Origin of the sequence: Natronococcus pandeyae (genome assembly GCF_008122205.1) — an archaeon.
In the GTDB taxonomy this organism is placed as follows: Archaea; Halobacteriota; Halobacteria; order Halobacteriales; family Natrialbaceae; genus Natronococcus; species Natronococcus pandeyae.
Genome location: NZ_PHNJ01000021.1, coordinates 1 through 57,671, shown reverse-complemented (window position 1 = coordinate 57,671; position 57,671 = coordinate 1). Strand labels below are relative to the sequence as shown.

The window sequence follows — 57,671 nt, the reverse complement described above, 5'->3', positions numbered from 1 at the left end:
GTTCACCAGCACGCTTGATCGCCTTCGTCCAGATCGCCCGATACTGCGAGAAGTCGAACCCCTGCATATTGTAGTAGAGTTCGAGAAAATCGAGCCCGGAGTCGAGCCACTCACGATAGGGCGCCGAATGCCCAATTGCATCGAGCTTGTCTTCTGGCGTCGGTTTGATGTCGAACGGGTTGATGTTGGTCGACCCGACGACGATCCGCTCACCGCCGAAAACTTCCTGAAGGTTCGCGAACTCCTGCAGCGGGTCAATCACTGCGATGAACGAATCCGGATTATCGACCTTGTACCGCCACAGATACTGACTCGAGGTAACCGTCTTCCCGGCGCCGGTCTTGCCGACGATCACCCAGTTGTACCCCGCGTCGCGTTTGTAAACGTCGACAGCCAGAGGCTCGTTCGTCGCCATATTCTCGGCAATCTCCACACCAGAGGGCTCGTGCAGATTCGTCGTTGTCCACGGATTCATCGCTGCGAGTGCCTCCGACCGAACCTTCACTTTCTGACCAACACGATCCTGGCAGGCCGGTGCGACCGTCTGATGGCCGACGTCGTGGTTCTGCCGCAGGACGGAGACCTCCGCACTCATGTCGGACATCTTTGCTCGGATCGAGCGAATCGCCCGTTTCAGCGCGTCCGGATTGAACGACCGGACCTCGATGTAGGTCTGGGCCTCGAAGATGTCGTGTTCACTCTGCAGATACGAATCCAGTGCCGCCTGCGTCTCATCTGCCTCATCCCGATAACGGCTCGCGAACATCTCGACTCGCGAGTTCTTGACCCGCTCGTACTTCTTCCGGAGCGCGTCGGCGTAGTCCTCGAGTTCCTGTTCGGCCTTGTCCTGGTCGACAGTCTCGATGTGCGTCGAAACGTTTGTCTGGACTTCCGCATCGTCGAACAGCAGGATTGGCTCGAGGAAACCCTGAGGTGGGTCCTTCGGATAGCTCGAAATGAACATCGTCGCCGCATAGACCTCGCCGTCGATCCGGAGATGGTTCCCACCGCCGTTCATCCAGGAGCGCTCGATCTCCTCGGGAGCAAGCAGCGAAATGTACTGCTCCTCGAGTTCCTCGTCGGTGAGCGCAATCTCAGCGTTGCCAGGCGTCTCTGCCGGGGCCAGCGAGTCGTCGGCCGGCTGCTCGGTCGTGACGCCACCGTCAGTCGTCGCCTCTGGCCGCTCAGACGATTCCGACTGTGCCGTGGGGTCTGGAGCATCCGAATGAGCTGCGTGCTGGTCAGCGATTGCGAGTTGGTTGTGCCGCCTCGAGAGTGTCGTTCGCGGATCCCGCTCAGTCTCGACGTCCAGATGGGCGTAGGTGACATCGTACTCTGGATCAGATACCTCGCCAGTCCCAATACCGTCATCAGTAACCTGCGGCGTCGGAATCGGACTCTGTCGGACCAACGAAGTGTAGTCGGCATGGGCATAGACGTTTGCCGCCTGGTAATGATCGGCCGCCACCTGGGAGAGTTCCTCGCTCGGAATCGCATAGCCGCTGACGTCCTCGAGACGCCGAATCGAGTCACTGATCGCGTCGAGCCGATCCTCGAGCAACTCGATCATCTGTGGGATGTGCTCGCCATCTTGCTTGAGTTGGTGAACCTTCCAGTGGGTGTAGAAGCGACCGATCAACGGAATCGACGTGAGACCGCCCTCGACGTCGTCTTCGGTAACGACGTCCCCGGGCCTCACTTCAACGATCAGATACGGATCGACAGTATACGTCGAGAGATCGTACATTGAGACGACGTCGGCCCGTTCCTGGCAGAGATCAGCGAGCACCTGCTTGCCGAACTCGAGCTCAGAGTAGTCGATCTCACCCGGCGCCGCTTCGCCATCGGCGGTCGTGACGATCTCCTCTTCACGCTGGGTGTAGCGTTCGATCCGTGGCGTGTAGTCGACCATCCGCATGTATTCAGCAATCTGGATATTGCCCTTGACCGCCGTATCCAGCACCTTCGCATAAAAGCGGGACTGGCGCTGCCACTCCTCTTCACTCGAGGTGACCATGTTCGCTGGGGAAACCCGAATTGCCCCAACAACGTTCCCTTCATCGGTCTCGACTGCCGGCGTTCCGTGGTAGGCCTTTCTGTACTGCACAAGGTCCTGCGTTCGCACCGGACCGTCCGACTTCTCCTCAGGCGAATCTGGGCCACGGACCGCCGAGAGAAAGCGAAGTCCCGCAAGCGGCACTGAAGCCGCCTTCGCCAGAACCGAGTCGTTGGTTGGCTGTTTGATTCCGGAGTCATCGGGGTTTCTATCGAAGAGCATGATTGGTTGCTGTGAGAACGATCGGAGAACAGTCTCTGCGTAGAAGCGAGCGGTCATCCAGGGATCCTTCGCGACGATGAACCCGAAGCCGATCAGAAGCCAGGCAATCGCCACAGTATACGTAAGCGTCCCTAGAAGGCCACCGATCATCTGCCGACCAACGAACCAGATCACCGCCGGTGGCGCGATCGCCGCCAAAACTTCCATCTTACTCATCCCGAGGACGACCTGATCACTCGTCCCAGTGTGGATCACTTTGTGGTCAATACCGCTGTCCGATTGAGTGCTACTGCTGTTGGTCATTTTCTGTAGTGGTGTGCCTGTCGACGGGCTCGCTCAGTCTGCTTCCTGTTCCGAGAACGGTCTGCCGGCGCTTTGCCGCCTTCCGTCGCTGGTCCGGCGTAACCCCGGTACCTTTCGTTGTACTCGAGGACGATCGCGACGACGTCGACGAACTCGACGTACCACCGTCGGCCCGAATCGGCCGCCTCGAGTTGATCGACGACTGTGCTCGTTGTGCTGCTGCCTTCGACCGGCTCGCTGCTGCGGCACCGGCGTTCGCACCCCCACGCTTCAGCCGATCAGCTGCCGACCGCGTTCGTTCACCACCGAACACTGACGCCGGTCGTGGCGACGGAGCATACCTCGAGACTGCCGACGACGCTGTCCCGACTGCAGCCCCACGCATCGAGAGCCCAATTAGAAAGAACGAGCCGCTAACGGTCAGCGGAATCAAGACCGCAAGTGCGAAAATCCCAAGCGTGGCAACGAAATTGAGGATCTCGAAGGGGAACAGCTGCCAGCCGACAGCGTTCGCGAACGCCAGCAAAATCGCCGTCGGGATGTTCATCACGAGTAGGCCGTACCACTGCCAGATGAAGAACGAACCAACCTGCTTCACCCGACGGTGGCCGCCCCAGTAAGCCAACAGGAAAAAGATCGGCAACACAGCTGGGTAGACAAATAGAAGGACATGACGAGTTGCGTGGATTAGCCCGAGGGCAGCGCCTCCGACCCACCCCTTGAAATAGAGAATCAAGGCGGTCGCAACGCCGCCCGAGTACGTCGTCGTATCCGTGTCCAAGATGTCGTCACCTTCGGGGAGGAACAACTGCGTAGCCGCGTCACTCAGCGCATGCATGACTGTCGCGAACTCCCACAACGCGACAATCATCATGACGACGAACACCCCCGAAGCGAGTATTGAGCCGACTTTCCGACGCGTGATCGCCGTGATCGCTGGCGCGACCAGCATCAACAGCGCCATGAGGAACATGATCGATGCCACCATCGGCATGATCAGCCCGAGATAGATCTCCTCGTAGACCGTCACGTAGTTATCTGACGCAATCGCGTCGTACGTCCCAGCCTCCTTGTGCGAGGGTGTCTGCTCGCCTTCCGAAAGTGCCTCTGGCGTTCCGAAGATTCCAAAGGCACCGTCGTTGTTGATCGTCGGCGTCCCAAGCGCCTCGTTGAAGACTTCGTCGACGAACTGCGTCATGGCCGTTGCGAACATCTCGGTGAGCCGCTCCCAGACGTCTTCAGCAGCATCTGCCGGCGACATCACGCTGCTCGCCGGATTCGCGTCTCCCAGAACCGAACGGGCCTGGCCGAGAACCCCGTCATCGTCCCGCTGTTCCTCGAGCAGTTCCTCGGCCTCCGCGTCGGACATGTTCTCGAGTTCTTCTGCAGAGGGCTCGTCGTTACCGAGGCCGACGCCAGTACCAGGGTCTTCGTCCGAATCACCCGACGCATCGACAACCTCGTCACCACTGTCTTCAGCGTCTCCATCTTCCTCGTCTTCCGGCGGATCCCACACGCTCTCGTCTTCGTCCCCCTCTGTCTGGAGCACCACCCCATCCACCGAGTGATCAACATCTGCAGCAGAGACTCCAGGAGTAGCAAGCGCTCCCGCAGCACAGAGTATCGCGATCAAAAAGATGATTCGAGAAAATCTCATTGATATGTGGTCTCAGACAAACGGCGAGCAGCCCTCACTGACACCGGGCCCTCCAGCGTAGCCGAGCGCAATATCGATGAACTGGACGAAGAAAATGAACGCGATCACACCCACGATCGGGCCAATCATCATCAGACTTCCAACGGCTGTTGAGCCGGTAAACAGCGGCACTGCACGCAGAACGAGTCCCAGCATGAAGATGAGAAACAGCGCCCCAAGGATGACCTGCCAGGCCATCATCTGAATGTCGAAAATCATCAGTCCAAAGCCTTCTCCACAGATATCTGTTCCCTCCTGTGCCGCAACCGACTGCGATGCAATCAGCGAAACAATACCCATCAAAATTATCGCCCGAATCGGGGGTAGCAACTGCCGTCGAAGCGATGCTCCTCTCGAATCGTTCTGTTGATTGTTGAGGTCCTCGAGTTCTGACCGGCTCTCGTAGGCCAACTGCAAGACCCGCAAAAAGAGGTTTTGAAGGACTGTTCGATCTCGATCCGTACCTGCATTTGCTTTTTCTTCAGTCATTTGTATTTGGAAAGCCCCACCAATCCATTACCTATCTAAATACACGCTTTTAGTGAGGCTTCTGTGAGATCAATCTGCCTTCAGAGTAATAAATCTATTCCATGTTACTACAGAAACTGATAGCTCCATCCGATTCTCGGAGATTTATGTAGGTGAGTACTAACATCAGTATATTGTGAGACACAGGACAGCTATACCAGACACCCAATCATGGATCCCTAGATAGCCACTATGGAGAACAGCAACACGACTAACACCGACGAAGACGACTCAAAATCGATCAATATTGAGGTTCCAGGGGAAGACAAAACTCGCTACGTCTCGGTTGAGCTCCCTTCTGAGCAATACCAACGCCTCGATGATCTCAAGGATCGACACGGGCTCACCTGGCGCGGACTTCTCATGCACACCCACCGGCAGCTCGACGCCCCAAAGATAGAGAGTACCGACCAGTACGAACAACTAAACGAGACTCGCCAGTGGCACGGCTTCACCTGGAAAGGAATGCTCTTACATGCCGCTCGTGACCTCGAGGAGAGCACCTGACTCAATTCCCACGTATACCTGGAGCTGTGGCCCTGTTGAAACCCTTAATTGATGAAGTGTTTCAATCACTCTGTAACTGAAAGAAGAGTTTAGTGGTCACCCAGCCTCTTCAGAGGCGCTATGGCTGACGAGCCTAAGAGGGAGGGAGTCGATACCGGTTCGAAGAGCCCACCAGTGGAGGAACGACTCCCCCCGCAGGAGATACTTGAGTTAGATCACGTTTACGAGGCACTGGACCATCCTCGGCGTCGATACCTTTGCTACACCCTTCTTGAAGACACGCGGTGGACGCTGACCGATCTGGCGACGAAACTCGCCGCCTGGGAGAACGACATCTCCGAACATGCGGTCACGAGCGACCAGCGGGAACGGGTGTACGTCTCGCTCTATCACGCACATGTCCCCAAGTTAGTTGATGAGAGCATCATCACCTTCGATGACGTGACTGAAACGATCACAACCGCGGAGAACGCTGCCCAAGTCTTGGCAGCACTCGAAGGCATGGGGGCAAGTCTCGACAGCAATCAAGAAACACACGCACGAAGTGATATGGATGACGAAGAGCGATAATGGCGGAATTGGGAGTGACGACGAATCGACGCTCGACTACGACACTCACTGGCGGCAAGTCGAACAACAGCTATACGAGCCCGACCGAGACGGCGGCCTCACGACAGCCATTGTGTTCGCTCTCGCGGACGCCGAGGATGTCTCCCCGAGCGAAGTGAAATCCCCGCCATTGTACGAGTCTGTTGACGTGGCCGGGATTGAAAGAACGTTCTTCGGCTTGAATAATGACAAGAAATCTCGGCAGGGAACCGGAGCCGTCGAATTTCGCTACACCGGGTATCTCGTCAAAGTCAGGAGCGACGGCTGGATTCAAGTCTACGAGTCGTCTGAGCCTGAGCAGGTGTGAACTGTCACCATCTCCATGAGTTCGTCAACGAGATCGCGGTACGTGGTCGTCTTCCTTACAAAGTAGGACGACGTGTTGGCGGAGCGTGAACCGCTTCCGTGAATAACGAGTCGAGAACCGTGCCACAGCACGGCGGGCCAGTACCAGAGCTCGTTCAACGAATCGAAGGAGTCGTGACTTCGGGAGAGCATCCATCTTCCCTCCAACTACTCATCAGTCATGTTTGTCAGCAAGGTTTCAACAAGGCCGGAGCTGTGAATGGCTACGACGCACCGATTCCAATTCCGAAGAAAAACAAAATCATCCAGAGTATACCACCCGAAACGCGCCGTATCGCGCCGTGATTGTGCGGGTCACCACTGAGGACCCACAGCACGACACCAGACAGTGAAATAACGAGTGCGGAGAGCAGTCCGTAAACTGAGAAGGCGACATAGGCGCCTAAGAAGGTTATCACTGCGAAAAATCGTGCAGCAGCGGCGTTCGATCTTGTAAGGAGTCCTGGCATCTTTGTTTTTCCATGGTTTAATCTTATTCCATAAAGAGGTTTCGCCAAGTCAGAGACGAAATTAAGATGATCCGTTGAGCGTCACGCTCTCGAGCGACGGCGTCTGCCCGCCCATCACACTCGCCGGCGACGAACCAGCATCCCACCCCTCAGCAACAATATCCACGTCGCGAAGCGTCACAGGCGCCGATGTCCCTGAATAGAACGCGTCAGCGGGCTCGAGCAGTGATATTCGGCAGTTCTCGATTATCGATTCCGTTACTCCTGACCGCGTCCCGATCGCGAAGTTGCCCGCTGCCCCACCGCTCTCACTCTCATGTGCGATCGTTATTTTGCAATCACGGATCACACCCTCCCCAGCGTAGTGCCAGATCGAACGCTGTGCATCGTGGACACCCGGAGGCATCCGGTCGATGAGCACTACGCTCCCCTCGACCGTTGATTGCCCATATGGTCCATCTCGAGTGAGTTCGCCCTCTTCGTTCTCGTCGATTTCTGGGATCGGCTCCCAGTCATCAGTGTGGTTGAATCGAATATTGCTCGTTCCCGAGTTCGAGGCGATACAGTTCCGAACGATTTGCCGACCGCCGCCTTGGACATACAGTCCATTATCCGGCCACGGTCCACAGATCACGTTTTGGAAGAGTGCCGTCCCCGACATACTCGGGTGGCCTGCGATGCCCGTCGTCGACCAGCTCTGTCCGAAACCACCCTCACTTATCGACTCATCATAGTTCTCAGTCTCGCGGGTGTTGATCGTATCCGTATAGTGCATCCCACCACCGCTCATGTCGATTGAGTCAACGAGCGCGAACGCATCTGGTGCCATCGTCGCGACTCGCATATTCCCATGAGTACCGAGATCGTGCACGCCGTTGAACGCAATATTCCGAATCTCCGCCCGGTCGCCGATCATCGCATACAGCCCTCGCATTCCCGCGTTCTCTCGAGCCCAGTCAAAGACGAAGCCACCAAAGATCAACTCGCCTTGATGTGGTTGGTTTGCTGTCCCAATCTGAAAGAGCATCGTCCCGCCGCGGTACTCTCCCTCGTCGACCGTGTGGCCGCGGATGGTTTCGACGTCACCGTGACGAATTACGGCATTTTGACCGATGAGGCCGACGTCTCGCCAACCCGTCCGACGGAACGACTGAGTCATCTTGTACTGCCCCTGTGGAAAGACGATCAACGTATCGTCCTCCCACGCCAACATGAGCGCCTCATCGATCGGGTCCTCTCCCGACGGGTCCGCACCGTAGGGATCGTCAGTAATGTCCACTACCTCGCTGAACCGGTCTTCATAAGCCGCCGGGTCAATCGCCGTTGAAACCTCCGTGTCGATGTTCGATGTGGCGTTGGCAGGGTTCGCTTCCCCTAGCGACGAACCGCCGTCAAACGTCATGCAGCCTGCCAGAGCCGCTATCGACGCCACAGACGCCGCTGCACCACCACGTAGAAAGTTACGGCGGGATTGTGTGGGTTCCATGTGACTATAATCATGGTTCAAAGTGATATTAGCTTCGGAGATTCGTCCTCTGGCCTTCGTTGCTTGCGTACACTGCCTCGGGGTCAAGCCGTTCGAGAATCTCCGATTCTCGTGATCACGAAAATCAAAGATTCCGGCCTTGTTGAAACCCTCAATCGGTGATAGGTTTCAGCAGTCGTGCTGCATACAGCGCGCGAATGCAGCACTGTATTATCGAGAGAAGTGCCAATAGCTTTTAGACACCACCAATAGTAGTTAGGTTCATGACAACAATGGGGGAATCAAATACTTCGGATATACGGTTCAGAAAGCGTCTTGTGAGGGTGTGTGTCTCGATAGTCATACTGACTGGTGTGACTGTTATTCTCGGCTACGGTGGCTGGATTGTGTTGACGTTCACCGCCAAAGTCGGTGGCTATGATCCGAAGACAGCTGATGGGGAGCTGCTACGTGATCGGTTACTGGCGTGGCCCGACCGCAACAGAGAAGTCATGCGTTCGAACGGCAGAACGAGCCTCCCCATAAAACCGTAGCGCATTTGCGACGCTCAGTTTCTTGACCGTACAAAGTGATCTAAGTACTACTCTATTTCTGAGTAACGACTATACGGAATTACGTGAACAGTCAAGCATGAAGCTCTCGTCGCTGTCAGGATGGGAGTCACTATCCCTCTCGATTTTTGTGAGTCTTCTAATACTCGGTGGCATAACGCTGCACCTCCTTACTGGCCCGTTCACAGTCGAATTAGACCTTCCGACAGTGGTCTTCCTTATTCTATCATCGCTACTGACGTTCGGTCTCCCGCTCTTTCTGTATCTTCACTATGACCTTCTTGTTCCATTCATACTTCTTGTGGCTATCGCAAGTATTTGGGCGTATGGTGGGCTAACTGGTGGTGGAGATAGTTCCGCTGCGGGGCTGATGCTCGCGTTTGTCTACGTGTATGTTCCCTTGTATCTCATTGCTGGTGGTCTCGAATATGTCGTCAAAATCCAGATACTCAATTAGGTGCTTTGTTGGATGGCTACTAAATGGTGGTTAAAGTACCTCACAGAACCTTTCTATGTTGATGTTGGCGAACATGAGGTCAATTCACGGAACTGACGATACCAGCCCAGCGCTCGCCGGGCGATGCCGTGCGAGCGCTTCGTTGTCGAGTACGAAGTTTCGGCCATCCAGTGCTGAGAGTATCCTTTTGACATCCTCCACACGACTAACGTCCTGTCTGGCTCTGTTGAAATCCTCAATCGGAGATAGGTTACAGGGATGGTGATGAATACAGGGCGCGAATGTGACAGGAATCGAGCGCCGGTCTACGAAGGGGAGTGATCGCTAAGTAGGGAACTTAGGCGTCAATTCTGGGATGAAATCGAATTATCGACTGAGGGATTATTATGGCGACGAGGACCGTTATTCCGAGAACCCACCAATAAGAAAGCGTTGTAAGATACACTAGTATCAGGACGGTCAGTATAGATATTGGTGCAAATACCTTGAGGACATTTTCACGTGTGAGTTCCATACGCAAGAATGTCAACATTTGCTCATAAAATCTTGCTGGTCTGTTGCTGTCTGTTCTATACGCAGGTTCTCTTTCGGGTGTATCTGGGATGAGTGGTGAAATAAAGGCAACCGTCGTGCTGCATCTACCCTCTGGATTCAGCAGCCAGATTCTGACTGAATCTGAGTAGGACATTCAGTCTCTGCTGAATACAGGGCGCGAATGTGGCATGAGTCAGAGGTAACCCTCGGCAAGACAAGACTGGTGAGATTTGAAACGGCGACCTCTTCGTCTTCAGACGCTATCGAATCGAATAACTATCGGATTAGACGACCCCTGCAAGGATCACTACGCCAAGCCCCACGAGTACGATTGGGAGAACAAGATCGCCGTACTCATCGAGGTGAGCGGCTAAGAGCGGATAACTCGCCAGCCATCGAGCAAACAGCACCCATAGACCAGCAGCAGTCAGAAATATTCCAGCCACAAGCATCGTCTCGTCCAGCTCGAAAGCAGCAAACAATGGGATATACACGGCGATATTGTCGCCTCCGTCAGCAAATCCGATCCCAGCAACGACCATCGCACGCGACCGGGAAGTTGATCCGACGACGACCTGTTGGCTCGATGCGCCACGTTCCGCTTGACCACGTATTCGGAGGTACCAGACGACACCGACGAAGATCGGGAGTATCCCGAGCCATCTCACGTATTCGGTGAACAATCTGGCGACACCTACCCCTCCGACGAGGCTCACGGCCACTAACAGCCCGAATCCGAGATACTGACCGAGGAGGATTTCTCGAAGTCGATAGCGTTCGTGGCCACAGAAAGCGGTCAAGACGACGAGATCATCGAGATTCGTCACTATGAACGCGATCACAGCGATAGAGACGAGGGACAACATCTGGGGATTGAAACGACCTGATTGTAGGCTCTGTCGGGGGTTAACGGTTGGTGAAGCCCAGAGAATAATGGGTGGCACCAGTCCTGACGATTGTGGTAGCTCCGCATTCAGCGCACGTCTCTGATCATGGGAATGAGGACGAACACAGCTACTCCAAGTCCCAGTATCCCGCTCTGTGCTACCGGCGAGGTGACTGGATTGAATCCGAGTGCTGCAACCAATACCGTGATTGCGATAGTCGCTGTGATCACCCGTCCCCAAAGCAAACGATCTGTCTTCGATTGACCTCTCTCGGAAAGAAGTCCTCGCGTGACTCCGATCAGTTGCCATCCAGCGAACGCACCGAGGGCTGCACCCGCTAATTGAAGCGCGTCTGTATCAGCCAGACTAATGAGTAAGTTGAGTCCAGCAAGGAACACAGCAAGCCCGAACGCAGCAGTCCCCTTATCTGAGACGCTCGTTGAGATCGTTCTTGTAGCGATCAAGAACCCGAAACCGAGTCCCACTCCGGCGACGATATCAACGAGGTAGTGGACACCAAGAGCGATCCGTGAAAGAGAGACAGTTACGATCAGGAGACTTGCAATGAGATACCTGCGTTTTCGGGTGCTGATTGACAGAACATCAGCCAAACTGAGGTAGACAATCGTCGTCATGAGCGCGTGGCCGCTGGGAAAGCCGTATCCAGCGGAAAATGCGGTAGCTTCATAGAGTGGTTGAAGGACGACCGGGAGTTCCTCGGTTGGGAGTAACGGTTGATCGGGGCGAGGAAGGGCAAAGATGTGTTTCAACGAATCCATGAACGCGAGTCCGGCTAACGTCACTCCACTCACGGCGGCAATCGCATCACGGTTGGTAGTGGGAGACAAGTACAGCACGCCGAGAAGGAAAACGAGAAACCATACATCACCGAGTTGAGTGAACAGCGCGATTGGAGTTGCCAGCGACTCAGGAATATATTCCTGCAAAAATTCAATTTCGCCAATTCCACGCCCCATCGATGTCTTTGTACCAGACAGAAGTTGAAAATAGCATTCTCCAGAATCAGCTCCAACGTTCAATTCACAAACCTATAGACGAATGATGCAATGGCTTCGGCGTAGGAAGAACAGAATCGTCGTGTGTCTTTCTCACGTTGTGATCAACCGTTATTGACAGCTAGCTTTAGAATTCTTTGCAGGTATTGAGGTATACCAGAAGAACTGATGGTATCTCCGAAGGGGATGTATTCAAGCAGATGGAGGGGGAAGAGCCGATTCTTATCGGATGTGCTCGGTGTGGCTCAGTATGTGTGGGCCGAATAGACGAAGATGGTGCAATCAAGCCGAGAAGCCGGTATTCCTGTAGTTGTGGTGGAGAAGATTTTGTAGTGGTTGAAGAATTTGACTGATATATTCGGCATGTTTCCACCAATATAATTTGTAGATGATAGAAATAACAGCGTTGGGTGCGCCTATCTGTTAAATGGGTGATTCATTAGCTTCGGTGTGAGACAAACGAAACCGTCGTGCTGAACGTATGCTCTGTCTTGTAAGTTTTACCATCTAGAGCGTGCCTTCGCCCCCAACGTCGGTTCAGCGAAGCAGGTTCTCGGTGTTTCGATGCCGAATATTCGCCCACGCATCGAGCTCGAGATCGAACTGTTCGAACAGGGCAAAGTGTGGAATCTGGTGGCCGGGAAAGAGATAGTCAGTCCCGAAGACGAGTTGATCGTGGTGTGACTCGAGGAATGCCTGTCCGTACGCTTCGTCGCGGGTGAGTGCGTTCCATCCCCCGAGCGTGGAGATGTCGCCGTAGATGTTGTCGTACTCCGCGAGCAATTCCCAGACGCGGCCGGGAGCTTCGATCGGTCCCTCCGGGATCCGCCCGAGATCCAGCGGCTCGACGTCCGCGGCCATGTGCGACCACCACCCGTGGGCGTGTGCGACGAAATCGACCTCGGGATACGACGCCAGTACGTTCTCGAGTCGCGGGAGGCCGACCTCGTCCCGCATCATCTGTCGGTCGGTATGAAAGAGAATCGGCAACTCGTAAGTCGCACAGAGCTCATACAGCGGTTCGAGGCGGTCGTCGTCGATATCCATCTCGATTTTGAGCTCGCCGAATCCACGAGCGCCGCGGTCGATGTAGTGCTCGAGGCGGCCGGCGGCAGCGTCCGTTCCGTCGACAGCTCGCGGATCGATCGTACAGAAGGGAACGAGCCGATCGGGGTACGGATCGACCTCGTCGAGCACCCACCCGCTCGGCGCTTGAACCGGATACGCTTCGGGAGCATCGAACGCGAGGACGACCGCTCGATCAACGCTGTTAGTATCCATCCACTCGACGAGTTGCTCGGCGAAGAGGGGGTCACGACCCCGGGCTTCCGTCGGAATAACGTGCGTGTGCGCGTCGAACAGCGGGAGGTCGTCGATGGACTCCGGCTCGTCTTCGTCGGTCTCTGTGTCGTCTTCGTCAGTCTCCGCATCGTCTTCGTCGCTCTCTGTCTCATCCTCAATCGTCTCTAGGTCATCGGACGTTTCATCAGTCGGCTCCGGGATTTCGGACTCCGTTGTTGGTCTGTCGGAACTGGTAGATGCGCACCCAGCAGTGGTTGCGGAGAGCCCAACACCTGTTAGTGCGAGATACCGCCGCCGCGTCGTGGCCAAGTCTGCGCACAGGGAGTCGCCAGCGTCTGATCCAGCTGGTTTGGAGTCACAGGAGGCTGAATCGTCGGAGGATGGGGACGAACGAGGCATGCCCTGTAGCTCCACAGAGCAGCGTATATTAGTAACGCGTGTAGACAGGTCTTAATTTACGCGTGTTCGGGCAGTCGAACCTCATAATAAGATACGGCGCCGTTATCGTCCGTCTTTCATGCGATACTGCGTCCCTTGACATCCTCCCCGCCCTGAAGGGCGAGGATTCCTCACGTGGGAGTCTCAGTCGTCCGAGTCCCCGTGAGCGATATTCCCGCTCGATGCGGTACTCTGGTCTGTGTACTCCTCGTTGGCCGTTGTCTCCACCGCGATGGAGGGCGAGCTATGATCTTCCCGCCATTCGTGATTGTTCCACTTGAGGTACACGGGCCGTGCCATCGACCCAACCGCGTTGTTCTGCCGTCTCAGGAACGATTCGGACGCCACCAAGTCAGCGTGTCCCTCGAACCCGCACGGACACGTCAACGAATCCCTGTGGCGAACCGTCTCTTCGCGTTCGCCACACTCAGGGCACTCCTGACTTGTCCACGCCTCGGATTCCTCCTCGACCGTGATGCCGTACTCCTCGCACACGCTTTCGAGGCGGTCGATGAACCGCGAGAAGGCCCAGAAATTGTGCGTCTTCTCGTTCACAACCGGCGACCAGTGCGTCGAAAGAACGTCCTTGATGTCGCCCACGTACAGCGTCGAGACGCTTTCATCGTGCAGGCGTTCCACGAGGTCGCGGACGAGTGCGTCTTGTGCGTAGTCGCGGCGATTCGTGCGTTTCCGGTACAATCGGTCAATGCGGTTGCTGGACTTGCGTTGATCGTCGAGGAGTGACTGATAGTGCGCAATCTGCTCCGTGGTTTCGCGGAACTCCTCGAACAGGTCGCGTCCTTCGTACAGGAGTTGCTGGCCGGTCGTCGTCGTGCAGGCGACGAGGTTGTTCGTGCCAACGTCCAGAGCGGCCTCTTCCGAGGCCAATGGTGAGTCCAGTCGAGAATCAGGTACGGTGACTGGTTGGAAGGCCCTGAACGCGTCTGCGGTTTCGTCGTACACGAGTTCGAGTCGGCCCTGCTCGCCGTTCCACTTCGGGTCGCCAGCGACTTCGAGGCGGAGACGTTCCCTGTATCCGAATCCGTACTCGTCTTTCAGATCGGATCCAATCGGGACTTCGAGGCGGGAACGTTCGCCGTACTCTATGGTGTACTGATCGTTGCGAACGTATGTAGCACTCGTCCGTCGTCTTCGTTGCCCCAGTACCCCGGTGGTGACGGTTTCTCATCGAGTTTCTCGGCGTGGTACTTCTCGTTGAGCGAGAGGAATGATCTCCACGCCTCGCTGTTTTTGGGGATGATTTGCTGGGCGACGGAGCTGCTGAGGACGCCCTTGTACTTGCCTTCGAGACTGCCGGTATCGGCGTCCCAGACACTTTCGTTGGGCCTTGTTTAGACGCGACCGAGATCGGCGCTAACGCTTCGTTCTCAAAGTATGAAACCGTACTGTGAAGTGCTTACCACCAAATTCTGATCAGTCAAAATGACTCCTGACCCGCTCATCCGGGAGCGTCTAAACAAGGCTCTTTCGTTGTCTTCGAGGAAGGCTTGGCGGCGAGCGTAATTCGTCTCGTTCCAGAGACTCGCAGAAGCGTCCAACCAGCGAACGAACACCTCGCGATCTTTCTCGGAGCGAGGGCAAACGTTGAACTGGTTGGCTCGCTTCATCACCGTATCATTCGAAGTGATGGTTCGTAAAAGTATGCGTTGGCGTGGGAGACTCGGCCCTGCCATCGTCGGTTGATTGTGGATGGTTTGTCGGATTCATCCCCACCCTAAAGGGCGGGGCTTTCTCCTTGATTCTCCGTCAATGCAACTGGTACGCGAACCGTTCTATGACACCCTCAGATTGTGCCGCAGGGAAACCCTGATTGGGGACTTGGATTATGTAACGACTGCCAGAAGGCACTGGCTGTGCGTATCTGGGCCGATGGAACGATTCGATCGGTGAAACGCGACGGGGAGTGTTCTTGCGGGAGCACCAGCTTCACCCTCGCTAACGTGGAAGTTGACGGGGAGTGATTCAGACCTCGAGGTCGACGTACTGTCCCTCCCAGTCTCGACGTGCTTCGATTTCGCGCTTGCCGCGGCTCGTGACGGCGTAGACGTTCGTACGGCGATCGGCCTGGCTTTTGTCGATGAGGCCTTTGTCGACAAGTGTATCTAAATTTGGATAGAGCCTCCCGTGATGGATTTCCTTTTCATAATACTCTTCCAGTTCGTCTTTGATCGCAAGCCCGTGGGGTTCATCGAGGCCGGCCACGGTATAGAGCAAATCTCGCTGAAACCCAGTCAAATCATACATGTCTAATACCAGTTTGCTCCCTACCTTAATCGCTCTGATATCAGCTGGCGTTCATTAAGAATTCCTGAACTGATGACCAATAGGCTATGAAGAGCCCCTAATATTGTATAGACAATCCTCGAGAATTGGCAAACGATTTGCGAAGCAGTTTATACTATGATGTGGCAGTTCGCCCCATGACTGAACCAGACACCCACACTGGGAGCACCCCTTCAGCAACAGAGCAATTTTCGGGTTGTGAAACGACGCCCGTGGTTGCTGTTGTTTCTGCAGTCGCACGGGTTTCTGGAGAAGATCCGTTCGAACTGCCACCACTCAATAACGTGATCAACGCTGACGCGCTGAATGAGTTGGTCGCCTCGGACCGTCATACTGGTCTCGAGTCGGTCTCCTTCGAGTACGCAGGATACAATGTAGTTGCCACTGGGAGCGGTGAAGTCAAGGTAACATCGAAGGCATAACAGAGTCTACAGGCTCAATGGCAGCTCACCATTATACCCAAAGCTCCTTTCAATCCAGTTGAATTCGTAACTTCGTCTTCCTCAGAGACGCTACCATCACCACCAACGCCGTCGCACCACCACGCAGAAGGTCACGGCGAAAGTGGGCGTTATTCACAGGTGTATAGTCATATCCCAAAGTGATACTGCTTCCATAGAGCCAACCAGTTTGCGGCCTCGGAGACCACGACAGCGACCCCAGCTCGAGTCAGCGGCTGGCCTAACCCCATCTCGCCGCAGGGCTACCGACTGGCCGCTCGCACTCCGCTTCGCTCCGTGCTCGCTCCGCATGCTGTAGCCAGCGTTGACCCCCAGACACTACCTCGAGATTGCCCAGGATCGCATGCCTACACTCGAGATGATAGTCCACTATCTACCAGCCTGTTGAGAGTCATCTCTGCTGGTGCTCAACCTGAGAGTCCATCCTGTGCTCGAGGTGAGAGTCCCCTCTGCTGTAGCCTGGTGATGGTCTCATTTTGCTTCGCTCCTCGAGGTCCTCTTCTGCTGGTCGCGCCGCGCCGCACTGTTCGTGGTTCCACTTGCTATCGCTCACTAATCATCCAGGCATCTATCGCTTCGTTGATACTCACTCGAGGCTATAGACGTGGAGTCTCAGGGCGGAGTGCTCGAGATTAGCGTTGAGGGGGTAGACGGACTATATGTAGTCGGTAGTTCAGTACTGACTGGAAACTGAAGTAGATTTTTACTACTCGAGATTGATGCAATGGTATGGACACAACTCAGGAGCCCTACGAAGTCGCCGGCGAGCTGTCACAAAAACAACTCCGCATCATGGAGTCAATCCGAACCCGTGGCGGCAAAACGAAGACTTCCAGGATCACCGATGATACCGACCTCGATAGTAGCCTGGTCAACTACCACTTCAAGAGGCTCATGAGCGCAGGACTCCTCGAGCGTCTCGATCGGGAGAGTAGCGATCCGATGCCACGTGAGGGGTTTACCTACCAGATAACTGACAGAGGGGAAAAGGTGCTCTCGGAAGCCCAACAGAGCTACGGGATGGACCCCCTCGGAGAGCGCGTCGTCCGTCAGCGGTTTGAGGACCTCGAGGGTCGTGTGGAAAAACTCGAGCAGGAAAAAAAGCACCTCGCCTCAGAGAACGAAGAACTCGAAGAGCGTGTATCTGAACTTGAAGAACGATTCGAAAACATGCGAGAACTCAACGCCAATCTGTACGAGACAGTACAAGAGATCAAGTGAGTCGAGACATCCGATAGAGGAGTGACAGCCGTTCTAACGGCAAATGTCGTAAGTACGTCTCTCCCTAGTAGCGCACTTTCTTTATTTAATCTTCGTCCTGAATCGGATCCGTTAAATCGGCACGTATAATTGAACACGTACCTTTTTTGTCGGGTTCGTTCGCATTGCTCGCTCACCGCCCCTCCAAGAATCCACCTTTGCGGGCTTCGCTCGCTTCGGTGGAGAACCGCTCGCTTCGCTCACGGATGCTACCAGCGGTATCTGCATCGCCTGTGCGCAACACTCTCTATACCGAGATTAGCTGTGACAACAACAGTGCAGTTATAGAAAGAGACTGAACCTTACTCGAGTAGACCGAGGTCTTCGAGACGATCAGCGATAACACCAACAGCCTCCTTTGCGTCGTCGACTTCTTTCCCACCAGTCACGACCAGTTTCCCGGAGCCGAAAAGGAGGGCGACAACCTCGGGTTCGTCAAGCCGATAGACTAGCCCAGGGAACTGCTCTGGTTCATACTCGATATTCTCGAGTCCAAGCCCAATCGCGATCGCGTTCAGGTTGAGATTGCGACCCAGGTCGGCACTACTGACGATATTCTGCACGATAACTTCTGGATCCTCATCAACCGCAATATTGAGGTCACGAAGCATCTGGAAAACGATCTCCAGACTCTCGTGCACGTTATCGACGCTTTTTGCCCCAGTACACACAATTTTTCCGGAGCGGAAGATCAGGGCAGCAGATTTGGGATCTGTGGTGCGATAGACGAGGCCAGGAAACTGCTCAGGGTCGTAGTCAGCCCCCTCGAGGTCCATTGCGAGACTCTCGAGTTCAAGTTCTTGTCCAATACCGGATGATGCGACGACGTTTTCGATCTCGATAGAATCCTGTGGGTCTGTCATCTATCACCAAAGTCGGATTTGCGCATTATAAAGGTCAGTAGTTCTACCAACGATTTTCAGAGCCCAAAGGCCGACTGAAATACGTTGCTCTGTCCAAGCACAGACAAGGCAGAGCGGTTGTTGAGAGCATCAGGATAAAGCCTCGACAAACTGTGGAAGCGGTTGCTGAGAGACGGTCGGGCCTATAAGCACCAGATCACACGTCGGCTCGGATTCCGGAGACTCGCATGCCGCATCGATCAGCGGAAGGGCCGACTGGAGCCACGGTCACTCCTCGTACAACGCTTCGAGTTTCGCCAGTTGTGTGTTTCGTTTAGGATTGAGATCGTGAACAATGGCTATCGGGAACTGTTGTGTGACACACCAATAGTAGTCTAAGACCGATCCTCTGGTACCGAAGAACGTCTTTCCCGAGGACAACTACTCTCTGCCCGAAAAAATGTTTTCTCAATCCGAGAGAGCCGCCAAGACGACGTCAGATCCGCGCATAAGTCGGTGTTCTAGGTAACTCCCTTCGCTGTGTCCACCGCCTGTGTGTCGTGATTCAGTGACGCCGAGAAACGACTGCTCTTTTAGAAGTCGATAGACTCGGTCTTGGCTCAACGGATCACTGCCCTCAGCATCTGCAATACTCTGGTACACCTGGTAGATTTCGTGCGTTGAGAAGGCGTCACCCTCGCGATTCTCGGTGAGCTTCGCTAATGCACGAAGGAGGTATTTGACGTGTGGTGTCGAGCCCGAAACGAGTTCTTGGAAGCGCTGAACTTCCGCTTTCCGTTGACCGCGCTCGACGTGTGCTTCAGTCACGTGATCATCGTTCTCGCGCTCAGCTAACTCGCCCGCTTTCTGGAGGATATTGATTGCTTTTCGCGCGTCACCATGCTCTCGAGCTGCAAGTGCAGCAACCTTCGGAATCACGCCGTCTTGAAGGACACCAGGTTTGAACGCGTCTCGGCGATTCTCGAGTATCGTTCGGAGTTGGTCAGCATCGTATGGTTGAAAGATGATGTCCTCGTCCTGGAGGCTGGAGTCGATACGCTCACTGAGACGATCCCGGAATTCGATTTTGTTACTGATAGAGATGACACCGAGGTAGCAATCCGTCTTTCCAGTTTCCTCTGCTCGTGAGAGCTGCATCAGTACATCATCATCTCGAAGGATATCGATCTCGTCGAGCAGAACGATACAGACATCACGCGATTCGAGGAGATCCCAGAGATACCGATAGTATTCGTTCGCACCAATCCCCTTGTCAGGAATGTCCGGTGTTGCCGGTGTCTCGTCGGCAAGCTGTGTCGTTATTTCTCGAGCGACACGGGTCTCAGTATCAGCATCTGAACAATCGACATAGACGTGACTGAACCCAATATCGTTTGTGATCGCCCGCTCTCGAGCACGCTGTGTAACATGGCGGGCTACGAGCGATTTTCCAGTGCCCGTCTTGCCATAAATAACGATGTTTGACGGTGGGCCGCCATCAATTGCAGGACCCAATGCTTGACCGACGTTTTGCAACTCGGTATCTCGTCCGACAATACGATCACGGTCTGGAACGTGTCCAACACGTAAGAGCTCACGTCGAGCAAAGATATCCCCCGTTGCAAAGAGATCATCGTCAGAGAAGTCATTGAGATCACGGTTCGTCATAATGGAGGTGTCTCAATGAATGTACATAAAACTACGGATACCTGATACCGAGTGAAAGTGGTGAAATAGAGCGACCTGGAGGTTATCTCGCGAATATTGCGAGAGATGCTGGTCAAACACCCACCCCAGACACCGAGTGAAAACCGGATCGATTCCGATACCCCTACGAGAGATGAAACTGCAAGAGTATATAAAGAAGCGCTGCTAGATTCTGGATCCTAGCTTTCAGTTGCTGTCTATCTATTCTTTGCATGTATGTATTGCTTCTATACCTAGTTATATAATAATACGATAGGACCCTCGAGACTGAAATCGTCTCGAACTGGCATGATTCCCTCACGCTGGCTTCGACGCTGGCTGATTAGGAGGGATACCTGTTCTCATCTTCACTCGTTGCGAGGGGTGTGGGTGGTCTGGATAGAATTCCACCTTCAGAATTCCTCCCGGTAAATCTAACGTCTAACGCTCGTCAGACCGAGAATCTTCACTCGGTGTCTGGGGTGTGTGGAGGTAGATTTCACTCGGTATCAGGGGTCCCCCAGACGTCTCTGTTGCTTCTCATCTTACAGTTTCGATTGAAATGTAGTCATTGCGGTTGGTGACCATACGACGTGCGTTCATTTTACGTCAGAGACCTCTCTCGAGCAGCGGGTTGAGATGTTCTCCTCCAATCATCGTTGTCTGAATCACTCGGTTCGCTGTCCAGCTCATTGTCGTCTCCGGTGTCGTCCCCGTCGCTCTCGTCAGACTCATTGCCCTGATCGGAGCTCTCCTCGCTTTCGTCGTCGATCGAATCGATGAGGTCTCCGCATCCGGCCGGTGTAATTGAGAGCGTTGATCCAGCGCCCCCAAGTATCGGCGTCGTCGCATAGACGTGTGTTATTCAACGTCCAAATAACAGTACCAAATATAAGCTCGTGAGGAGACAATTAGTTGCGAAGTCATACTCGTGACAGAATTCTTTTTGTCTTTATGTGGCAATTCGGCTATCTTCAGCAGATTGGTTTCCTCTACCACTGCCGGAAGCATCGGCTCAAGGAGCGTTCACTATGAGAATTCGGTCTCGAAACTGTCTAGTTTAGCACCTCCGCTGGTGTCTGTCCGTTGAGTGATTGGTGCGGTCGCTGCGCGTTATAGTAGTGTACGAACTGTTCAAGTCATTCTCTGACGCTGGCCCGACTGCCCACCCATGAGTTATGGAAGCGGTCTACACGCATTTTGAGGGTGTGAAACCACTTTGCAATCAGGTTTCGCTCAACATAGTCGAGCTGACCGCTCAATCCGAATCGAGAGAAGGCAGTCAAATAGTCATAGCCATCGACGAGAAACACAGCCTCGGAGAGATCGTGTTTCTCGGTCAGCCTGTGAACAAATGCAGCGGCTGGATCAGTTTCCCTCCGTCCGAAGACTGCAACATCAAGAACCAACCGCGAGTCAAGACCTATTGCATTATACACCCAAGACCAGTTGCCATTAATTTTGACAGCAGTCTCATCAATGGCGACCCGCGACGGCTGCACCGTTGGCGGGTCTGGCATGCCATCAGCCAGCCGATGTACCCAGTGCCAGATTGCTTGATGAGTACGTTCTACGCCGATCAAGCGAAAAATTGCTTGTGTCTCTCGAAGTGAACAACCGGTCGCGTAGAGGCGGACGGCGAACACCCTGACAGGCGTCGCCGTCCGCTCACGCTCCCAAGCTTCATCAAATTCCGCCGCGTAGCACTCGCTGAGCAGGTCTACGAGCGTCATAGCCAAACTAACTCGACGACCTGCTCGCTTCTCAAACTGCGCTAACTAGTCGGTGCCATCATACGATACTGGTCTATTTGTGTACTATAGTTTCGCCCCTTAGGACGGGTGCATCGGCGCACTTCAGAACGAAAATTCTCGATTCACGTCGTTCGACGGGTCAATTTCGTTTGCCGTCCAACCTGACCGAACGAGGAGATCTTGTGAGCCGGTCACACGTCTTCACGCGGATCCAGATCGACGATCGAGTCGGTCTCAGCAGCCCGACGGATTGCATCGGCGACGCGCTGGGCGCGGTAGCCGTCCTCGACCGTCGCGACCATCGTCGCGTCGCCCGCTACTGCCTTCGCGAAGCGGTCGATCTGTCGGGCAACGGCGCCGTCCATTTCGCCGTTTATGACGGGCCAGTGTCGCGTATCGGGGCGATCGAAGCTGCCATTGAGTACCTCGATAGTTGTCCCGGGCGTATCGACGGAGACGGAACCGTTGGTCCCGACGAGCTCGAAGGCCGCCTGAATACCGCCAGGCGTGTTAGCCGGGAGAACGCCGTATCCCTCTACGACTGCGGTGGTGCCGTTCTCGAACTCGAGGAGCGCCTGTACCGAGTCCGGAACGTCGATATCGGCCAGTTCCCCTTTCCGTTCGACGGCTGACACCGAACGGACACGCGAATCGATACACGCGAGCAGCGCGTCGATGTCGTGGATACTCATATAGAAGTTAGGATGGCCGCGGGCTCCGATCCGCCGAGACTCGTCGGCTGTAATCGCTCGCTTGGCTCGTCCCGAGACGATTTCGCCGAGGTCGCCGTTCTGAGCACGCTCGCGGGCAGTCGCGTACGCAGGATCGTATCGGAGGACGAAACTGACGCCGGTGACGAGGTCCGTTTCGAGAGCGCGCTCCGCGAGGGCTCGAGCGGTATCAAGGTCGTCGGTCGGTGGCTTTTCGAGCAGGAGATCGACGTCTCGGTCTAACGCCGCGTGCGCCTGTTCGGCGTGATACGGTTCCGGCGTCGCAACAATTGCAGCGTCAGCATCCGCGAACGCGTCTCCGTGCTCCGTCAACGCCTCGTCGGCGCCGTACTTGGTCGCCACCGCGTCGGCTCGCTCCTCGTCGACGTCGACGGCGCTCGCGAGCCTCAACAGCGGGTGTTCGTGGACGGCTCGGGCGTGGAACTCGCCCATGAATCCACAACCGATTACGGTGACGTCGATCATCGACCCACCTCCGACTGGACGAACCGCTCGATGGCGTCGAATCCGGCTTCGAGCTGATCGAGGCTATTTGCGAAGCTCACCCGAAGGTGTCCCTCACCCGCACTACCGAACCCGCTACCCGGTGCGGTGACGACGCCGTATTCCTCCAAGAGTCGTTCCGCGATCGTCATGCTCGGTTCGTCGATCTCTCGAACGTCGAGAAACGCGTAGAAGGCGCCGTTCGGCTCCGGACAGGCGAGGTTTGGTATCTCATCGATGCGGCCTAAAAGATAGTCGCGTCGCTCCGCGAACGCCGATAGCATCTCGGCGGCGGGATCCTGTGGCCCGGAGAGAGCCGCGACTGCGGCGTGTTGGCATGGAGTCGGCGCGCACGCCGTCGTGCTCTCGTGGAGTTTCGTCACTTGGTCGATGATCGACTCCGCTCCGGCGAGCCACCCCACCCGCCACCCGGTCATCGCGTACTTTTTCGAGACGGAATCGACGGTCAACACCCTCTCGGGATGGTCGGAGATCGCGGCCATACTTGTCGATTCGCCGTCGTACTCCAGACCGCTGTACACCTCGTCGGCGACGACGAACGCGTCGTGGTCGGCCGCCGCCTCGATTATCACGCGGATTTCGCGCGGTTCGTGTACCTGGCCGGTAGGATTCGACGGGGAGGTCAGCACCACGAACGCCGTCTCGTCGCCGATTGCCTTGACGACGCGATCGGCGTCCAGTCGAAACCCATCGTCCGCCGACAGCGGGACGGTGACAGGCGTCGCGTCGGCGAGAGACGCCTGCGCGACGTAGTTCGGCCACGCGGGCGTCGGGATGACGACCTCTTCGCCAGCGTCAGCTAACACGATCGCCGCGAGGTGGAGCGCCTCCATCGCGCCGGTCGTCACGGTGATCTCGTTGGCAGGATCCAGGGAAAGGTCCCGCTTTTCTGACGCCCAAGCCGCGATCGTGTCCCGGAGTTCGTGGAGGCCGGCGTTCGATGTGTAGTGTGTCGCACCGCCGCTCGTCGCTTCGTGTGCGGCCGCTACGATATGCTGGGGCGTATCAAAGTCGGGCTCGCCGATCTCGAGGTGAACGAGATCCTCGTCGGACCGTTCCTGAGCCAGATCGAACATGTAGCGTATCTTCGACTGTTCCACGGCGATTGCCCGCTCTGCAAATGTCTCTCTTCCGAAGGGGGGCGAGTGTGCCATGTGAACTAACGTGATGGGCGCACCGACATATACCTTGGCGCCCGCCCGCTCCGACGGGAACTGCGGCTCGAGACGGACGGGGAAATCGATTATAAGGGTGGGAGTGGCGTACTGTGCGTATGCGACTCACGCCGTCGCTCGCACTCGTCGGCTCCGGTGAGGCGCGCCTCTCGGACGCCTACGACTGTAACGTGTACCTCGTGGACGCCCCCGACGGACCGGTACTCGTCGATACCGGCAGCGGACGCGACACGGAACGAATCCTGCAAAACGCACGAGACGCGATTGGAGAGCCGGTCGCAGCGGTGCTAACACACGCTCACGCCGACCACTCGCAAGGCGGGCCGGACCTGCAGGATCGCTCAATACCCGTCGTCGCGCCGTCGCCGAGCCGAGAGCTACTCGCCCTCGGTTCCGACGACGAACTCGGAATCACGGCCGCAAAGCGCGACGACGTATACCCGGCCGAGTACGAGTTCACGAACTACCGGCCGGATCGAACGGTCGAGCCGGGAACCAACGTATCCGTCGCGGGACGGATGTTCGAGGTCGTCCGGTTCCGCGGTCACGCGTCGGACCACGTCTGTTACGTGACGCAGATCGACGGGAAGCGAGCCTGCTTCGTGGGCGACGCGGTCTACCCCGACGGATCGATCAGCCTGCTCAACGTCCCCGGATCCTCGCTGGCGGATTATCGCTCCGACGTATCTAATCTGGAGGGACACGACGTCGACGCGCTCCTCCCCGGGCACGGGTTGCCGCGTCTCGAGGACGGCCAGGAGTGCATCGAACAGGCCGCGGCAGCGCTCGGTGGGATGTTCACCCCGCCGTCGAAAACGTGATCTGACAGCGCCGCGAGCCTACAGCAGGCGATCCAGCGCGCGCCGGTAGGTTTTCGCCGTCGCCTCCAGTTCGGATACGGCGACAGACTCGTCGACGGTGTGTGCGTCGTCCGCGATGCTCCCCGGACCGAACAGCACCGTCGGAATCTCCGCGTCGTGCAGCAAGAAGCGGGCGTCGGTCGCGGCGTTGAATCCGACGGGAGCGCTTTCGACGCCGACGTCCGCTGCGCTCTCGACGGCCGTTTCGACGAGTTCGTGACCAGGATCGATTTCGCCGGCGCGAGCGAACACGAGGCGCTCGACCGACACCTCGACGTCCGCGCCGAGATCGGTTTCGCGGATCAGGCGAGACACGCGTTCGTCGAACCGTTCCGGCGACCGGTCGTGCCCCGGAAGGAACCGCCAGTCGACAGTCAGCGTCGCCCGATCGGCGACGACGTTCGGTGCAGTGCCGCCGGTTATCTCCGTGACGGTAATCGTCTCCGGCGCGAGCAGCGCGTGGCTCGTCTCCGTCTCGAGCTCTTCGTTCATCGATTCGAAAGCAGTCAGGAGACGTCCTGCCGCCAGAACCGCATCTTCGCCCTCCTGCGGCGTGCCGGAGTGGGCACTCACGCCACGAACCGCGAGTTCGTACCGAGCGACGCCCTTCTGGGCGACGCAGGTCTGGAGACGAGTCGGCTCCCCGATTATTGCATAGTCGGCTGTGAGTCCCCGTTCGACGAGCGTCTGGGTCCCTTTCCCGTCCCACTCCTCGTCGACGACGAACGCGAGGATCACTTCGCCCGGATCGTCTGTGGACGCGAGATACGACTCCGCCGCGACGATCTTCGTGGCGAGTGCACCCTTCATATCCGCGGCACCGCGACCGACGAGATGGCCGTCTTCCTCACGCAGTTCGTACGGATCGCCGGACCAGTCGTCCGCTGCTGCCGGAACAACGTCCGTGTGGCCGGTCAACAGCACCGAACCGCGATCCGAATTGCCGGCTCGGGCGACGACGTTCTCCCGGTCCGGCAGCGCCTCATGGGTTTCCACGTCGAACTCGATCGGAGACCGGTCAAGGCGCTCGAGCAGCGCGTCGACGACGCGGCGTTCGTCGCCCGGCGGGTTCTCGCTCGGTTTACCGACCAGCGCCGCGGTTAGGGAGACCAGTTCGTCGCGATCGACGTTCATCACTCGATCACCAGCTTCTCGCTCCGGAGCTCCGCGAGCGCGTCGCGGTCGACGCCGACGCCGAGTCCAGGCCCGCTCACCTCGATTCGCGGTAGATCATACGAGAGGTCGGTCACACCCGTCGTCGTCATGAATGGTCCGACCATCTCGTTCCAGATCACGTTGTCGAGCGCCGCCGCGAAGTGGACGCCTGCGGCAGTGCCGACATGTCCCTCGACCATCGATCCGATCTGCGTCGGTCGGTTTGCTGCCTCCGCGACCGCGTTCAGCCTCGCCGCTTCGGAGATGCCGCCGGTTTTCATCAGCTTGATATTGTACAGATCGCCCGCGCCACGGCGGATCAAATCGCTGGCATCGCTCGCCGTCTCGACGCTCTCGTCAGGCATTATGGGAACGTCGAGTCGCTTGCGCAGGAAGACGAGATCCGCGATGTTCTCCTTCGAAACGGGCTGTTCGATCACATCGAGGAACTCCTCGATCTCTCGGAGAGCCTCGAGTGTCGTCTTGGCATCGCGCCAGCCCTGATTGGCGTCGGCCTTCAGACTGGTCCGGTCGGGCACCGCCTCGTCGATCGCCTGCACGCGCCGGATGTCCGTCGCGGGCTCGTCGCCGACCTTGATTTTGATCTGCTCGTATCCCGACTCGACCGCGTCGGCCGCGTCGCTCGCCATCTCCTCGGGAGATTTGATGCTCAGTACCTTCGGGGCCGACAGCGTCGGTTCCGCGGCGGCGCCACCAAGCAGCCGGTACAGCGGCATCCCCGCGGCTTTCCCCCGGATATCCTGCAGTGCGATTTCGACGGCCGCCCGCGCGGATGGGGCGCCGTCGACGAGACTCCAGACGTCGTCGACGACGCGCTCGACAGCGATCGGATCCTTCTCGAGGATCAACGGCCCGATCACCTCCTTGAGTACCGCGACGGTCGATCCCTGCGTCTCTCCCGTCACCTCGTACGCCGGTGCGCCTTCACCCCATCCGACGATCCCGCCGTCCGTTTCGACTTCCAGCAGAACGCGCTCGAGTTCCGGAATCGGTTTGAGCGCGGTGACGAACGGTTCGTCGAGCGGGATCTCGTACCGGTGGATGGTCACCCGAGTGATCTGCATGATTCTGCATTCAGTAGCGCTCACCTTTACAGTTCGGGCAGGATCTCGTCGGCGGCGGTCTCGTAGAACTCGTCCTGCTCGTAACTAACGTCGGTAACGACGACGTGGTCGGCACCCTTCTCCTCCTGCCGGTCGATCCACTCCAAGACGTCGGCGGGAGCGCTGGCAAACAGGAACGCCTCCTCGAGTTCCTCGCGGGTGACCTCCTCGGTCGAGGCCTCGAGCTCCCGCGGATCCGCTTCGTCGACGTTCTTCGGCACGAGTGTACTGGCAAACGAGTTCATCACGCGTTCGCAGAGCCGGTCGACGTCGCCGTAGCCGCCGACGGTCTGGAAGATGACCTCACCGTCACCGCCGTGCTCGCGGTATGTCCGAACGACCCGATCTTCGACATCGGGGACGCCGGCGATGGTGACGAGGTGGTCGCCGTACTCGGCGGCGAGTCGCGCGCTCTTGGGACCGGTCGCTGAAAAGTAGACGTCGAGGTCGCTCGTCGGCTGCTCGTAGGGGTAGACCGTCTCGAACGAGAAGTGTTTGCCGTCGTAGCCGAAGAACTCGTCGCTCGTCCAGTACTGCTCGATGATCTCGAGGGCTTCGCGCGTTCGCGCCGCGCGTTCGTCCCACGACGGCCACTCGTCGACGAACGGCTCTTCGTTCATCCGCTCTCCGGTTCCGGCCCCGAACCGGAACCGGCCGGGGTACAGTTCGTCGATGGTCGCCGTCGCGTTGGCGACGACGAGCGGATGGTACCGGTACAGCGGTGGCGTCACAAATACGCCGACCGGAATCGAGTCCGTTCGCTCTAGCGCCGCCGGAATCCAGGCGTAGGCGAACGGCGCTCGTCCGCCCGAGTGAAACCACGGCTGAAAGTGATCTCCGAACCACAGCGCATCGAACCCGGCTGCTTCGACGCATTCGGCGCGGTCCAGGTAGTAGCCGGGCGGTTCGTACATCCCGCCGAGATCAATACTGAACTTCATGTCTCAGGTGACGTTTCGGTCGGATCCCCCGTTAATCCTTCTCACGATCGTCTGTTCGCTACCCAAAATCTATTTGTCGTGGACGATACAACTCTTAAATGGGCCACAATGAAAGAGAGTAACACCCATGGGGACGACGAACGCAGGGTTTCGCGACGTACGTTCGTCGGCACGACGGGGGCAGCAGCAACGGTAAGCCTCGCCGGTTGTATCGGCGGCGACGACGAGGTCTTCGAAGAGGACGAACTGACCTTCTGGCACCAAGAAGGCGTCCCGCATCGAGTCGACGTCTTCGAAGAGTTTACCGACCGCTTCAACGAGGAACACGACGAGATCACCATCACCCAGGAACCGCAGAACTGGGACGAAGTGTTCGGCGCGCTCACATCGGCGCTGGACGCCGGCGAAGAGCCGGACTTCATGTTCTCGCTCCCAGCGTTCACGATGACGTTCCAGTCCCGTGGAGACCTCGTCGACGTCACCGACCTCGTAGAGCGGATCGACGACGAACGATCGTTCTTCGACCCGACCGTCCGACCGTTCCAGTACGACGGCGGGACGTGGGGCGTTCCGATGTGGGACATGGTGTATCTCAACCACCATCGGGCGGACGTTTACGAAGATGCCGACGCCTGGCCGCCCGACGGCTGGGACGACTGGCTCGAGGCGACGAGCGACGTTACGGATGCCGACGCCGACGAGTACGGCATCTGCCTCCCCGCCAACCGGAATCTCTGGACCACCCAGAACCTGTATACCCTGATGATCAACAACGACGCCTACGTGTACGGGCCCGACGGGGGGATTATGTTCGACACGCCGGAGACGGTCGAGACGCTCGAGTTCTACGCAGAGTGGTTCGATGCGGCGAGCCCACCGGACGCGACCGGCTGGGGCTGGGCCGAGTGGGAGCGGTCGCTCTTCCAGGAAACGACGTTCGCGACGAACGGCTTCTCGTCGTGGATTCGGGGCCTGCAGGAGACCGATCACGCCGATCAGTGGGAGGCAATCCAGCAGCCGTACCCCGACGACGGTCAACCGGGGAGCGTCCACTACGTGAACAACATCATGGTATTCAACGAGGACGCGCTCGATGCGATCGGCGAGTTCGTCGAGTGGCTTCACCAGCCCGACGTCTACGGAGAGTGGCTGGCCCGCACGGAGCCGACGCTGTACCTCCCGGTGACCGAAGACGGCGAGGACGCCGACGCGTTCTGGGACCACGACCTCATCAGTCAGAACGAGGAAATGGTCCAGACCCAGTTTGACGCGATCCCGGACGCCACAATCTACGGGTTCCGCGAAATGCACATCGAGAACGACCTCTACCTCCCGAGCGTCGGCGAACTGGAGGGGTCGCACGTTCTCGCCGAGGTCGTGCAGGAACTCATCGTCAACGAGCGTCCGCCGGAGGAGGCCGCCGAGTGGGGCCAGGAACGAATCGAAGAAGTACTCGAGGTGGAACGGAGCGATGAGCTGTAGGAGGGACTCGCGATGAGTTTTGCCGATCAGTTCGCGTTTCGCGATCGCCTCGAGGGCATAGAGCGCAAAGGGACGCTGATTGGTATCGCGCTCGTCACCCCGGCAGTTGCGCTGGTTCTCGTGACAATCGTCTACCCGTTTCTCAACGCAGTTCAGATCAGTTTCACGGACCTGGGAACGGGCCAGTTCGTGGGACTCGAGCACTACCAGTGGCTGGTTTCCCACGACGGATTCTGGACCTTCACGTGGTACAGTATCGTCTGGACCGTCGGTAACATCGTGTTACAGGGCGCGTTCGGCATTGGCATCGCGCTGTTACTGCACGAGAAATTCTTCGGCAGAGACGCCATCCGAACCGTCATGCTGGTGCCGTTCGTCGTCCCGACAGCGGTAACTGCCATCACATGGAGATGGCTGTTCAACTCGTCGTACGGCCCGCTCAACTACTGGGCGGTCGAATTCGGCGTCCTGAGCGGTGCGGTCAACCCGCTGACCGAGACGTCGTACGCGCTCGCGACGGTCACGCTGGTGAACGTGTGGCGCTGGACGCCGCTGGTCGCGCTGGTGGTGTTCGCCGTCCTCCAGACGATTCCACAGGAGGAGTACGAGGCCGCGAGAGTCGAGGGAGCAGGACTGCTCCAGGAGTTCTACCACGTCACCGTTCCGCACCTCCAGGGCTCGCTGACGATCCTCGGACTGCTCGGCGTGCTCCTGACGTTCAACATCTTCGACATGGTGTGGCTGCTCACGGAAGGCGGCCCGGTCGGCGTCACGACGACGTTGCCGGTGTTCATTTACGACATTGCATTCAATCTCCAGAACATCGGACGCGGCACGGCCGTCAGCGTCGTGCTGTTCCTGATGTTGGTCGCGTTCGTCGTCGCGTACTTCCAGCAAGAGGAGTTCAAAGGAGGGACCTTCGGATGAGTGCGAATTACACGACCCGCCGACGGGCGGTGACGGGCCTCCGATTTGGCCTTCTCGCAGTCGCGCTCGTGGTGTTCCTGTTCCCCTTCTACTGGATGTTCAAGACGTCGGTCGAACCGACCGATGCGGTGTACGGCGACGTCGGGTTGCTTCCCGGCGGGTTCACCTTCACGCACTACGAACAGGCCTTCTCGGTTGGCTTCCACGAGTCGGTTATCAATAGCTTGATCGTTGCGATCGGGACCACGGTGTTGACGACGGTGGTCGCGCTGATCGGGGCATTCAGCATCCTTCGATACCGGTATCCCGGTCGCGGCGGCGCAGCGAAGCTCGTATTGCTGACCTACATGTTCCCACACGTCGCGCTGATTGTGCCGGTGTTCTACCTCGCCGCGCAGGTCGGATTGCTCTCCAGTCCGATCATGCTGATTGCCATGCACACGATGCTCGCGTTGCCGTTTTGCATGTGGATTCTCATGGCGTTTCTCGAGGACATCCCGCGGGAACTCGAGGAGGCTGCGCTGGTCGAAGGTGCGAGCGAACTCGGCGCGTTCGCCCGGATCACGGTTCCGCTCTCGTATCCGGGGATCATCGCCGCCGGGACGTTCGCGTTCATCATGTCCTGGGGTGAGTACATGTTCGCGTTCGTCCTCATGCGCGAGTCGGCAAGCCACACCGTGCCGGTCGCCTTGCACCAGTTGCTCGGAGCGTATGCCATCGATTGGGGGCTGCTGGCTGCCGTCAGCATCATCGCGACGGTGCCGGTACTGGCGCTGTTCTGGCTGATGGCGAAGTACCTCGGCGAAGGGATCGCGAAAGGAACGGGGGTCGTCTAATCATGACCAAGATAGAACTGGACCACGTAACGAAGGAGTATGGATCGCTCGTCGCCGTCGACGACATCGCAATCGAGTTTACGGAGGGCGCCTACACAATGATCCTCGGTCCCTCCGGCTGCGGAAAGTCGACGACGCTGCGAATGATCGCCGGGCTGGAGACGCCGACTCGTGGCGACGTACTGATCGACGGCGAAGTCGTTACCGACCAACCACCGCGGCACCGTAACCTGAGCATGGTGTTCCAGAGTCTGGCGCTGTGGAACCACAAGTCGGTTCGCGAGAACATGGGGTTCGGCCTCCAGATGGAGGGCGTCGACAAAGAAGAGCGCAACGCTCGGATCGAAGAGATCGCGGCAGTGCTCCAGATCGAGGACAAACTGGACCAACCACCGAGCGAGCTTTCCGGCGGTCAGCAACAACGGGTCGCGCTCGGTCGGTCGCTCGTCCGGAAGCCAGAGGTGATCTTGCTCGACGAGCCGCTTTCTTCGCTGGACGAGAAACTGCGATTAGAGATGCGCACTGAACTGGCGCGTATCCAGCAGGAGCTCGGAACGACGTTCGTCCATGTCACGCACAACCAGGAGGATGCGATGACCATTGCCGACGAGATTCTCCTGCTCAACGAGGGCGAAGTTCAGCAGTTCGGACCCTCGCTTGACCTGTATCACGAGCCGGACAACGAGTTCGTCGCCGATTTCATCGGGTCGCCGAGCATCAACCTCTTCGACGCGAACATCGTCGAGAACGGTGCAGTTCGACTCGACGCCGGCGGCATCTCTCTCGACCTTCCAGAGCGCCACCGCGACCAGTACCTCTCGGTACCGCGATCAGATGTCCGGGTTGGCGTCCGCCCCGAGTCGATGTACCTCGGCGACGACGGAGAGTCGGGATGGCCGGCGTTTAGTGCGACCGTCGACGTCGTTGAGACGTTCGGGGACTACAACTGGTACTACCTGCAGTCGGATCTCGAGGAATCGCTCGTTTCCCAGTCTGCGAACGTCAACGTGATGAACAGCCTCTCACGTGGTGACGAGGTAACCGTTCGGGTCAACCCGGAGTCGGTTCACCTCTTCGACCCGAAAAGTGGCGAGGCGTACTTCTGACCGTGTCGTTCTTTTGTCCGCAGTGCAGCGGTGACAGAGCGGCGACGCGACCACGGTGTCGTGAGTGCGGAACGTTCCTTGAGTACCGAACATCCCGCGACAGCCTTTGCGCTGCACTCGAGAATCCGTGGAAAGCGTTGCCGGCTGCGGCCCCGCGAGTTCGCATGGGTGAGGGCGAGACGCCGACCGCAGCACTCAATTCCGTCGCTCCCACGGCGTTCGGGAAACTCGAGTCGCTCAACCCGACCGCGTCGTTCAAAGATCGGGGGAGTTCGGTCATCGCGTCTTCCGTCGTCGACGAGAGCACGCCGTACGAGGGAATCGTCGTCGCAAGCACCGGCAATACCGCGACGAGCGTCGCCGCGTACGCCGCACGCGCGCGGATTGCCTGTGCCGTCCTTGTGCCGCAGGGAACGGGCACCGCCAAGCTCTCGCAGGTCGCCGCACACGGCGTCTCCGTGTTCGCCGTCGACGGGACGTTCAGCGATTGCTTCTCCCTCGCCGACACGGTCGCAGAGGACGACGGGCTCGTCAACGCGACGGCCATCTACTCCGCGAATCCCTACGTCGCCGCCGCGAACCGCTCAGTCGCGTTCGAGATCGTTGCACGGCTTGGAGAAGCTCCCGACTGGGTAACCGTCCCCGTCGGTGCCGGACCGCTGCTCGGCGGCACGCATCGCGGATTCGAGGAGCTGGCGGAGGCCGGTCTCGTCAAGCAAGTGCCGAAGATGGTCTGCGTACAGGCCCACGGCTGCCACCCGATCGTCCGCGCCTTCGAGACTGGTGCGAGCGTAGAACCGTGGGACGAACCGATAACCACCGAGGTCGGCGCCATCGCCGACCCGTTACGGGGGTATTCCGAAGACGGGGACCGAACGCTGGCGTCCGTCCGCGAGAGCGGCGGCGTCGCGCTCGCGCTCGACGACGAAACGGTGTTCGAGTGGCAGACCCGACTAGCGAGCGTCGACGGCGTGTACGCCGAACCGGCCAGCGCGGCGAGCGTCGCCGCGATCAACGCGTGCGAATCGATCGAGCCGTCGGACAGCGTCGTGGCGCTCGTTACCGGCCACGGGTTGAAGGAACCGGCGGAGACCGACGTCGCGCCGACGCCGGTCGCAGGCGCGGACGAGGTGCGTGACACGTTGCTCGGCGAGTAGCGTCACCTCACCTGGGAGATCACATCGTCGCCGAAGCGCTCGATGCTCCGAAGCGCGACGTCCTGATCCATTCCCGGGAATTGCGTACGGAAGATGAGTCGGTCAACGCCGATATCGCGGTACAGTTCGACTTTCTCGGCGACTTCTTCGGGCGTTCCGAACAGCAACTGATCTTCGATGTCCTCCCAATCGGGACGGCCTTCGAACTCAGGGTTGCCCCACTTGATGTACTTCGTTTGCAGGTCGATTAGGTACGGGTCAAGGGCGTCGACCGCCGCCTCGGTTGACTCCGCGACGTAGCCGTCGACCATGATCGTTACGTGCCCGTCTTCGGAATCCTTACCGGCTTCCTCGAGCGCATCGTAGTAACGGTTTATGTCCGCCTCCAACTGCTCGGGTTCAGTGATCGCCGCCGTAAAGCCATCACAGCGGTAGGCGGCTCGCTTGATTGCCACTTCCGCACTGCCGCCGCCGAGAATCGGCGGGCGTGGATCCTGGATCGGTTCGGGGCGCACGAACGCGTCTTCGAACGAGAAGTGCTCGCCATCGTAGTCGAACCGCTCGCCTTCGAGCAGCCGCTTGGTGATCGCCAATCCCTCCATGAACCGCGAGACGCGATCGTCCATCGGCACGCCGAAGTTCTCCAGTTCGCTCTCACGGTAGCCCAACGAGACGCCAAACGCGGCGTTGCCATCCGTGAGGTGATCGAGCCCCATCATACGCTCCGCGAGGTGAATCGGGTGGAACACCGGCAGGATCAGGATGTTCGCCAGTATTTTCAGCGAGTCGGTGTGCGTCGCCATCGCTGTCAGGCAGGTGAACGGGTCGTAAAATCCTTCTTCGTAGAAGTGCCGTTGCCCCACCGCGGCGACGTCGTACGGTTGCTCCTCGAGCACGTCGAGTTGCTCGAACATATCTTCGAAGTCAAAATCATTGCGCTCGTCGCCGTACTGATTCAGGTACAAGCCGAACTCCATACCTATGGTATGGTTCGTACTAGCAAATAATTGCTTTCCCCCGAACAAAACCAGACGTAACTGTAAAGTCGCCGGTCGGGGAACACTGGTAACGATTTGCATGACCCGAAACGTCGGCATTGTCGGGCTGGCGTCGTTCTACGGCCCGGCATACGCGGCACGGGCGGTCGACCATCCGAATACGACCGTTGAGGGCGTCGTTTCGAGGACCGATCCCGACGATCTAATGCGTTTGGGACGTCCGACGACCGAAACGTTTGCGACCCGGTACGACTGTGACGTTTACGACGATGTTGCAGCACTCGCCGACGACGCGGACCTGCTCGTCGTCGCGAGCCGGACGACGCGGCGGGCGGCCGATGCGGTAACGGCGCTCGAACGGGAGTGCCCCGTTCTCACCGCCAAACCGGCCGCCGCGACGGTTGACGATGCGTGGAAAATCGCGGAAGCCGCGAGCGAGTCGGTGCCCGCAGTGACGACCTGTCCTGCCAGGTTCGACGATGCGATCGGCGAACTCGCACGGCGCGTCCACGACGGCGGGATCGGTAAGCCCGTTTCCGTCCGCGCGTCGATCAGGCACGACCGCGTTCCGGAAGACGGGATCGACGTCAACGCCGAACACGCCCCCGATCAGGCGGGAGCCGCGTACGCGATGGGGTACTACACGGCCGACCTCGTGGAGTGGCTCGCCGACGCCACGCCGGTTCGAATCGCCGGCGAACTCGACAACGTGAACACGCTGCACAGCGCGCATCCCGATCTGGGGGGCGCGACCGTCGCACACGAGGACGGGAGCCAGAGCACGATGACGCTAACCTACTCGACGGACTGTCGCGAACGACTCGGAAACTGGGAGGCGGAAGTCGTCGGAACCGACGGCGTGCTCCGGTCGGCTCATCAGGGCTACGAGGGGATACACTGGCACGCTGGCCCGCCGGACGACCGCACGACGGAAGCCTTCGGACGGACGCAGAGTCCCATCCTCGACCGCCAGTTCGGCGCGTTTCTTACCACCGTCGAGAGCGGCGAGTACGGGTTTCGGGTTCCGGATCCCGACGAGGTAGCGTCGGCGCTCGAGCTCTGCAGCGCCTGGAAACGGTCCGCGAGGTCGTCCAAGACCGTCACCCTCGACCGGTGATCTCCGTACACCCGTACTGGTCACAAAAACTAAGCGAGTTACTGTGGTCTGTTCACACATGAAGTTCGCGACCTGGGCGTACCCGTGGGATCTACTCGACGAAGGTGTCGACGACGCAGTCGATCGCCTGAACGAGATCGGCATTGACGAAATCAACCTCGCGACGAACTACCATACCGTGCAGGCATTTCTCCCGCACAACCCCGAACGCAGAACGTTCTTCGCCGATGCCAGCGCGTACTTCCAGCCCGGCGAGTACGCCGACGTCGAACCGGTGCCGAACGAGACGATGGGTGACGGCGACTGGCTCGAGACGATCGCGAGCGAACTCGAGGACCGGGACATCGCGCTGAATTCCTGGACCGTCGGCTGTCACAATTCTCGACTGGGGATGGAACGACCCGAACTCACTCTCACGAACGCGTTCGGCGACGATCTCGCGTTCGGTCTTTGTCCCTCGAACCCGGCCGTTCAACAGTACCTCGTTGACCTCGTCGGCGATCTCGACGATCGAGACACGTTTGATCGAATTGAACTGGAGACGTTCGACTACTTTTACGGTACCGGGTTCGGCTGGCATCACGACAAGTTCCACGCTCGTCTTGGCCCGCTTGGCGAGTTCCTCTTCGGCGTCTGCTTTTGCGATCACTGTCGTTCGAACGCGAGCGATGCGGGTGTCAACGTCGAGCAAGCGAGAGCCGCCTGTCGTGACACCGTTGACGCGATCGTCGACGGAGGCCTCTCTCGGGATGTCGACGTCGCCGGATGGCTGCGAGATCATCATCCCGTAGCGGCGTACCTCGATGTCCGGGAGCGGACGCTCGTCGATCTGTTCGCCGATATTCGATCGGCGGTCGACGCGGAGCTCGGATACTACGTCGGGTTCCTCAGCCCGGATACCGCATGGAAACACGGGGCGGACCTCGAGCGACTCGCGGAGCACGTCGATTACTACACCGTCATCACGTACGAATCCTCGGCGGGAGAAGCGGCAGCCGCGATGCGAACTGCAGACTACGTCACTCCCGAAATTCCGCTTCATGCCGGGATCCTCCCCGGCCACCCCGAGATACACGACGAAGTGACGACACGGCAGGTCGTCGACGCCGTGATCGACAATGGAGCGGAACGAGTCTCGTTCTATAATTATGGACTGCTTCCCGACCGGAACCTGGATTGGATCACGAGTGCGACGGAGCCGTATCGATAAGAACCCGTCTCAGTAGTGGTTGTACCGTAGCTCGGCGACGTTCCTGCTGTGAGCGAGTTGCTCGAGTAGCTTGTCGTCGATCCCGCCGTCGAGGAGACGGCTCTGCGGTCCTGACACCGAAAGGGCAGCGACCGCGATTTTGCGGTCCGTATCGAGGACCGGAACAGCGATCGACGCAACCCCTTCCCGCCGGTCCCCATCCTCGACCGCGTAGCCCTGATCGGCGACGGTGTCGAGTTCATCGAACAGGGCATCAGAAGTCGTTACCGTCGCCTCGGTCGCTTCGGGAAGTCCGTGCGCTTCGACGATTGCTTCGACTCGATCCCTCGGTTTCCAGGCGAGCAACGCTTTCCCGAGTGCAGTCCAGTGCATGTGCGTGTACTCGCCCGTAATCACGTTGTCGTAGACGGCCTCCTCCGTTTCGGCCTTGTACAGCAGGAATCGCAATCCATTTTGTTCGACGCCCATATCGGCCATCTCGTTGGTCTCTCGTGCGAGGCGATCCACTTCCAACTTTGCCGCCTCGTACGCCTTCTGCTGTTTTCGGGCGTGTCCACCGTGTGTCAGAAATCGCAATCCGATAGCGTACCGCCCGCCGTCGTTGACTACGTAGCCGAACTGTTCGAGCGTCTTGAGATAGACGTGAACAGTACTTCGAGACATGTCGAGTTCGGCCGCGAGTTCAGACGGACTCGCGTTGTCTCTAGTTTCTAGCGATTCAACAATCTTGACGGCGTTTTCGATTGCTTGAATGGTCTGTTTTGGCCCGTCCCCCAGTGATTGTAGTGGCATACTCTCTCTATCACGGCCGATCGAGAAAAGTCTATCCTGATTTATGAGGATAGACCTGTCCAACAATATTGAACAGGTGTGACAATGAGCCCTATTGCAACGGTACTTCACGAATAATAAAGATGGTTTCTCGCACGAGAAGACGAACAATTCGTCGCTCAGTTCGACAAGGGGTGCTCATTCAACATAGTTGGACGAGACGTGTTGGCTCTTATTTACGATAATACAGATGTAAAAGAAGAGCATGAGTACCGTCTCGCTGCGGTGTTTCTGAGACCGCAATTTTCGCATATACCGTCAGCATACAGTTCAGTCATCGCTTATCGATACTAAAAATACTGTAGCGACGACCAGGCATTGTTCAGATTAGCTGGTTCCAGCAGTTTGCGTAGCTCTAGAGCCATGTTTCGGCGGTTGCTGGATCGGTATTTCTGAAGAAGTTTCCAAACTGGGAGGTTCGTCGTTTTATCTTTTGGGAGAGACGTTTGACAGCGTTCCGATTTTCGTGTTTTTCATATCGAAATCGGAGTCCGTGATCGTGAAGTGCAGCTTTGAGCCCTGGTGCTGAATCGACGAGAAACACGGCATCGGAGGGAGCGTATTTCTCGATCAACTATACAGGAAGACCGAACAGTCGGCGGGAGGTCACCGTAATCACCCCCGATGTACGGACTCCCGTAGGGATTCATTATCCCAACTCAAATTATGTTAAATAAGGAGAGTATCAATCGTTTCCTATTGGATAGTTTGTATCTGTCTTTTCGAACGAATGATGCCTTGCTGCAACAGCAATCACACCAAGTAGTGCAGGAATGTCGGTTTCAATCCCCGACATCAATAACATTAGGCCACATGAGAACAATATAATACGTTCTATCTTCGTGGCCTTTTTCAAGAGATACCCTTCAATCCCGCCAGAAATTGCAACAACTCCAATACCGGCTGTGAGGACGCCGAGGAGTATCGTCATTGTCCCACCCATGAGGAGCAACTCGTTGCCGTAAACAAACGCGAACGGAATGAGGAAGCCAACGATTGCGAGACCAACCGCATCGATTGCTACGCTCCATGGGTCGGACTCAGAGATGCCGCTCGCAGTGAAGACCGCCAACATCACTGGTGGAGTGATTGCGCTGAGAATGGCAAAGTAGAACACAAACATGTGTGCCGGGAGCGTGTCGACACCGAGTTCGATGAGCGCTGGGGCCCCCAGTGAGGCGACGACAATGTATGCCGCGGTCGCTGGTAGCCCCATCCCCATGATGACTGAGGCAATCATCGTAATCACGAGAGCGATGAAGAGCGTCCCTCCCGAAAGGCTCGTAACGAGCGAGCTAAAGACCAATCCGAGGCCAGTCAGGGTAACGATCCCGACGACTATTCCTGCCGTTGCACACGCTGCTGCAACGATGAGCGTCATCCGGATCCCACGATCGAGCGCTTGAATCAGTTTCTGGACGGTGCTATTCAGAATACGGTACGTTTCTTCCGTATCCGCTCGTCGCAGTGCGGTGCCGAATCGCTTTAGCGCATCGAGGGGCACTGCTACAATCATCGTGAGGATGATCGCTACGAACCCAGCAGTCATTGCGGTCCAGCCCGTCAACAGCATGTAGACGAGCACGACAATTGGGATCAGATAATGAAACCCGTTTTTGAACAGCTTTTTGCCATCGGGGAGTTGGCTCGATGGGAGTCCCTCTAGACCCTCTTTCTTCGCTCGGAAGTGCACTGAGAGGAGAACACACCCGAAATACAGTACTGCCGGAATCGATGCTGCAATGATGATCTCAGAGTACGAAATCCCGGTGAAGGCTGCCATGATGAACGCCCCAGCTCCCATAATCGGCGGGAGAATCTGACCGCCAGTCGATGCCGCTGACTCAACGGCCGCCGCATAGCGTGATTTGAACCCTGTCCGTTTCATTAAGGGGATGGTGAAGGCACCGGTCGTCGCGGTGTTGGCAACGGAGCTGCCGTTCAGACTCCCCATGAACGAACTTGCAATGACAGAAGTCTTTGCTGGTCCCCCCGACATCTTTCCGGTTACACTGTAGGCCAGGTCGATGAACCAATCACCGATTCCAGTCACTTCGAGAAATGCGCCCAACAGAATGAACAACACCACGTATGTGGCACTCACGTCTAGCGGTATCCCAAACAATCCGTTCGTCGAGAGGTACAAGTGGGAGACGATCCGTTCATAGCTGTATCCAGGATGGGACAGTTGCATTGGCCACAGCGGACCAGTATAGGCATAGACAATGAAGATTGCTGCGAGCGTTGGCAGGATGATCCCCGTCATTCGGCGCGTAATCTCGAAGACGAGGAGGAGTGCCACCACTCCGAACAAGATGTCGACTGAGTTGGGATTTCCGGTGCGTGCGGCGAGATTGTTGTAACTAAGCGCCCACGAGACGTACAGGACTGCTGGGAACGTTAGGGTGGCAAGCAGCCAATCGTACCAGGGGACGTAGCTCTTCGGCTCACCGGTATGGCTTTCGTACCAGATGAAAACGAGCGATCCAAGAAACGCCAAATGAATCGGTCGATTAATCAGCGCTGTTGGGATTCCGGTTCCAGCCGTGATCAGATGGTATGAACCGATAACGACGGCCAGAAAGACCGCGGTAAGTTTCGTCTTCTCCTTGATTGGTCGCGGGGCTGTCCCACTCCAGTGGCTACCAGTTGTTGCCGACTCTTTATTTGAATCGGCGAGATTTATTTCGGGTGTTTTGTCCTCTACACTCATAATAGTAGTATTCAGGTCTAACTCGTGGTGGTGTGCTTACTCACAGGGTGGTTCTCTCTGCGTCATCACATACCCAGTTCGTCTAATGCAGACTGGGCACCGGGGTGATACTCGGTGGGTGATTCGCGGGCAAATTCCTCGAAGGACTCTGCAGACTGATGTACATCGGACAACCGACTCACGTTCTCGAGTGTGCTGGTCGTGAGATCGGCGGCGAGATCCTCACCCATGTTTTCGTTGACGACGACCGTGTTCAGTTCGGCTGGGTTCGGTGCAGCCTCCTCCTGCCCATCGTACGTACCAGCAGGAATTTCATGAGTCTGGTAATAATCCAACTCTTCACTTATAGCTTCCAGATCCTCTTCAGGAAAGTCGATAAATCGAACGTCGGCTTGCGTGAATAACTCGTCCACCGAGGGACCGGGAATCCCAATCGCATAGATACCGGCATCGATGTGCCCGTCGAGCATTGCATCCGTCGTTTCGTCGAACGAGTATTCGTGGGCATCAACATCGTCGTAGTCCATATCATAGAACTCGAATATGTCTGCGGCCTTCGTTTCAGTCGCACTTCCCAGATCGCCAACTGACACAGCGTGCCCTTCTAGATCCTCGAACGTCTCGATGTCTGAATCGGCCTGAACCACGACGTGGGTCGGATTCATATACGTGCCGTGGAGTGCCTGCAATGGAACCGTTTCCTCGAAGTCACCCTCCCCGTTCACTGCATCAGCGATTGCGCTCTCTCCCATGAGCGCGACTTCAACCTCGTCATCCAACAGCCGAGCGTTTTCGACGCTTCCGCCGGTCGACTCGACAGAGGTCTCCAGGTCGAGATCGTCGGCCCAGACGTCTGCCATACCACCACCGAGGGTGTAGTAGACACCCCCAGTCCCGCCAGTCGCCATCGTTACGAACTCGTCACCGCCAGACCCGCCGACCTCGTCTAAACATCCGGCGACAGCAGCTACAGCGGTAATACTCCCTACTGATTTGACGAACGTCCTTCTGTCTGAATCGTATGACATGCTTATGATTGGCATTCCAGACCAGTATTATAAACATACCGATTCTTGATGAAGATCTGTTGGAATGTCAAATACTGATTCGCATGCGAGCACGAACGCCAATTATCTTCGGACACCGTTCTCGAAATAGGAACAATTATGAGTTGGAGCTACCTTCCATGTGTATGGCTGATACCCCTGATAGCTCCCGTCGCACACTTGAGACCGTTTCTCGGGCCTGTGATATCATCAAAGCGCTTGAACAGCTCAACGGTGCAGGTGTGACAGAATTAGCAAACCATCTCGATCTGTCTAAAAGCTCGACTCATTCATACCTTGCGACGCTCCAAGAAAAGCAACTTGTCGTGAAAAACGGCAATACATACTCTCTGAGTTTAGAATTTTTGTACCTCGGAAAAACAGTACGCTACCAACATATCCTCTTTCAGCACGGGAAAGACCAGACCGAAGAGTTGGCGGAGGAGACCGGAGAATTTGCCCATCTAATGTGTGAACAACACGGCTTAGAGAGGAATATCTACAAGGTTATGGGTCCGAACGCGATCGGAAACGAGTACCACACGAGCAAAGAACAGAATCCGGACTACCTCCACTTTACGTCTGCCGGCAAAGCGGTTCTCGCCCATCTTCCAGAGGAGCGTCTTCACGAAATCGTCAATAGACAGGGGCTGATTTCTAAAACACCGAATACGATCACAGACATCGACACCCTCAATGCGGAATTAGCGACCATTCGAGAACAAGGGTATGCAGTGAACGATGAAGAAGAAATCCGAGGAATTCGGGCGGTTGGGGCGCCGATTTGTAGCCCGGAGGGCATGGTTCTCGGGGCGGTTAGTGTCTCTGGACCCACAAGCAGACTCAGCGGTGAGTTCTATGCTGAGACCGTTCCTGAGAAAGTTGTCGAAAGTGCAAATATTATCGAGGCGAATATCAATATGTCCACCAAAAAAAGTCAGTTTTGAGTCTTTTACAGCAGTATGGGTGTAAAAAGCCTTCGCGAAACTCAGGGAATGTTCTCATTTGGAGAACGCCATTTATGATGCATTCCCTGTAGCTTTCCGATGATAATAGCTGGAGACGGTGGATTGTCAGACAACTCCGCAAACAGTGGGTCAATAGGGGCACGAAAACCGCCTACATGTAACATTCCGAAAGGTTTTAGAACTATGATGGAGGTTGGAACATTATGCAGGTGAACCAGCAGCGCCTCCAAACGGACCTCCTAGCCAACGCTACGTTTGGTGAAATAGAGACTGCCGATGGATACGGCCGGACGACACTGACTGGAACAAAAGCCAACAAACAAGCTCGAGACCGGTTGATCGATCAGATGAACGAATTGGGGCTCGAAATTTCGATCGATCCGATCGGGAATATCGAGGGGCGCTGGATTCCGGATGGAGTCACACCAACAACAGAACCAATCGTTGCCGGCAGTCATCTCGACTCTGTTCGTCACGGCGGTATCTTTGATGGCCCTCTCGGAGTCTATGGAGCACTTGAAGCCGTTCGGACCATCCAGGAGGCAGACAAAGAGGTGCGGAGACCCCTTTCAGTCGTGTCTTTCACCGGTGAGGAGGGGGTCCGGTTTAAAAATGGGTTGCTCGGCTCATCCGTAGTAACGGACTCACGATCACTTGAACGGTCCCTAGCGTTCGAGGACGACCAGGGGACCACAGTCAAAGAAGCTCTAGAGTCGATTGATTATCGTGGCAACGATGAAATTAGCGTCGCGAACTGGAGCGCATGGCTTGAACTCCATATTGAACAAGGTACGATCTTAGAAGAGAACAATCATAGCATCGGAATCGTCGACGGGATAACCGGGATAACGAACTGTCGCGTAACCATCTCAGGCGAAGCAAACCACGCTGGTGCGACGCCGATGCCCGAACGCCAAGACGCGCTCGTCGCCGCGAGTCAATTCATTCTGGACCTTGAGCAGGCGACCAATGAGATTGTCAAGGAGAGAAGTGCAACAGCTGTCGGAACGGTCGGTGAAATCCACGCTACACCAAACACTAAAAACGTGGTGAACGGAGAGGTCGAAATATTAATCGACGTGAGGGATACTGACTACGAGTCGATGAATCTGATCGTTGATGCCGCACAATCGAGCCTCCAAGAATTAGAAGAACAGCGTGGTGTCGATACAGAAATCGACCGCTATCGCGATCAACGCCCTAGCCAAATTTCACAGCGGTGTATCAACACGGCGATCCAGGCGGCAACAAATAACGACATCTCGTACCAGATCATGAGCTCGAGTGCGATGCATGACACGGCAAACATTACAGATCAATCCGAATCTGTGCTCCTGTTTGCACCCTCTGCTGATGGTATCTCACACAATCCGCAGGAGTGGACCGCCTGGTCTGACTGTGCCGATGCAACGCAAGTGCTCGCTGATACGATGTACTCACTTGCCTCTCGAGACTAAACAGTTATTCGCCACAACTAGTGGATATTAGAAATAGTTTCTCACTTCGGGTATAGAAAGTTGATCAAGAACGGGTCGGTCGCTGCTGTGAGTTCAGTTAAGAATCAAAGAACCGGTTGCTGAGAGCGGCTTGGAGTTGTCTCCAGAACTCCTCAACCGGTTTGGTCAGGACGGAATTGGGTAGATCGCCCCACCAGTTCCGCCGAATATCGAGGTCTGTAGCGGCAGCGCTGTCTGGAATGTCGTCCAGCTCCGGATAATATTAAGGTAATGACATAAATGACCAATTCGATCGAGGTCCCGTGGCGATCACGTTGGTCGATTCTGCTGAAATTACGCATGTTAGCCCCGCTAAACAGTATAGAATCTCATCTTCTGCAAAAGGTAATCTATATAGTGTTATAGTGTTTATAGAATTCTGTACTCGCCGGTAGTACTTTACACACAGTCTGTAAACCCTAATTTCTCATATATCGTTAGACGGTCATCGAAACGGGTTATGATGGAAAGAGAAAATAATACCCGCTTCCCCCGAAAAGCGTTTAAACTGAAGGTATATTCCGAAAGGTTGTCCTGATAAGCTAGTCGTAACTAACTGTTGATTATTCTCGCACCTCATCAATCGACTTAGCGACGTCCTCTGCTTTGATATCCGAGTACGCCTCATGCGTCGTCTCGATGGACTTGTGACGAAGTGCTGACTGTGCCAGCTCCGAATGGCCGCTCTCGTACAGTTCCGCGCCGAGCGCCCGTCGTGCGCCGTGGGGTTGCAGGTACTCCTGGTCCCCCTCGAGTTCGATGCCAGCCTCGTTCGTGAGTCGTTTCAGGATCTGCCGACCGGCCTCTTTGGTGATCGACGGCGGCGCGACCTCTTTCTCCCAGCAGATCGCGTCGATATCGCTGCCTGGTTCCGGGCGCTCGCCCGTTGCTTTCTCAACGGCCGCGTACTTCGAGGCCGCGTGACCGGTCGGGAAGACGGGCCACTCGTCGATCGGCGGCTCCTGGACTCGCTGCAACCTTGAGAGTGCGTTGTGAGCTGCTTCAGTGAGGCCGACGGGTTCGTGGTCGCGAGACTTCCCGAAGACCGTAATCCGGCCGCGCTCGAGGTCGACATCGCCCCACTGCAAGCCGTTCCGGTCGTCGTCGTTTTTGTCTCGAAAGAGTTCGGCCCCACGGACGCCGAGTTCCGCGAGCAACACGACGGCGGTTCGGTCACGATAGGCGCGCTCGAGCGGCGTGTCGATCACCTCCCGGCGTGCCTGTTCGACACGTTCGTCCGCGTACGCGAGGAGTTGTTTGCGCTGTTCGGCCGTCCAGAACTGTGTCTCTCTGGTTGACGTGTCTTCGGGAAGGAACTCCTCGGCGCTTTCAGTGTCGGCGGGGTTGCTGTTGATGAGCTCGTCGCGAACGCAAAACGAGAGGAACGCTCGAACGTAAGCGAAGTACGTGTTCGCCGTTGAACCGGCGATCTCCCCGTTTCGTTTCCGGTCGGCGAGTCGAAGCCCGAACTCGCGGCAGTCGCCTGACTCGAGTTCGTCGACGCGTTCGATCCCTTCCGACGTGCAAAATGCTTCGAAGAACCGGAGCGGTGGTTCCATCGACGAGCGACTGCCGCCCGACTCGAGTTTGTGTGTGAGGTAGCGGTCGACGGCGTCCTCGACGGTCTTACCCCCACGGTTGCGGGCTCGAGAATGAGTTGTAGCCCGCGAATTTCCTGAGTCCATGATGCTCACTGTGGGGTACAGCTTCGACCCACCTAAATCTACTTGGTTAAATCGGCATTTAGCCAAGTAAGTTCACAAATCGCTCTACCGTGCGTTTCCATAATCCTCGAGCCTTGTACCACCAATCCCGGATTTAGTAAACTAGATGCCGCTATACAGAATTTTGCCACCTATTTCGAAATCGAGAACTGTGCCCTCTTCCTCATGACGACTGTGAAGTGGCCATTGCGGTCGAGCAGGAAGCCCGCGGCGTCGAGGAGGCGACATGCCTTCCGCATTTGAAGGACAGCCGAGTCAGAAATGTGTTCGAGCCCCACCTCCGGATTTTCGGGCTTTCTCTGAAAGGCATCCTCGACATCACCGAGAGCTTCCTCGAGTTCTTTCGAGGTCACTCGACATCACCTCCAAAGAGATCGCGCTTTATTCGCCGAAGTGTCTCGCTCTCCTCGAGGGTAATTCCTTCCCTGAAGATTGGTCGGAGGTGTTCCCCCCGTCTGTGGGCACTCTCAGACGACTCAACGAAGACCTCGAATTCATACCGTTGACCATCGATCGGTGTCTCCTCGAGTTCACGTGCGACGTCTGAGACGGTTCGCCGTGCGGTCACCAGTTCATCGTCATTATCAACGAGTACAAAGACGTCGAGGTCGCTCACGCGGTCAGCCTCTCCGCGTGCAACGCTTCCGAAGCAGACGACTCCGGCGATCGACGATAGTTCCTCGTCGATTCGGTGTGCGAACTGCCGAAGCGGTTCTCGGAACTCAGCTTGAGAAATCTCGAGAAACGGGTCGTCGGCCTCGTGTAATCGTCGCTCGTCGATTCGATAGAATGTTTTGTTACCGGTATCACGCCTGACTACCAGCCCCATCGCTTCGAGTAATGAGAGTGCTTTTGAAACACTGGGACCACCGAACCCGGTGAGCTCTTGCAGATCTCGGTTTCCGAACTCGGTAGACGGGTTCTGGGCAGTAATCTCGAGGATGTCATCCATCGCTTCGTACCTGAAAATCTGCTCCTCCGGTAGTGGTAGTCGTAGCAGTAGATAGTAGCGCGGTTTCTTTATTCAGAAACAGAGAGGAATAGATGTGCCGTCTATTTTCTTATTGAGCGATTGATTCAGAACTGAAAATCCCAATAAGTATCTTGAATATGACGATTTCCAGTAGTTGGCAATACGGTTTCTTTATTCAGCGTGGTGCGTGAAACTCACGGTACGTACAGGACGAGTAAGCAACGGACCAACCAGACAAACTATTTTTCAGATGACTGTTCATCGACAGTTGCAAGCACAGTTTCCATCCCCGTAAACAGTCCGTGAACGGTGAGAAACAAACCAGCGAAGAACAATATGCCAATAATAAAGATTACTCCGCCGTAAACCTCTGGGTCTGTCGCGGTAGAATACATCCAATAGCTGAGTGGGATACCCGTAACTATTTTCAGAGTATGTGTGATATATCTCATAATAAGAATTAATAACTAATATAATATAAAAGTTCGGTTATACGATGATGAATAAGCACACGTAGTTACCGAACAGTCCGATTCAGTTTCAAGAAAGGGATTGTGTAAATAAGCCTCGATACCATCTACTGCTACTGAACCCTCTGAACCTAGAAATGTACTCGATGGGTTGTTTCAGAGTAAGGACGTGTGATTAGAAATGATGTGAGTTTCACCCCTATAACTGAATAAAGAAACCGCGCTACTATCTACTGGTAGTTCAACGTTCATTCGTTACACTTCATATAATGTGTTATGCCACATATGACAGTTTTCGGTATCGAGCCCTGAGTACGAGGAAAACCTATGACTTCAGCCGCGGGATAGAATCGATTTATCTATGATATCCATTCATAACGTTCACCCATCGTGTTCACTCATCGTGTTCACTCATCGTGTTCACTCATGGTGTTCACGAATGAACCCCATCCAGGAATGGTTGGGTAACATAGAGTGAAGGCCAGTTTCCAAGGAGCAAAATAATCAAATATTTGTCTAGAAGGACGACAGCATTCCAGATCCCGATTGAAAGGCCCTCCTAATCACCACCCAGCCATGATGTTCGCGGCCTACGTTCACTCCTGATGTTCATTGATGTTGTTCATTGCATCAAAGAATGACCTGAAGACATGAACGTGTCTGACGTACATTCAAGATGAATGAGTTTCATGAAGAGAGTATGTTAGCGTATTCGACGTATAGTGAAGCCGGAGGAGTCGGGAAGACTTCCACAGCAGCGAATTTGGCCGTCGCGCACGCACGCGCGGGACTAAAACCACTTGTCGTTCCACTTGACCCGCAGGACGGGAATCTCTCCCGACTATTTGGCGTGGACGATCAGCGGACGGAACCCGTTGACAACATCGTCCGTCACATGATCCGGCGACCAAAAGGTGATTTCGATGACCTCGTCCGGTCTGCCGAGGGTGTCGATATCGTTCCCGAACACAACATGCTCTCCGACCTTGCAGAGTACCTTCGGCGGGAGAAAGAACAAGCGGAAGCGATGGGAGAAGCGTTCGGGATGCACGCACAGCTCCTTCGAGTACTCCGCGAAGCAGGCGTACCGGAAAAATACGACGTCCTCATCTGTGACCCACCAGCGACCGAGGGACCACATCTCTACAACGCCATCCACGCAACTCGATCGTTGGCGATTCCTGTCGAACCCACTGCCAAGGGTCGAGCAGCAGTCGAAGGGTTAGAATCACTCGTCGCCGGCCTCGAGGATCAGCTGGAGGTCGAAGTCGGCGTACTCGCGGCCATCCCGATGGGGTTCAAGAACACACGGGATCAGCGGCAGATCCTCGACCAAATCGAGTATCCAGTCCCAGAAATCATTGGGGAACGAGCCTCCCTGATGGAAGGGTGCTGGATGGAGCAATGTTCGGCGTTCAAGTACGTCCGCGAGTTCCGCGACCGACAACGCGACTACGAGATCGAAACGCTCGCGCAGTTCGATCGAATCGCACGGCATCTGGAACAAGACGTCGGCCTTGAGGCGCCCAACCCACCCGAGCCGGGTAACCTGACCCACGAGGTGATGTCGATATGACTGGGATGAAAGAGGGCGCAGGCGAGAATCCGTTCGCCGAAGATCCAGATCCGACAGCATCGGAAACGGAGAAGGAGACGAACGCAACCGATACCGAAACGTCGACCGAGACCGAAACCGAGTCAACAATGAGTTCCAGTTCTGAATCGCAGCAGTCACAACGCCAGTCGATGCAGATCCCCTACAAGTTTCGACGTGACGGCGTCCAGGACGGACGTGACCGAGTCCCGCTCTTCCTGCAACCAGAGACGAAGCGCGCCGAACGGGATGCCCTTCGAGAACTCGAGAAGCGGTTCGACGACGACGTCTCTCTGACCGATCTTCGTGAAGGGCTTATGATGGTTGGGCTCGATCACCTCGACGAAGTCGAAGAACAACTGGAAGAATGGGGGCATGGGATGACGTTTGATACCTGACCAAACCAGATCGAGATAGGGTACTGTCGATATAAACTATTCATCGCTATACTCTTCCTCGGACCCTGTGAAGGCAGAACTTTGGGGTCGAGTTCGTTGGATTTCGAGAGTCGCCCCGAAGCAAAATCCCACTCTGAGCCACCAACTATCAGTAAATAGTAATACGATTTATTTATTATATCCGAAACTAACTCGGGAAGTTCGGTCAGTACAGGTCACATGCCTACCGTCACTGCAATTCCAATGAACATGAGCAGTAGTTGGTAGTACGGTTTCTTTATTCAGTATAGGCCACGAATCTGAATCGGTCGATTCGTTACCTACAGATGCGTATTGACCGCCAGTGATTCTGGCAATTCTGAGGAAAGTTCTAAGCACAGTGCAAGATGTAGAGCCACTATTCAACACAGTGAGGTTACTGGCACTATCGAGCTGTCTGCTCGGGTTTGGTGCCCATCGAAAGACTGCCAAAGATGGGGCGAGCGATCGTCGGTCAGATCGATACCTGTTCGTCGGCAAGAAACTCGCCGATCTGGTCGGCCACGGGCTCCGGTGAAACCGTGGGTGCCAAGTGTCCGATGTCGGCGATCTCGCGCACTCGGGTGTCAGCGACGTGCTCGGCCACGTAGGTCACCCCTGTCCGAAGTAAGGGCCTCGATCGGCCCCCTTTTAAGAGGAGGGTCGGAACCGTGATTTTGGCAAGGCTCGATGGATCGGTTGGTGGAGCTTCGGTTTGCTCAAACTGTTTGAGGACCAGCGGGATGGTTGGTGCCAGCTTCTGAAATTCGTTCGAGTCAGTCATGGCACCCATCTCCTCGTCGGTCGCCACGCCCTCGAAGAACGCTCGGGTTGCATCGATGAGGCGACCTTCTCCAGCGAGCGTCGCCATCCGTTCAGACAGTTCGCCGAACTCTGCGGTCTCCTCCTCGTCAAGCGCCTCGGAAATGAACGGCTCGTAGGAGACGACTGCGTTGACCGCTGTGGTGTGCTGTGCCGCACCGAGGACCAGGCTACCGCCGCCTGACTCTCCAACGAGTGTAACGGGTTCACCGATGCTCTCGACGAACGTAGCGATGTCCTGTACGTGCCGTTCAGTCGATTGATTGGCGTGATCCTCGCTCTGACCGCGGCCTCGAAGACTCATCGTATAACAGGTGAAGCGATCACTCAGGAACGGCACAATAGGCTTCCAGGTTGCCTCCACTCCCAGCGGGCTAGGCACGAACACCAACGCCGGTCCTTCTCCATACACGTGCCCGACGATCTTGGTGCCGTCGTCGGTCGTGATTCGGTGGATTTGCTCCTTGTTCGTCGGTGTTTCTGTACTCATTGGGCTATTTTCTCCATCCAAATTCGATTGCGGTTTTAGTTCTATCTACGAGTGTGACGGTTTCTCTTTCAGTCGTTTCATCTGGTGGTGTTGCCTCACGCATACCTGAGTTCCTCGGTGGCTCCCTATTCGTCCCAGTTACATGATGGTAACCTCCGCGAGATCTGCAGACGTTGAAAAAGACGCAACGGGTGACGAATCGGGCGTGGCCGATTTGCGCCCTCTATTCAGCAGGCCACTTTTGACAACAATCGGAGGGGAAAATACTGGCCCGATAACTGTACTACCTGTACTTAACGCGAGTTTCACACAAGAATTTGAATAAAGAAACCGTGCTACTATCTACTGTGAGAAATAGGCCGAAAATCCGATAAAACAAGACTCCACCGGTAGTGAGCGAATCCTCCTTCAGCATCCCAGGATATGAAATACGCCGCACCTTATTCGGGAATAAAAACTGAACAAGACCCATAACAGTAGATAGTAGTACGGTTTCTTTATTCAGAAATTTGTCTCCAAATTGGGTGATTCGGTACTACGTGTACAGATTGCTCAAATAGGAGTTTGAGTTTCCCGAAGGCATATGGCCATTCACGTCAAATATTTGAGTGTGAATCGTCGGAAATTCCTTGTCATCGGTGGTCTCGGTTTTGGAACGGGCGGGTATTTCACATGGAACTGGTATCAATCTCCTTCCCTGCCAGACGGAATGAATGTTGATACACTGTATGTGAGAGGAAATGTATTCGGCGAGCCAAGTCCAGAGGATCATCAGGTAGGCCCAAGAGAAGAGCATCATAGAATCATTGAAGACGAAGAAACAGCAGCAGGCGAGATTACCTTCGGCGATTCTGCAATCGAATTTGTCGAAGAGACCGATTTCGACAACTCGTATCTCATAATCATCCAAACAGGGATGCAAACCGAGCCTGATCTTGCACTGGAGGCGATCTCCCGCACAGATGGTGGACTTCACCTTGACGTAACTGTGGAACACCCGTGGTGGCGGGGCGTGAATGATGATTTGGGAACCCATTCATTGCTCATCAGAGTTACTGACGAAAAAGACGACACACCTGAGTTAGTTTCGGTAGATATTGAAGGATACGTCTAGATCAAATCTGTAGTTCATATATTCCGACCATCTCTTTTAAACAACAGTAGATAGTAGCACGTTTCTTGATATTCATCATATAGCTGAATAGTCCTAAGATGCTAACTGCTCCGAACAACTGTTTGAGGGTATCGATGACCTGGTTTTTGATTTCATCACCCGCGACAACGACGAGGGGGTTCTCAGTTGGTGCATAGACGTTCATTTCACGCCCTTTTTCGGAATACCACGTGTCAGTGACCGTTACCAGCTCAGCGTCTTGGAGATTTGAAAGGTGGTGTAACGCATTTTGAACGGATGTATCAGCTACATCACCCGGCGCTCTCGGTAGATGCAAGCAGCGAGGAAGCGTTGCTCCCGGAGGTTCGTGGGCTCATCCAGCGGTACGGCCATAGGGGATCGAGACCGGCTACAAGAAGCTTCAGCAGTTCCGTCTGCGGACGACCTCGAAGCAGCACCAGGACCGCTATTTCAACTTCGCGTTCGCGTGTGTACTGTACAGGCGGCTGGTTGATCTTCTCGTGAATCGCCTCGAGGTCAAGTGGTTCGAGACGCCAAAGGAGTCTCGTCATACTGCAAGACCGGAGGTCTTCCATAGATCGCAAACGCTTCGCGTTTGCTCACTCACGAAAATATATGATTTTGTACCACCTCGAGGCACTCGGCCTGCTCCACCTGTAGAGCGAACACATCGATAGAGGGGTGGGTCGTAATCGAGGGAGTCCAGAACACATCGATAGAGGGGTATCCGGAGCAAATCATTAATTTTCACACTTTTTAACCAGTTCGACACATAGCAATAATAGAATTCAGAAACAGCAAATACAGCATCACACTATCTAAAACTCCCAGATACACATCGATAGAGGAGTCCTGCATTTCAAATTATGTAGGACACCATAACGCATTAGTATCTCAAATGGAACATCATCCTCTCATTTGTTTGTGGTATCGCTCGTGGGATGATACCAATCGTTCAGCACACATCGATAGAGGGGTGTCTCCAATTCGACGAAAATACCGTTACAAGTCCAACACAATCACGACAAAAGGTACTCTGCAACAATTATTTCGTATTGTGGAGTTGCGCTCGTACGACCGATTGAACTTCCTCAGAAGAGACAGACTCGAGACGAGAGTCCTCGCGAAGCGTCTCGAGAATCGTGTCCGGCCGCTCGCCAAACCGGAACTCGAGAAACATTCCTGAGCTCGGGCCATGACTCCGACGCTCGAAGTCGACCAGCGAGTATGTCGTCAGTTCCTTCATTTTATTGACGTAGGTTTCCTGGTGATACTGGTCGGCGTCAATAGAATCGGTCAAGAACTGATAAACGCGGTATCCGATTGTGCTTCGAGCCGTCCCATCGTCGGTTTCTGCCGCGACAGTCGCTGTTGCGTACAAACAGAGCTTCTTCTGTGTACTGATTCCCCGAATGACCTCGAGGACGCGGTTTTTCTCGACCTTGTCCTGCGCTCTCCGTACGTGCTTTTCACGAACTCGTTCGTTACCCTCTCGTTCGGCGAGTTCACCAGCAACCCGCATCAGATCGATCGCCTTTCGTGCGTCACCGTGCGTCTGGGCGGCAAACGCAGCTGCTAGTGGAATAACATCGTCATCCAAGACGCCCTCATAGAAGGCATCCTGTCGTCGACGCAGGATGGCCTGCAACTGATTGGCGTCGTAATCGTCAAAGTGGACGTCTTCCGGGGTGAACGAACTCAGCGCCCGACTCCCGACCGACTCCATCATCTTCGTATCGTTCGAGATCGCGACAACCGAGATGTACGCGGTCAGGTCGTCGCTGGCACCGGCACGCGACAGCTGATAGAGTAGTCGAGAGAACGCCGGGTCCTGTTTATCCCGCCGCCCAACGAGCATATCGAGTTCGTCCAGGACGAAGACGACAGAATCGAAATTCTCGTTGACGATCCGATACAGTTCGTCCCACTTTTCTTTCGTCGCGACTCCGTGTTTCGGGACTTCGACGCTAACTCCGGCCTCCTCCGCAGCGCAACTGGCAAGTTCGTAAACCGCAACACCAAGGGTATCGAGGTCCTGGCAGTTCACCTCGATCGTCCCGAAGCGAATGTCGCGAGACCGGCAGATACGGCTGATATTTTTACAAACGGCTTTCGTAATAAGCGATTTTCCGGTTCCAGAGGGACCGTAAAGAAAGAGATTCGGTGGTCGATTATCACCGAGTGCGACCCGGAGCATCTTCGTAACTTCCTGAAGTTGCCTGTCACGGCCGACGATTCGATCCTCCTTAACGATGTAGTTCGGGTCGAGAAGCGAGCGCTCGCGAATCAATCCCTTCTGATCATCGAACTCCAGCAGCATTTCCTCGATCGATCGGGAATCATCGTCCGATTTGTCAGTGGAAGGTGCCGAGGTCGATGACGACTCCTCATCAGTTGTTGTCACGGTCGGGTCGTTTTCAGGGGGGATAGATTCACTTCGATCGTCTGTTCGATCCACGGTCTCTGATCGATCAGACTCGGCCGGTCGGGTGTTGCTGTTCGGCAGATCGTCGGAGTTACCCCGATCAGCGAGATCCGATTGATCCGACGAGGGCTCTGGATCGGAAGAATCCGATGAGAGCCTCGATTGTGTCGTTCTCTTATCCTCCGAGGTCTCTTGTTCAGGGCGAGAAGACTCGGAGTCGTCAGTACCCATGCTAGATGGACACTCAGGGAAGGCTCAAAAAAGTTTGCACCAGTATCGAAGTGAGATTCATCGTTTCAGATATTGCATCTACTACAAACACGGGTTTTGGTCAGATGCCAGGAGATAATTCGCTGAGCGGCGACGAAGTGTTGGACTGGTCGGACTCCTAGCACAATTTCCTCGAGTTCGGGAGACTCGAGTTGAGAGAGACACCCCTCTATCGAAGTGTTCGATGTCTTTCGAGGGAGGGGGGTCAACTACGATATTCAGTATGATTGCTGCCCCAGAGAATAGCTCAAACCTTGGAAACACCGGTTTGATAGCCTAAGATACAGATTTGTTTTGATCTATTCTTCATTCTTCTTCTAGCTTTCTAGCTAGAACACTCACACACCCCTCTATCGAAGTGTTCGATGTGTTCTGCAATGGTCAAGATACTGTTCTTCTGAGAGCAACAGTATTATTCTGTTTTGCTCGACGTATCTATCACTGGAAACCCACAGAAATCCCCTTCTCATCACTTCTCTTGCTCATTTTCAGTTGTCTACTTCTCTCGATTGTCCCTTCGACCGGTTTCTTGGACCTCTACACGAACACTTTAAACACATCGATAGAGGGGTGTCTGTGTGAACCACCTCGAGATCAATCCCCGAGGCTTCCCGTTTCAACGACGCGACTTGCAGAGACAGAGGACGAGTCCTCCGCATCCACAGTGGTCGCAGTCTCCACGGGCGTAACTTCGGCCTGTCCCAGACCTAACTCCTGAAGACCACGAGCGAGAACATTGTACGACGCATTCGCGTCTCTGTCCGCTTCGAATCCGCATGACGGACACGAGTGTTCTCGAACCCACAACGGTTTATTTGTCTCGACACCGCACTCCGCACACTCTTTGGTCGTGCCACGCGGATGCACTTGCTCGACGTACGTGCCGTACAAGTCGCCTTTATACTCCAGCATCCCGATGAGCGAACGCCACGCTGCGTCCTGCTTGTTCCGCGCGTTTCCTTCGGACTGGAGCATTCCAGCCACGTCGAGGTCTTCCACGAACACGGCGTCGTACGCTCGGACGAGCCATGTGGTGAGCTTGTGCTGGAAGTCCTCAACCTTCCGCTTAATCCGCCGTTTGATTTCGGCTACCTTCTCGCGTTGGTTCTCCCAGTTGGAGCTGCCGCATTGTTTTCGGGAGAGACTTCGCTGTTCGCGGCGTAAGCGGTCGTACTCGTCAGAGAGGTCGAGCCAGTCCATGCTGTCGCCGTCGCTCGTGTAGATATAGTTCTGGATGCCCAGATCAACGCCAACACAATCCTCAATATCTAAGTCGTCCACATCGAGTTTCTCGGGGAGTGCGGTGTCTTCGACGTCGAGGCCGAACGTAACGTACCATTCACCGGTCGTCTCCTTTTTTAATGTGACTTCTTTGATAGTGACGTTGTCAGGGAGTGGTCGGTGATAGCGGATGGAAACGTCACCAATTTTGGAGAGCCAGAGCGTGGCAGTCCGACCACTCGTGTTGTTGAGTTCGAAGCCAGACTGCGAGTAGGTGATGCTCTGGTACTCTCGCGGTGACTTCCACTTAAGCCACCCAACATTGTGACCATTCTTTTTCTTCTCGGAAAGGATGCCGAGGTTATCGTAGAATCGTTTGACGGTTTTCTGCAACGCTTTCGAGTGAACTTCCGAGAAGATAGGCCACATATCCTTCCAGTCAGGGAGTCGCTTGTGGTGTTGGTACGCGGTTCCGACGTTTTGTGTGTCGGTGTCAAGAGTTGTGTACTCGTAGCGAGTATGGTTGTATGCTTGACGGTGGATGTCGATATGGCGTTCCACTTCCGCAGTTACTCCTGTTTGGTCAGGATAAGCGCGGTAGCGGTAATCGTACCACATCGCTGTAATAAGGTACTCGGGACAATTCGTTGTAAAACTATGGTTTATGTCACCTTCACCCATAGGGTCAATTCCTTGGTATTAATCTAAAAAAATATAAAGAATATACAAAATCTGAATACGTCCGTCTACTCGAGCATATTATTGGTTCTCTTATATACTATAACTACACATCGATAGAGGGGTGTCCGGATTCGTTCTTCTCCTGGCAGCGAGATCGGTTGTATTCCTGTTTCTCTTACCGTTTTGGATTGACTGGAGCAATATACTCGTTCTCCCAGGAATCTCCATCACGCCATTGCCAGTAATAATAGTGGTAGCCAGGTTTCGTCTCCTTCGTCGTAATGTATGCGCCGCTCGCAGGTACAGTTTCGTAGTCTTCTGGATCAGTCGAGACATCACGTTCTTCGAGATCCTCGAGTTCACCTTCACCAACTTCTTCTTCCGCCCGTTTTTGCTCGAGCTCGCGATCACGTTTCGCTCGCTTCCAAGCTGCGAGGTCTTCAGCATACTCTGCGATCGCCTCGAGACGGTTCGGTGACTGGTTCTCGAGTGGCTCCCGCACATATGCTGGGAGGTCGGGTACAGACGGTTTTGCTGGCTTCTCCATAGTTACCCCACGTTGCCCTCAATGTTAAAATCGTGGGGTAACTTCGACCGTCTAGCCCTTCGTGCAACTATACCGTCTGTCTCACAACCTTTTCTCTGTCCTGAAACGTCCATTAATCAGGTGAAAAAAGTCTGTCAAGGCCTTTGAGAACGAAGGGCGGCCAATTGTCGTTGAGGTCCTTTTTGAGTCCTTCGGTGAACCCGCTTTTCGAGAAGAGTGCGAATTGTTCGTCTCGATCTCTTGGTCCTCACGGACGTTCTCTGCTTTGGCTCAAAGATTCGTGATGTGTGGCAGGTTCCCCGTCTCAGGTACCGCATAATGGTCCACAGGCTGTTGTCAGGAGAAGCCACGTGATCTACAGGTGGACCGGATCGAGTATCTTGGGTTGTGTCACTTACCCCTGACTAAAACCGTGGGTTTGATTGTGGGATCCCTTCCTCGGCACATTCTGGCGAAATCGACCCCACTAACCTTCTTCACTACTTGTGTTCATTAGTTGTGTTCACTACCGAACAAGCAGGTCTTTACAGTGTGAGGTTCCTGCGTGCGAGGGTGATCGTCCTCGCCGACATGGAAGATGCGTTCGACTTCTAGTACGCGGTCGTGACATCCTCCTCGCCGTAAACGGCGAGGCTTCCCACGCATGGGGAATATCAGTTAGTCGTCGCTGGCAGAGGGTTTCGACTCTTGAAATGCCGTGAGCGTCATCTGCGCTGGTACGCTCTTCTCACGGTGAGTCGTGGCGGTGTCACAACCGCTCCCATCCCGTGGCGAGTCATCGCGTTCCGCCTTGTCAAGCGGGACGCTCTCTC

The 57,671-nt window shown here is 55.9% G+C and carries 48 protein-coding genes and 6 pseudogenes (1 of these 54 running past the window's edge); 20 read left to right on the top strand and 34 right to left on the bottom strand.

The genetic code is table 11. From position 1 onward, the window contains the following. The 3 genes from CV102_RS23810 to CV102_RS23800 all read right to left on the bottom strand — a co-directional run. Positions 1-2,494, bottom strand: partial view of a VirB4 family type IV secretion system protein gene (locus CV102_RS23810; RefSeq protein WP_233710807.1) — the 5' portion only. Its footprint begins 896 nt before the window's first position; only the first 2,494 of its 3,390 coding nucleotides appear in the window; it begins with the start codon at positions 2,492-2,494; its stop codon lies beyond the left edge, outside the window. Positions 2,495-2,564: 70 nt separating this feature from the next. Beyond that, positions 2,565-4,130 (bottom strand): hypothetical protein, encoded by a 1,566-nt coding sequence (locus tag CV102_RS23805; RefSeq protein ID WP_233710806.1) that lies wholly within the window; start codon positions 4,128-4,130, stop codon positions 2,565-2,567. Positions 4,131-4,250: 120 nt separating this feature from the next. After that, the gene (locus CV102_RS23800; protein WP_148860495.1) at positions 4,251-4,766 is read right to left on the bottom strand and encodes a hypothetical protein; all 516 of its coding nucleotides are present in this window, start codon (positions 4,764-4,766) and stop codon (positions 4,251-4,253) included. A 231-nt stretch (positions 4,767-4,997) separates the two neighbouring features. On the opposite strand from CV102_RS23800, the gene CV102_RS23795 reads away from it, so the two are divergent. The 3 genes from CV102_RS23795 to CV102_RS23785 all read left to right on the top strand — a co-directional run bounded on the left by CV102_RS23795 (position 4,998) and on the right by CV102_RS23785 (position 6,228). Then, positions 4,998-5,312, top strand: a complete 315-nt coding sequence (locus tag CV102_RS23795; RefSeq protein WP_148860494.1) for a hypothetical protein — start codon at positions 4,998-5,000, stop codon at positions 5,310-5,312. 120 nt (positions 5,313-5,432) lie between these two features. Next, a complete protein-coding gene (locus tag CV102_RS23790) occupies positions 5,433-5,882 on the top strand; it encodes a DUF7344 domain-containing protein (protein ID WP_148860493.1) in 450 nt (149 codons plus the stop codon). Further along, complete coding sequence (locus CV102_RS23785; protein WP_148860492.1) at positions 5,866-6,228, top strand: HalOD1 output domain-containing protein; 363 nt, start codon at positions 5,866-5,868, stop codon at positions 6,226-6,228. The genes CV102_RS23790 and CV102_RS23785 overlap by 17 nt, the downstream gene beginning before the upstream one ends. Here CV102_RS23785 and CV102_RS23780 read toward each other — a convergent pair. Then, a pseudogene (locus CV102_RS23780) lies at positions 6,222-6,423 on the bottom strand (IS5/IS1182 family transposase); the annotation flags it as partial. The gene CV102_RS23785 and the pseudogene CV102_RS23780 sit on opposite strands and share 7 nt — an antisense overlap. 374 nt (positions 6,424-6,797) lie before the next feature. Next, a complete protein-coding gene (locus CV102_RS23775; RefSeq protein ID WP_233710805.1) occupies positions 6,798-8,222 on the bottom strand; it encodes a hypothetical protein in 1,425 nt (474 codons plus the stop codon). 263 nt (positions 8,223-8,485) lie between these two features. Here CV102_RS23775 and CV102_RS23770 point away from each other — a divergent pair, with 263 nt between their 5' ends. Both CV102_RS23770 and CV102_RS23765 read left to right on the top strand, forming a co-directional pair. Further along, the gene (locus CV102_RS23770; RefSeq protein ID WP_148860491.1) at positions 8,486-8,755 is read left to right on the top strand and encodes a hypothetical protein; all 270 of its coding nucleotides are present in this window, start codon (positions 8,486-8,488) and stop codon (positions 8,753-8,755) included. A gap of 97 nt (positions 8,756-8,852) precedes the next feature. After that, entirely contained in the window at positions 8,853-9,230 is a 378-nt protein-coding gene (locus tag CV102_RS23765) for a hypothetical protein (protein WP_148860490.1), read from the top strand. A gap of 30 nt (positions 9,231-9,260) precedes the next feature. Here the strand turns inward: CV102_RS23765 and CV102_RS23760 are convergent. The 6 genes and pseudogenes from CV102_RS23760 to CV102_RS23725 form a co-directional block, all read right to left on the bottom strand. Next, positions 9,261-9,421: pseudogene (locus tag CV102_RS23760) on the bottom strand (IS5/IS1182 family transposase); the annotation flags it as partial. 627 nt (positions 9,422-10,048) lie between these two features. Continuing rightward, positions 10,049-10,630, bottom strand: coding sequence for a cadmium resistance transporter (locus CV102_RS23755; protein WP_148860489.1), 582 nt, complete (start codon positions 10,628-10,630; stop codon positions 10,049-10,051). A 107-nt stretch (positions 10,631-10,737) separates the two neighbouring features. Continuing rightward, positions 10,738-11,628: a phosphatase PAP2 family protein gene (locus CV102_RS23750; RefSeq protein WP_148860488.1), complete on the bottom strand. Its 891-nt coding sequence runs from the start codon at positions 11,626-11,628 to the stop codon at positions 10,738-10,740. Between the two features lie 576 nt (positions 11,629-12,204). Beyond that, on the bottom strand, positions 12,205-13,368 hold the full coding sequence (locus CV102_RS23740) for an amidohydrolase family protein (protein WP_394349520.1): 1,164 nt from the start codon (positions 13,366-13,368) through the stop codon (positions 12,205-12,207). A gap of 183 nt (positions 13,369-13,551) precedes the next feature. Then, positions 13,552-15,035: pseudogene (locus CV102_RS23735) on the bottom strand (RNA-guided endonuclease InsQ/TnpB family protein). 355 nt (positions 15,036-15,390) lie between these two features. Next, positions 15,391-15,672: a PadR family transcriptional regulator gene (locus CV102_RS23725; protein ID WP_148860486.1), complete on the bottom strand. Its 282-nt coding sequence runs from the start codon at positions 15,670-15,672 to the stop codon at positions 15,391-15,393. 176 nt (positions 15,673-15,848) lie between these two features. Here CV102_RS23725 and CV102_RS23720 point away from each other — a divergent pair, with 176 nt between their 5' ends. Together CV102_RS23720 and CV102_RS23715 are read left to right on the top strand one after the other, a co-directional pair. Further along, complete coding sequence (locus CV102_RS23720; protein WP_187433099.1) at positions 15,849-16,133, top strand: HalOD1 output domain-containing protein; 285 nt, start codon at positions 15,849-15,851, stop codon at positions 16,131-16,133. A 768-nt stretch (positions 16,134-16,901) separates the two neighbouring features. Continuing rightward, entirely contained in the window at positions 16,902-17,393 is a 492-nt protein-coding gene (locus CV102_RS23715; protein ID WP_148860485.1) for a winged helix DNA-binding protein, read from the top strand. Positions 17,394-17,734: 341 nt separating this feature from the next. On the opposite strand, the gene CV102_RS23710 is transcribed toward CV102_RS23715, so the two are convergent. The 5 genes and pseudogenes from CV102_RS23710 to CV102_RS23690 form a co-directional block, all read right to left on the bottom strand. Then, the gene (locus CV102_RS23710) at positions 17,735-18,295 is read right to left on the bottom strand and encodes a TATA-box-binding protein (RefSeq protein WP_148860484.1); all 561 of its coding nucleotides are present in this window, start codon (positions 18,293-18,295) and stop codon (positions 17,735-17,737) included. Between the two features lie 447 nt (positions 18,296-18,742). Then, entirely contained in the window at positions 18,743-19,942 is a 1,200-nt protein-coding gene (locus CV102_RS23705; protein WP_148860483.1) for an orc1/cdc6 family replication initiation protein, read from the bottom strand. 1,073 nt (positions 19,943-21,015) lie between these two features. Next, positions 21,016-21,693: pseudogene (locus tag CV102_RS23700) on the bottom strand (IS6 family transposase). 212 nt (positions 21,694-21,905) lie between these two features. Further along, the gene (locus tag CV102_RS23695; protein WP_148860482.1) at positions 21,906-22,910 is read right to left on the bottom strand and encodes a Gfo/Idh/MocA family protein; all 1,005 of its coding nucleotides are present in this window, start codon (positions 22,908-22,910) and stop codon (positions 21,906-21,908) included. Beyond that, positions 22,907-24,103 (bottom strand): pyridoxal phosphate-dependent aminotransferase, encoded by a 1,197-nt coding sequence (locus CV102_RS23690; protein ID WP_222863733.1) that lies wholly within the window; start codon positions 24,101-24,103, stop codon positions 22,907-22,909. The genes CV102_RS23695 and CV102_RS23690 overlap by 4 nt, the downstream gene beginning before the upstream one ends. Positions 24,104-24,222: 119 nt before the next feature. Between CV102_RS23690 and CV102_RS23685 the strand changes: the two genes are divergently transcribed. Continuing rightward, positions 24,223-24,945, top strand: coding sequence for an MBL fold metallo-hydrolase (locus tag CV102_RS23685; protein ID WP_148860481.1), 723 nt, complete (start codon positions 24,223-24,225; stop codon positions 24,943-24,945). A gap of 18 nt (positions 24,946-24,963) precedes the next feature. On the opposite strand, the gene CV102_RS23680 is transcribed toward CV102_RS23685, so the two are convergent. From CV102_RS23680 to CV102_RS23670, 3 genes are read right to left on the bottom strand one after another with little or no spacing between them, the layout of a single operon-like run. After that, positions 24,964-26,118 carry a M20 family metallopeptidase gene (locus CV102_RS23680; protein ID WP_148860480.1) on the bottom strand — a complete coding sequence of 385 codons (1,155 nt, stop codon included), beginning with the start codon at positions 26,116-26,118 and terminating at the stop codon, positions 24,964-24,966. Further along, positions 26,118-27,224, bottom strand: a complete 1,107-nt coding sequence (locus tag CV102_RS23675; protein WP_148860479.1) for a mandelate racemase/muconate lactonizing enzyme family protein — start codon at positions 27,222-27,224, stop codon at positions 26,118-26,120. The genes CV102_RS23680 and CV102_RS23675 overlap by 1 nt, the downstream gene beginning before the upstream one ends. Positions 27,225-27,250: 26 nt before the next feature. Then, complete coding sequence (locus CV102_RS23670) at positions 27,251-28,204, bottom strand: LLM class flavin-dependent oxidoreductase (protein WP_148860478.1); 954 nt, start codon at positions 28,202-28,204, stop codon at positions 27,251-27,253. 108 nt (positions 28,205-28,312) lie between these two features. Between CV102_RS23670 and CV102_RS23665 the strand changes: the two genes are divergently transcribed. From CV102_RS23665 to thrC, 5 genes are read left to right on the top strand one after another with little or no spacing between them, the layout of a single operon-like run. Beyond that, positions 28,313-29,686 (top strand): ABC transporter substrate-binding protein, encoded by a 1,374-nt coding sequence (locus tag CV102_RS23665; RefSeq protein WP_148860477.1) that lies wholly within the window; start codon positions 28,313-28,315, stop codon positions 29,684-29,686. Positions 29,687-29,698: 12 nt separating this feature from the next. Next, a complete protein-coding gene (locus tag CV102_RS23660) occupies positions 29,699-30,613 on the top strand; it encodes a carbohydrate ABC transporter permease (protein WP_148860476.1) in 915 nt (304 codons plus the stop codon). Further along, a complete protein-coding gene (locus tag CV102_RS23655; protein WP_148860475.1) occupies positions 30,610-31,449 on the top strand; it encodes a carbohydrate ABC transporter permease in 840 nt (279 codons plus the stop codon). The genes CV102_RS23660 and CV102_RS23655 overlap by 4 nt, the downstream gene beginning before the upstream one ends. 2 nt (positions 31,450-31,451) lie before the next feature. After that, the gene (locus CV102_RS23650) at positions 31,452-32,555 is read left to right on the top strand and encodes an ABC transporter ATP-binding protein (RefSeq protein ID WP_148860474.1); all 1,104 of its coding nucleotides are present in this window, start codon (positions 31,452-31,454) and stop codon (positions 32,553-32,555) included. 2 nt (positions 32,556-32,557) lie between these two features. Further along, positions 32,558-33,712, top strand: a complete 1,155-nt coding sequence (thrC, locus tag CV102_RS23645; protein WP_267903143.1) for a threonine synthase — start codon at positions 32,558-32,560, stop codon at positions 33,710-33,712. Between the two features lie 2 nt (positions 33,713-33,714). On the opposite strand, the gene CV102_RS23640 is transcribed toward thrC, so the two are convergent. Then, positions 33,715-34,689, bottom strand: a complete 975-nt coding sequence (locus tag CV102_RS23640; protein ID WP_187433098.1) for an LLM class flavin-dependent oxidoreductase — start codon at positions 34,687-34,689, stop codon at positions 33,715-33,717. 100 nt (positions 34,690-34,789) lie between these two features. On the opposite strand from CV102_RS23640, the gene CV102_RS23635 reads away from it, so the two are divergent. Beyond that, positions 34,790-35,827: a Gfo/Idh/MocA family protein gene (locus CV102_RS23635; RefSeq protein WP_187433097.1), complete on the top strand. Its 1,038-nt coding sequence runs from the start codon at positions 34,790-34,792 to the stop codon at positions 35,825-35,827. A gap of 58 nt (positions 35,828-35,885) precedes the next feature. Further along, positions 35,886-37,037, top strand: coding sequence for a hypothetical protein (locus CV102_RS23630; RefSeq protein ID WP_148860470.1), 1,152 nt, complete (start codon positions 35,886-35,888; stop codon positions 37,035-37,037). A gap of 9 nt (positions 37,038-37,046) precedes the next feature. Here CV102_RS23630 and CV102_RS23625 read toward each other — a convergent pair whose 3' ends face one another. The 3 genes from CV102_RS23625 to CV102_RS23615 all read right to left on the bottom strand — a co-directional run bounded on the left by CV102_RS23625 (position 37,047) and on the right by CV102_RS23615 (position 41,609). Next, positions 37,047-37,829 carry an IclR family transcriptional regulator gene (locus CV102_RS23625; protein WP_148860469.1) on the bottom strand — a complete coding sequence of 261 codons (783 nt, stop codon included), beginning with the start codon at positions 37,827-37,829 and terminating at the stop codon, positions 37,047-37,049. Between the two features lie 724 nt (positions 37,830-38,553). Then, a complete protein-coding gene (locus tag CV102_RS23620) occupies positions 38,554-40,581 on the bottom strand; it encodes a TRAP transporter permease (protein ID WP_148860468.1) in 2,028 nt (675 codons plus the stop codon). A gap of 65 nt (positions 40,582-40,646) precedes the next feature. Next, positions 40,647-41,609, bottom strand: a complete 963-nt coding sequence (locus tag CV102_RS23615) for a TAXI family TRAP transporter solute-binding subunit (RefSeq protein ID WP_187433096.1) — start codon at positions 41,607-41,609, stop codon at positions 40,647-40,649. A 164-nt stretch (positions 41,610-41,773) separates the two neighbouring features. Between CV102_RS23615 and CV102_RS23610 the strand changes: the two genes are divergently transcribed. Together CV102_RS23610 and CV102_RS23605 are read left to right on the top strand one after the other, a co-directional pair. Continuing rightward, entirely contained in the window at positions 41,774-42,574 is an 801-nt protein-coding gene (locus CV102_RS23610) for an IclR family transcriptional regulator (protein ID WP_148860466.1), read from the top strand. Between the two features lie 224 nt (positions 42,575-42,798). Then, a complete protein-coding gene (locus tag CV102_RS23605) occupies positions 42,799-44,052 on the top strand; it encodes a M20 family metallo-hydrolase (RefSeq protein ID WP_148860465.1) in 1,254 nt (417 codons plus the stop codon). Between the two features lie 27 nt (positions 44,053-44,079). On the opposite strand, the pseudogene CV102_RS26900 reads toward CV102_RS23605, so the two are convergent. From CV102_RS26900 to CV102_RS23585, 5 genes and pseudogenes are all read right to left on the bottom strand, one after another. Beyond that, positions 44,080-44,212 (bottom strand): annotated as a pseudogene (locus tag CV102_RS26900) (IS630 family transposase); the annotation flags it as partial. A gap of 442 nt (positions 44,213-44,654) precedes the next feature. Next, positions 44,655-45,776: a tyrosine-type recombinase/integrase gene (locus CV102_RS23600; protein WP_148860503.1), complete on the bottom strand. Its 1,122-nt coding sequence runs from the start codon at positions 45,774-45,776 to the stop codon at positions 44,655-44,657. Positions 45,777-45,946: 170 nt separating this feature from the next. Beyond that, positions 45,947-46,168 carry a hypothetical protein gene (locus CV102_RS23595; protein WP_233710803.1) on the bottom strand — a complete coding sequence of 74 codons (222 nt, stop codon included), beginning with the start codon at positions 46,166-46,168 and terminating at the stop codon, positions 45,947-45,949. Further along, positions 46,165-46,767, bottom strand: coding sequence for a nucleotidyltransferase domain-containing protein (locus CV102_RS23590; protein WP_148860464.1), 603 nt, complete (start codon positions 46,765-46,767; stop codon positions 46,165-46,167). The genes CV102_RS23595 and CV102_RS23590 overlap by 4 nt, the downstream gene beginning before the upstream one ends. Positions 46,768-47,027: 260 nt before the next feature. Further along, positions 47,028-47,240 carry a hypothetical protein gene (locus CV102_RS23585; RefSeq protein ID WP_148860463.1) on the bottom strand — a complete coding sequence of 71 codons (213 nt, stop codon included), beginning with the start codon at positions 47,238-47,240 and terminating at the stop codon, positions 47,028-47,030. A gap of 718 nt (positions 47,241-47,958) precedes the next feature. Here CV102_RS23585 and CV102_RS23580 point away from each other — a divergent pair. Next, complete coding sequence (locus CV102_RS23580) at positions 47,959-48,834, top strand: ParA family protein (RefSeq protein WP_148860462.1); 876 nt, start codon at positions 47,959-47,961, stop codon at positions 48,832-48,834. Then, positions 48,831-49,250, top strand: a complete 420-nt coding sequence (locus tag CV102_RS23575; RefSeq protein WP_148860461.1) for a hypothetical protein — start codon at positions 48,831-48,833, stop codon at positions 49,248-49,250. Before CV102_RS23580 ends, CV102_RS23575 begins: the two co-directional genes overlap by 4 nt. 493 nt (positions 49,251-49,743) lie before the next feature. Here CV102_RS23575 and CV102_RS23570 read toward each other — a convergent pair whose 3' ends face one another. Further along, on the bottom strand, positions 49,744-50,580 hold the full coding sequence (locus tag CV102_RS23570) for an alpha/beta fold hydrolase (RefSeq protein ID WP_148860460.1): 837 nt from the start codon (positions 50,578-50,580) through the stop codon (positions 49,744-49,746). Positions 50,581-51,190: 610 nt separating this feature from the next. Here CV102_RS23570 and CV102_RS23565 point away from each other — a divergent pair. Then, a complete protein-coding gene (locus CV102_RS23565; protein ID WP_233710802.1) occupies positions 51,191-51,694 on the top strand; it encodes a hypothetical protein in 504 nt (167 codons plus the stop codon). Positions 51,695-52,005: 311 nt separating this feature from the next. Here CV102_RS23565 and CV102_RS23560 read toward each other — a convergent pair whose 3' ends face one another. The 5 genes and pseudogenes from CV102_RS23560 to CV102_RS26895 form a co-directional block, all read right to left on the bottom strand. Beyond that, on the bottom strand, positions 52,006-52,266 hold the full coding sequence (locus tag CV102_RS23560; RefSeq protein ID WP_148860459.1) for a hypothetical protein: 261 nt from the start codon (positions 52,264-52,266) through the stop codon (positions 52,006-52,008). Between the two features lie 494 nt (positions 52,267-52,760). Then, a complete protein-coding gene (locus tag CV102_RS23555; protein ID WP_148860501.1) occupies positions 52,761-54,035 on the bottom strand; it encodes an orc1/cdc6 family replication initiation protein in 1,275 nt (424 codons plus the stop codon). 969 nt (positions 54,036-55,004) lie between these two features. Continuing rightward, a complete protein-coding gene (locus CV102_RS23550) occupies positions 55,005-56,249 on the bottom strand; it encodes an RNA-guided endonuclease InsQ/TnpB family protein (RefSeq protein WP_148860500.1) in 1,245 nt (414 codons plus the stop codon). A gap of 238 nt (positions 56,250-56,487) precedes the next feature. Beyond that, positions 56,488-56,859, bottom strand: coding sequence for a hypothetical protein (locus CV102_RS23545; RefSeq protein WP_148860458.1), 372 nt, complete (start codon positions 56,857-56,859; stop codon positions 56,488-56,490). Between the two features lie 657 nt (positions 56,860-57,516). After that, positions 57,517-57,671: pseudogene (locus tag CV102_RS26895) on the bottom strand (RNA-guided endonuclease TnpB family protein); the annotation flags it as partial.

Bases quoted from the DNA above. Each gene is read 5' to 3' on its own strand.
- CV102_RS23800 (WP_148860495.1), bottom strand. From the start codon at position 4,766: ATGACTGAAGAAAAAGCAAATGCAGGTACGGATCGAGATCGAACAGTC.
- CV102_RS23795 (WP_148860494.1), top strand. From the start codon at position 4,998: ATGGAGAACAGCAACACGACTAACACCGACGAAGACGACTCAAAATCG.
- CV102_RS23790 (WP_148860493.1), top strand. From the start codon at position 5,433: ATGGCTGACGAGCCTAAGAGGGAGGGAGTCGATACCGGTTCGAAGAGC.
- CV102_RS23785 (WP_148860492.1), top strand. From the start codon at position 5,866: ATGACGAAGAGCGATAATGGCGGAATTGGGAGTGACGACGAATCGACG.
- CV102_RS23775 (WP_233710805.1), bottom strand. From the start codon at position 8,222: ATGGAACCCACACAATCCCGCCGTAACTTTCTACGTGGTGGTGCAGCG.
- CV102_RS23770 (WP_148860491.1), top strand. From the start codon at position 8,486: ATGACAACAATGGGGGAATCAAATACTTCGGATATACGGTTCAGAAAG.
- CV102_RS23765 (WP_148860490.1), top strand. From the start codon at position 8,853: ATGAAGCTCTCGTCGCTGTCAGGATGGGAGTCACTATCCCTCTCGATT.
- CV102_RS23755 (WP_148860489.1), bottom strand. From the start codon at position 10,630: ATGTTGTCCCTCGTCTCTATCGCTGTGATCGCGTTCATAGTGACGAAT.
- CV102_RS23750 (WP_148860488.1), bottom strand. From the start codon at position 11,628: ATGGGGCGTGGAATTGGCGAAATTGAATTTTTGCAGGAATATATTCCT.
- CV102_RS23740 (WP_394349520.1), bottom strand. From the start codon at position 13,368: ATGCCTCGTTCGTCCCCATCCTCCGACGATTCAGCCTCCTGTGACTCC.
- CV102_RS23725 (WP_148860486.1), bottom strand. From the start codon at position 15,672: ATGTATGATTTGACTGGGTTTCAGCGAGATTTGCTCTATACCGTGGCC.
- CV102_RS23720 (WP_187433099.1), top strand. From the start codon at position 15,849: ATGACTGAACCAGACACCCACACTGGGAGCACCCCTTCAGCAACAGAG.
- CV102_RS23715 (WP_148860485.1), top strand. From the start codon at position 16,902: ATGGACACAACTCAGGAGCCCTACGAAGTCGCCGGCGAGCTGTCACAA.
- CV102_RS23710 (WP_148860484.1), bottom strand. From the start codon at position 18,295: ATGACAGACCCACAGGATTCTATCGAGATCGAAAACGTCGTCGCATCA.
- CV102_RS23705 (WP_148860483.1), bottom strand. From the start codon at position 19,942: ATGACGAACCGTGATCTCAATGACTTCTCTGACGATGATCTCTTTGCA.
- CV102_RS23695 (WP_148860482.1), bottom strand. From the start codon at position 22,910: ATGATCGACGTCACCGTAATCGGTTGTGGATTCATGGGCGAGTTCCAC.
- CV102_RS23690 (WP_222863733.1), bottom strand. From the start codon at position 24,103: ATGGCACACTCGCCCCCCTTCGGAAGAGAGACATTTGCAGAGCGGGCA.
- CV102_RS23685 (WP_148860481.1), top strand. From the start codon at position 24,223: ATGCGACTCACGCCGTCGCTCGCACTCGTCGGCTCCGGTGAGGCGCGC.
- CV102_RS23680 (WP_148860480.1), bottom strand. From the start codon at position 26,118: ATGAACGTCGATCGCGACGAACTGGTCTCCCTAACCGCGGCGCTGGTC.
- CV102_RS23675 (WP_148860479.1), bottom strand. From the start codon at position 27,224: ATGCAGATCACTCGGGTGACCATCCACCGGTACGAGATCCCGCTCGAC.
- CV102_RS23670 (WP_148860478.1), bottom strand. From the start codon at position 28,204: ATGAAGTTCAGTATTGATCTCGGCGGGATGTACGAACCGCCCGGCTAC.
- CV102_RS23665 (WP_148860477.1), top strand. From the start codon at position 28,313: ATGAAAGAGAGTAACACCCATGGGGACGACGAACGCAGGGTTTCGCGA.
- CV102_RS23660 (WP_148860476.1), top strand. From the start codon at position 29,699: ATGAGTTTTGCCGATCAGTTCGCGTTTCGCGATCGCCTCGAGGGCATA.
- CV102_RS23655 (WP_148860475.1), top strand. From the start codon at position 30,610: ATGAGTGCGAATTACACGACCCGCCGACGGGCGGTGACGGGCCTCCGA.
- CV102_RS23650 (WP_148860474.1), top strand. From the start codon at position 31,452: ATGACCAAGATAGAACTGGACCACGTAACGAAGGAGTATGGATCGCTC.
- CV102_RS23640 (WP_187433098.1), bottom strand. From the start codon at position 34,689: ATGGAGTTCGGCTTGTACCTGAATCAGTACGGCGACGAGCGCAATGAT.
- CV102_RS23635 (WP_187433097.1), top strand. From the start codon at position 34,790: ATGACCCGAAACGTCGGCATTGTCGGGCTGGCGTCGTTCTACGGCCCG.
- CV102_RS23630 (WP_148860470.1), top strand. From the start codon at position 35,886: ATGAAGTTCGCGACCTGGGCGTACCCGTGGGATCTACTCGACGAAGGT.
- CV102_RS23625 (WP_148860469.1), bottom strand. From the start codon at position 37,829: ATGCCACTACAATCACTGGGGGACGGGCCAAAACAGACCATTCAAGCA.
- CV102_RS23620 (WP_148860468.1), bottom strand. From the start codon at position 40,581: ATGAGTGTAGAGGACAAAACACCCGAAATAAATCTCGCCGATTCAAAT.
- CV102_RS23615 (WP_187433096.1), bottom strand. From the start codon at position 41,609: ATGTCATACGATTCAGACAGAAGGACGTTCGTCAAATCAGTAGGGAGT.
- CV102_RS23610 (WP_148860466.1), top strand. From the start codon at position 41,774: ATGGCTGATACCCCTGATAGCTCCCGTCGCACACTTGAGACCGTTTCT.
- CV102_RS23605 (WP_148860465.1), top strand. From the start codon at position 42,799: ATGCAGGTGAACCAGCAGCGCCTCCAAACGGACCTCCTAGCCAACGCT.
- CV102_RS23600 (WP_148860503.1), bottom strand. From the start codon at position 45,776: ATGGACTCAGGAAATTCGCGGGCTACAACTCATTCTCGAGCCCGCAAC.
- CV102_RS23590 (WP_148860464.1), bottom strand. From the start codon at position 46,767: ATGGATGACATCCTCGAGATTACTGCCCAGAACCCGTCTACCGAGTTC.
- CV102_RS23585 (WP_148860463.1), bottom strand. From the start codon at position 47,240: ATGAGATATATCACACATACTCTGAAAATAGTTACGGGTATCCCACTC.
- CV102_RS23580 (WP_148860462.1), top strand. From the start codon at position 47,959: ATGTTAGCGTATTCGACGTATAGTGAAGCCGGAGGAGTCGGGAAGACT.
- CV102_RS23575 (WP_148860461.1), top strand. From the start codon at position 48,831: ATGACTGGGATGAAAGAGGGCGCAGGCGAGAATCCGTTCGCCGAAGAT.
- CV102_RS23570 (WP_148860460.1), bottom strand. From the start codon at position 50,580: ATGAGTACAGAAACACCGACGAACAAGGAGCAAATCCACCGAATCACG.
- CV102_RS23560 (WP_148860459.1), bottom strand. From the start codon at position 52,266: ATGACGAGACTCCTTTGGCGTCTCGAACCACTTGACCTCGAGGCGATT.
- CV102_RS23555 (WP_148860501.1), bottom strand. From the start codon at position 54,035: ATGCTGCTGGAGTTCGATGATCAGAAGGGATTGATTCGCGAGCGCTCG.
- CV102_RS23550 (WP_148860500.1), bottom strand. From the start codon at position 56,249: ATGTGGTACGATTACCGCTACCGCGCTTATCCTGACCAAACAGGAGTA.
- CV102_RS23545 (WP_148860458.1), bottom strand. From the start codon at position 56,859: ATGGAGAAGCCAGCAAAACCGTCTGTACCCGACCTCCCAGCATATGTG.